General features: G+C 41.4%; 49 protein-coding genes, 1 tRNA gene and 1 pseudogene. 31 read left to right on the top strand and 20 right to left on the bottom strand.

The genetic code is table 11. From position 1 onward, the window contains the following. Positions 1 to 470 precede the first annotated feature (470 nt). Positions 471 to 2,723, top strand: a complete 2,253-nt coding sequence (locus tag V7L07_RS07235; protein WP_335056342.1) for an EAL domain-containing protein — start codon at positions 471 to 473, stop codon at positions 2,721 to 2,723. A gap of 259 nt (positions 2,724 to 2,982) precedes the next feature. Here V7L07_RS07235 and dcm read toward each other — a convergent pair whose 3' ends face one another. From dcm to V7L07_RS07190, 9 genes are all read right to left on the bottom strand, one after another. After that, positions 2,983 to 4,287: a DNA (cytosine-5-)-methyltransferase gene (gene dcm, locus V7L07_RS07230; RefSeq protein WP_335056340.1), complete on the bottom strand. Its 1,305-nt coding sequence runs from the start codon at positions 4,285 to 4,287 to the stop codon at positions 2,983 to 2,985. A 74-nt stretch (positions 4,288 to 4,361) separates the two neighbouring features. Beyond that, on the bottom strand, positions 4,362 to 5,396 hold the full coding sequence (locus tag V7L07_RS07225) for a restriction endonuclease (protein WP_335056338.1): 1,035 nt from the start codon (positions 5,394 to 5,396) through the stop codon (positions 4,362 to 4,364). A gap of 469 nt (positions 5,397 to 5,865) precedes the next feature. Continuing rightward, on the bottom strand, positions 5,866 to 6,744 hold the full coding sequence (locus tag V7L07_RS07220) for an NAD(P)-dependent oxidoreductase (RefSeq protein ID WP_335056336.1): 879 nt from the start codon (positions 6,742 to 6,744) through the stop codon (positions 5,866 to 5,868). A gap of 402 nt (positions 6,745 to 7,146) precedes the next feature. Further along, entirely contained in the window at positions 7,147 to 8,397 is a 1,251-nt protein-coding gene (locus V7L07_RS07215) for a class I SAM-dependent methyltransferase (protein WP_335056334.1), read from the bottom strand. A 213-nt stretch (positions 8,398 to 8,610) separates the two neighbouring features. Continuing rightward, positions 8,611 to 10,350, bottom strand: coding sequence for a Dyp-type peroxidase (locus tag V7L07_RS07210; protein WP_335056332.1), 1,740 nt, complete (start codon positions 10,348 to 10,350; stop codon positions 8,611 to 8,613). Between the two features lie 426 nt (positions 10,351 to 10,776). Continuing rightward, entirely contained in the window at positions 10,777 to 11,166 is a 390-nt protein-coding gene (locus V7L07_RS07205) for a VOC family protein (RefSeq protein WP_335056330.1), read from the bottom strand. Between the two features lie 119 nt (positions 11,167 to 11,285). Further along, the gene (locus tag V7L07_RS07200; RefSeq protein ID WP_335056328.1) at positions 11,286 to 11,822 is read right to left on the bottom strand and encodes a GAF domain-containing protein; all 537 of its coding nucleotides are present in this window, start codon (positions 11,820 to 11,822) and stop codon (positions 11,286 to 11,288) included. Positions 11,823 to 12,492: 670 nt separating this feature from the next. Beyond that, the gene (maiA, locus tag V7L07_RS07195; RefSeq protein ID WP_335056326.1) at positions 12,493 to 12,978 is read right to left on the bottom strand and encodes a maleylacetoacetate isomerase; all 486 of its coding nucleotides are present in this window, start codon (positions 12,976 to 12,978) and stop codon (positions 12,493 to 12,495) included. 182 nt (positions 12,979 to 13,160) lie between these two features. Beyond that, positions 13,161 to 14,243, bottom strand: coding sequence for a sulfonate ABC transporter substrate-binding protein (locus V7L07_RS07190; RefSeq protein WP_335056324.1), 1,083 nt, complete (start codon positions 14,241 to 14,243; stop codon positions 13,161 to 13,163). An 823-nt stretch (positions 14,244 to 15,066) separates the two neighbouring features. Here V7L07_RS07190 and V7L07_RS07185 point away from each other — a divergent pair. After that, positions 15,067 to 15,528, top strand: a complete 462-nt coding sequence (locus V7L07_RS07185) for a hypothetical protein (RefSeq protein ID WP_335056322.1) — start codon at positions 15,067 to 15,069, stop codon at positions 15,526 to 15,528. A gap of 50 nt (positions 15,529 to 15,578) precedes the next feature. Here V7L07_RS07185 and V7L07_RS07180 read toward each other — a convergent pair whose 3' ends face one another. From V7L07_RS07180 to holA, 3 genes are all read right to left on the bottom strand, one after another. Beyond that, complete coding sequence (locus tag V7L07_RS07180) at positions 15,579 to 17,120, bottom strand: phytoene desaturase family protein (protein WP_335056320.1); 1,542 nt, start codon at positions 17,118 to 17,120, stop codon at positions 15,579 to 15,581. Between the two features lie 98 nt (positions 17,121 to 17,218). Continuing rightward, on the bottom strand, positions 17,219 to 17,701 hold the full coding sequence (locus V7L07_RS07175; RefSeq protein WP_335056318.1) for a DUF4168 domain-containing protein: 483 nt from the start codon (positions 17,699 to 17,701) through the stop codon (positions 17,219 to 17,221). Positions 17,702 to 17,810: 109 nt separating this feature from the next. Continuing rightward, on the bottom strand, positions 17,811 to 18,800 hold the full coding sequence (holA, locus tag V7L07_RS07170) for a DNA polymerase III subunit delta (protein WP_335056316.1): 990 nt from the start codon (positions 18,798 to 18,800) through the stop codon (positions 17,811 to 17,813). A 195-nt stretch (positions 18,801 to 18,995) separates the two neighbouring features. On the opposite strand from holA, the gene V7L07_RS07165 reads away from it, so the two are divergent. Together V7L07_RS07165 and V7L07_RS07160 are read left to right on the top strand one after the other, a co-directional pair. Then, the gene (locus tag V7L07_RS07165; protein WP_335056314.1) at positions 18,996 to 19,784 is read left to right on the top strand and encodes a DUF1868 domain-containing protein; all 789 of its coding nucleotides are present in this window, start codon (positions 18,996 to 18,998) and stop codon (positions 19,782 to 19,784) included. Between the two features lie 171 nt (positions 19,785 to 19,955). Then, a pseudogene (locus tag V7L07_RS07160) lies at positions 19,956 to 21,275 on the top strand (chloride channel protein). 53 nt (positions 21,276 to 21,328) lie between these two features. On the opposite strand, the gene V7L07_RS07155 reads toward V7L07_RS07160, so the two are convergent. Both V7L07_RS07155 and V7L07_RS07150 read right to left on the bottom strand, forming a co-directional pair. Continuing rightward, positions 21,329 to 22,114 (bottom strand): RDD family protein, encoded by a 786-nt coding sequence (locus V7L07_RS07155; RefSeq protein WP_335056312.1) that lies wholly within the window; start codon positions 22,112 to 22,114, stop codon positions 21,329 to 21,331. Positions 22,115 to 22,159: 45 nt separating this feature from the next. Continuing rightward, a complete protein-coding gene (locus V7L07_RS07150; RefSeq protein WP_335056310.1) occupies positions 22,160 to 23,005 on the bottom strand; it encodes a hypothetical protein in 846 nt (281 codons plus the stop codon). 80 nt (positions 23,006 to 23,085) lie between these two features. On the opposite strand from V7L07_RS07150, the gene V7L07_RS07145 reads away from it, so the two are divergent. The 12 genes from V7L07_RS07145 to minE all read left to right on the top strand — a co-directional run bounded on the left by V7L07_RS07145 (position 23,086) and on the right by minE (position 34,186). Then, the gene (locus tag V7L07_RS07145) at positions 23,086 to 24,051 is read left to right on the top strand and encodes a stage II sporulation protein M (protein WP_335056308.1); all 966 of its coding nucleotides are present in this window, start codon (positions 23,086 to 23,088) and stop codon (positions 24,049 to 24,051) included. A 461-nt stretch (positions 24,052 to 24,512) separates the two neighbouring features. After that, positions 24,513 to 25,556 carry a phosphate ABC transporter substrate-binding protein PstS gene (gene pstS / locus V7L07_RS07140; RefSeq protein ID WP_335056306.1) on the top strand — a complete coding sequence of 348 codons (1,044 nt, stop codon included), beginning with the start codon at positions 24,513 to 24,515 and terminating at the stop codon, positions 25,554 to 25,556. A gap of 84 nt (positions 25,557 to 25,640) precedes the next feature. Then, a complete protein-coding gene (gene pstC / locus V7L07_RS07135) occupies positions 25,641 to 26,642 on the top strand; it encodes a phosphate ABC transporter permease subunit PstC (protein ID WP_335056304.1) in 1,002 nt (333 codons plus the stop codon). Positions 26,643 to 26,829: 187 nt separating this feature from the next. Beyond that, positions 26,830 to 27,711 carry a phosphate ABC transporter permease PstA gene (pstA, locus tag V7L07_RS07130; protein ID WP_335056302.1) on the top strand — a complete coding sequence of 294 codons (882 nt, stop codon included), beginning with the start codon at positions 26,830 to 26,832 and terminating at the stop codon, positions 27,709 to 27,711. A gap of 184 nt (positions 27,712 to 27,895) precedes the next feature. After that, entirely contained in the window at positions 27,896 to 28,675 is a 780-nt protein-coding gene (pstB, locus tag V7L07_RS07125; RefSeq protein WP_335056300.1) for a phosphate ABC transporter ATP-binding protein PstB, read from the top strand. Positions 28,676 to 28,915: 240 nt separating this feature from the next. Beyond that, positions 28,916 to 29,413 (top strand): DUF29 domain-containing protein, encoded by a 498-nt coding sequence (locus V7L07_RS07120; protein WP_335056298.1) that lies wholly within the window; start codon positions 28,916 to 28,918, stop codon positions 29,411 to 29,413. A gap of 39 nt (positions 29,414 to 29,452) precedes the next feature. Then, positions 29,453 to 30,115, top strand: coding sequence for a hypothetical protein (locus V7L07_RS07115; RefSeq protein ID WP_335056296.1), 663 nt, complete (start codon positions 29,453 to 29,455; stop codon positions 30,113 to 30,115). A gap of 156 nt (positions 30,116 to 30,271) precedes the next feature. Next, on the top strand, positions 30,272 to 30,406 hold the full coding sequence (locus tag V7L07_RS07110; RefSeq protein WP_335056294.1) for a hypothetical protein: 135 nt from the start codon (positions 30,272 to 30,274) through the stop codon (positions 30,404 to 30,406). Beyond that, the gene (locus tag V7L07_RS07105; RefSeq protein ID WP_335056292.1) at positions 30,372 to 31,694 is read left to right on the top strand and encodes a four-carbon acid sugar kinase family protein; all 1,323 of its coding nucleotides are present in this window, start codon (positions 30,372 to 30,374) and stop codon (positions 31,692 to 31,694) included. Before V7L07_RS07110 ends, V7L07_RS07105 begins: the two co-directional genes overlap by 35 nt. 142 nt (positions 31,695 to 31,836) lie before the next feature. Continuing rightward, positions 31,837 to 32,877, top strand: a complete 1,041-nt coding sequence (gene minC / locus V7L07_RS07100) for a septum site-determining protein MinC (protein WP_335056290.1) — start codon at positions 31,837 to 31,839, stop codon at positions 32,875 to 32,877. Positions 32,878 to 33,049: 172 nt separating this feature from the next. Beyond that, a complete protein-coding gene (gene minD, locus V7L07_RS07095; protein ID WP_179067073.1) occupies positions 33,050 to 33,856 on the top strand; it encodes a septum site-determining protein MinD in 807 nt (268 codons plus the stop codon). Positions 33,857 to 33,892: 36 nt separating this feature from the next. Continuing rightward, positions 33,893 to 34,186, top strand: a complete 294-nt coding sequence (minE, locus tag V7L07_RS07090) for a cell division topological specificity factor MinE (protein WP_334774938.1) — start codon at positions 33,893 to 33,895, stop codon at positions 34,184 to 34,186. Positions 34,187 to 34,620: 434 nt separating this feature from the next. Here minE and V7L07_RS07085 read toward each other — a convergent pair whose 3' ends face one another. Both V7L07_RS07085 and clpB read right to left on the bottom strand, forming a co-directional pair. Further along, a complete protein-coding gene (locus V7L07_RS07085; RefSeq protein ID WP_335056288.1) occupies positions 34,621 to 35,616 on the bottom strand; it encodes a glycosyltransferase family 2 protein in 996 nt (331 codons plus the stop codon). A gap of 319 nt (positions 35,617 to 35,935) precedes the next feature. After that, entirely contained in the window at positions 35,936 to 38,554 is a 2,619-nt protein-coding gene (gene clpB, locus V7L07_RS07080; RefSeq protein WP_335056286.1) for an ATP-dependent chaperone ClpB, read from the bottom strand. Between the two features lie 275 nt (positions 38,555 to 38,829). On the opposite strand from clpB, the gene V7L07_RS07075 reads away from it, so the two are divergent. The 6 genes from V7L07_RS07075 (at position 38,830) to V7L07_RS07050 (ending at position 44,781) form a co-directional block, all read left to right on the top strand. Further along, complete coding sequence (locus V7L07_RS07075) at positions 38,830 to 39,198, top strand: hypothetical protein (protein ID WP_335056284.1); 369 nt, start codon at positions 38,830 to 38,832, stop codon at positions 39,196 to 39,198. Between the two features lie 116 nt (positions 39,199 to 39,314). Continuing rightward, positions 39,315 to 39,569, top strand: a complete 255-nt coding sequence (locus V7L07_RS07070; RefSeq protein ID WP_099103731.1) for a TIGR02450 family Trp-rich protein — start codon at positions 39,315 to 39,317, stop codon at positions 39,567 to 39,569. 870 nt (positions 39,570 to 40,439) lie between these two features. Beyond that, positions 40,440 to 41,306, top strand: coding sequence for a ferredoxin:protochlorophyllide reductase (ATP-dependent) iron-sulfur ATP-binding protein (bchL, locus tag V7L07_RS07065; RefSeq protein WP_012410753.1), 867 nt, complete (start codon positions 40,440 to 40,442; stop codon positions 41,304 to 41,306). A gap of 32 nt (positions 41,307 to 41,338) precedes the next feature. Continuing rightward, positions 41,339 to 42,124: a DUF5331 domain-containing protein gene (locus V7L07_RS07060; protein ID WP_335056282.1), complete on the top strand. Its 786-nt coding sequence runs from the start codon at positions 41,339 to 41,341 to the stop codon at positions 42,122 to 42,124. A gap of 176 nt (positions 42,125 to 42,300) precedes the next feature. After that, a complete protein-coding gene (locus V7L07_RS07055) occupies positions 42,301 to 43,704 on the top strand; it encodes a ferredoxin:protochlorophyllide reductase (ATP-dependent) subunit N (protein WP_069070721.1) in 1,404 nt (467 codons plus the stop codon). A gap of 162 nt (positions 43,705 to 43,866) precedes the next feature. Beyond that, a complete protein-coding gene (locus V7L07_RS07050; RefSeq protein WP_335056280.1) occupies positions 43,867 to 44,781 on the top strand; it encodes a nucleotidyl transferase AbiEii/AbiGii toxin family protein in 915 nt (304 codons plus the stop codon). 356 nt (positions 44,782 to 45,137) lie between these two features. Here V7L07_RS07050 and V7L07_RS07045 read toward each other — a convergent pair whose 3' ends face one another. Both V7L07_RS07045 and pyrE read right to left on the bottom strand, forming a co-directional pair. Continuing rightward, complete coding sequence (locus V7L07_RS07045) at positions 45,138 to 46,424, bottom strand: hypothetical protein (RefSeq protein ID WP_335056278.1); 1,287 nt, start codon at positions 46,422 to 46,424, stop codon at positions 45,138 to 45,140. A 630-nt stretch (positions 46,425 to 47,054) separates the two neighbouring features. Then, positions 47,055 to 47,678, bottom strand: coding sequence for an orotate phosphoribosyltransferase (gene pyrE / locus V7L07_RS07040; protein WP_335056276.1), 624 nt, complete (start codon positions 47,676 to 47,678; stop codon positions 47,055 to 47,057). Between the two features lie 100 nt (positions 47,679 to 47,778). Here pyrE and V7L07_RS07035 point away from each other — a divergent pair, with 100 nt between their 5' ends. Continuing rightward, positions 47,779 to 48,213 carry a hypothetical protein gene (locus tag V7L07_RS07035; RefSeq protein WP_335056274.1) on the top strand — a complete coding sequence of 145 codons (435 nt, stop codon included), beginning with the start codon at positions 47,779 to 47,781 and terminating at the stop codon, positions 48,211 to 48,213. Positions 48,214 to 48,329: 116 nt separating this feature from the next. On the opposite strand, the gene V7L07_RS07030 is transcribed toward V7L07_RS07035, so the two are convergent. Beyond that, a tRNA-Ile gene (locus tag V7L07_RS07030) sits at positions 48,330 to 48,402 on the bottom strand. Between the two features lie 302 nt (positions 48,403 to 48,704). Here V7L07_RS07030 and V7L07_RS07025 point away from each other — a divergent pair. Then, the gene (locus tag V7L07_RS07025; protein ID WP_179065449.1) at positions 48,705 to 49,406 is read left to right on the top strand and encodes a hypothetical protein; all 702 of its coding nucleotides are present in this window, start codon (positions 48,705 to 48,707) and stop codon (positions 49,404 to 49,406) included. Between the two features lie 95 nt (positions 49,407 to 49,501). Beyond that, on the top strand, positions 49,502 to 50,896 hold the full coding sequence (locus V7L07_RS07020; protein ID WP_335056272.1) for a hemolysin family protein: 1,395 nt from the start codon (positions 49,502 to 49,504) through the stop codon (positions 50,894 to 50,896). A 187-nt stretch (positions 50,897 to 51,083) separates the two neighbouring features. On the opposite strand, the gene queC is transcribed toward V7L07_RS07020, so the two are convergent. Beyond that, a complete protein-coding gene (gene queC / locus V7L07_RS07015) occupies positions 51,084 to 51,761 on the bottom strand; it encodes a 7-cyano-7-deazaguanine synthase QueC (RefSeq protein ID WP_335056270.1) in 678 nt (225 codons plus the stop codon). A gap of 338 nt (positions 51,762 to 52,099) precedes the next feature. Between queC and V7L07_RS07010 the strand changes: the two genes are divergently transcribed. The 6 genes from V7L07_RS07010 (at position 52,100) to V7L07_RS06985 (ending at position 57,655) form a co-directional block, all read left to right on the top strand. Next, positions 52,100 to 53,182 (top strand): Gfo/Idh/MocA family oxidoreductase, encoded by a 1,083-nt coding sequence (locus V7L07_RS07010; RefSeq protein WP_334695759.1) that lies wholly within the window; start codon positions 52,100 to 52,102, stop codon positions 53,180 to 53,182. Positions 53,183 to 53,899: 717 nt separating this feature from the next. Then, a complete protein-coding gene (locus tag V7L07_RS07005) occupies positions 53,900 to 54,523 on the top strand; it encodes a DedA family protein (protein WP_179065453.1) in 624 nt (207 codons plus the stop codon). 239 nt (positions 54,524 to 54,762) lie between these two features. Next, the gene (locus tag V7L07_RS07000) at positions 54,763 to 55,917 is read left to right on the top strand and encodes a ParM/StbA family protein (protein WP_335056268.1); all 1,155 of its coding nucleotides are present in this window, start codon (positions 54,763 to 54,765) and stop codon (positions 55,915 to 55,917) included. 5 nt (positions 55,918 to 55,922) lie between these two features. Further along, positions 55,923 to 56,402 carry a plasmid segregation centromere-binding protein ParR gene (locus V7L07_RS06995; RefSeq protein WP_334778533.1) on the top strand — a complete coding sequence of 160 codons (480 nt, stop codon included), beginning with the start codon at positions 55,923 to 55,925 and terminating at the stop codon, positions 56,400 to 56,402. 230 nt (positions 56,403 to 56,632) lie between these two features. Continuing rightward, positions 56,633 to 57,337, top strand: a complete 705-nt coding sequence (locus V7L07_RS06990; protein WP_335056266.1) for a hypothetical protein — start codon at positions 56,633 to 56,635, stop codon at positions 57,335 to 57,337. Positions 57,338 to 57,457: 120 nt separating this feature from the next. Next, complete coding sequence (locus V7L07_RS06985) at positions 57,458 to 57,655, top strand: hypothetical protein (RefSeq protein WP_335056426.1); 198 nt, start codon at positions 57,458 to 57,460, stop codon at positions 57,653 to 57,655. Positions 57,656 to 57,671 lie beyond the last annotated feature (16 nt).

The following is a 57,671-nucleotide window of genomic DNA, read 5'->3' as shown; positions in this document are numbered from 1 at the left end:
GTTTGTAAATATTTATCATCAACTCAAACTTTATACGCTCAGATTATACATCTCAAACCTTGGCAAGACTTAACATCAAGCGGATATCTGTAATGCTACATAAATACAGATTGAGCGCTGATGGCAGCAGTTTGTTCTGAGCAAGGACGCCACGACCAAGCCGAGCCGCTTTATCTGCAAGCTTTAGCAGTATTTCAGCATCTACTGGAGACTTATCCAGAATATTAATTTAGGGGTTATTTGAAAAGTCCTGTTGTTGGTAGCAAAACGTTTTAGTTCCCCTAAATCCCCAATAAATTGCGGGACTTTAATTCCGTTCCCCCCTCTTTTTTAAGGAGGGTTAGGGAGGATCAAGAAGTGCCTAAAATCACAGCTAACTACTTTTCAAACAACCTCTTAGTCTGAAGTTACCGAAATGAAAGATAGAGAACATTTTTCTTCATACTCTTTTTTTGGCGAAGGTTATTGTATTGGCTTATAAACATTGGCTAAGTAGTTGCATCAAAGCCATCACGGCTTTCGGAGTACTGTACATAGATATTCCATTGAGAGAGTTGATACCAAAGGCACTTACTTTCTCCAGTTATGGACGACTGTTGGTAGCCAACCGAGAACTAGAGCGGAAAATCAGCGATGTCTACGATGAGCTTCGCTTACTCAAGCAGGCAGAAATTGCGATCGCACAAAGCGAGATTCGCTACCGTGCCATTGTAGAAGATCAGACTGAACTGATTGCCCGATATTTACCAGACGGCACACTCACGTTTTTCAATCAAGCTTTTGCGCTTTATTTTGGGCGATCGCCAGAGGAACTGATCGCCCGCCCCGATCAACCCATGATCTTGGAGGCAGATCGGCAGCGAGTTGCTGAATTTGTAGCTTTAATTAGTGCTGATAATCCTGTTGTCATCATTGAAAATCGCGTCCTTCAGGGAGATCGGGTGTGTTGGACTAAGTGGCATAACCGCATGATATTTGACGAGCAAGGATGCTTTCTGGAATTTCAATCGGTGGGATACGACATCACAGACTTCAAGGAAATCGAAGAAACACTTTTTCAAGAAAAAGAATTAGCCCAGGTGACATTGCAATCCATCGGAGATGCAGTTCTGACCACAGATACCTTTGGCAAAATTCAATACCTCAATCCGGTTGCAAAATCTCTGCTTGCATGTAGTGAAGCATCCGCAGAAGGGTTGCTGTTAGAAGAAGTCTTTGGAATTGTGCATGAAACAACACGGGAGAAAGTTCAGAACCCAGTTGAGCAAGCGTTACAGGAAAATCGAACTGTGAATTTAGCAAAACATACCGTCTTAATTAATCAGAATAATCAAGAAATTGCGATTCAAGATTCAGCTGCGCCCATTCACAATCGTGACGGACAAATTATTGGCGGGGTTATGGTGTTTCGTGACGTGACTCAGAACCGCGAGTTTTCACGTCAGCTATTCTGGCAGGCAAGCCATGATGCCTTAACCGGATTGGTAAATCGCCAGGAGTTTGAGCAGCGGATTGAACAAGCATTGCGTTTTACCAAATTAGACTACGAGGTTCATGCGTTGTGCTATTTGGATCTCGATCACTTCAAAATCGTAAATGATACCTGTGGTCATGTGGCTGGAGACAAATTATTGCGTCAAATTACTATCCTATTGCAGGATAAAATTCGGAAAACTGACACACTGGCACGGTTAGGGGGCGATGAATTTGGCCTATTGCTCAATCAGTGTACACTGGAGCAAGCTTTACTAGTTGCCAATGAGCTGCTTTCGTGTGTTCAAGAGTTCCGGTTTGTTTGGCAAGAGCAGGTATTCTCAATTGGAGCAAGTATCGGCTTAGTCAGTATCGACACGAATAGCGAGAGTGTTACAGAGATTATCAGCAGGGCTGACGCAGCTTGCTATACCGCAAAGAATCGGGGGCGCAATCGCGTGTACGTTGCTCAGACTGACGACCAGGAGCGAGTGCAACAACGCGGGGAGATGCAGTGGGCCAGCCGCATTTCTCAAGCCTTGGAAAGTGATTGGTTTTGTCTCTATATTCAACCTATTGCTGCTATCACCCCAGCAGCTCAAAACGGCGACTATTATGAAGTACTGCTGCGGCTCCGGGATGAAAAGGGAAATTTAGTGTTGCCGATGACATTTATTCCAGCAGCAGAACGCTACGACTTGATGTACCTGATCGATCGCTGGGTGATTCGGACTCTGTTCAAGAATTGGACAAGGGCTGTTGGCGATAAACAAATCATGTATGCGATTAACCTTTCTGGCTCTAGCATCAACGACGATCAGTTTATTCACTTTCTGTATCAGCAGTTTACCCTATACTCCATCTCACCTGAGTGCATTTGCTTTGAGATTACCGAAACTGTGGCGATCGCCAACTTGAACAAAGCCAAGCAGTTCATTGAGTCACTTCAACGGATGGGCTGTAGCTTCGCGTTAGACGATTTTGGGGTGGGGATGTCGTCGTTTGCCTATCTTAAGTCTCTGCCTGTGGATTACCTCAAAATTGACGGCAGCTTTATTCGTAACATTATCGATAATCCTGTGGATAATGCGATCGTGACAGCAATGACGCACATTAGTAGTGTGATGGGTATTAAGACGATTGCTGAGTTTGTAGAGAATGATGCGATTTTAGAGCGAATTAGGGCATTAGGAATTGATTATGCACAGGGATATGGCATTGCAATACCTTGCCCATTGGGGTCGATATAGCCTACGGTTCAGTTAAGCATTTCTTTGTTCTGTCGTAGCCTACGGCAAGTCGCTCTGCGTCTACGTTAAAAAAATTCACTTTGACAAAGAGTTTTAGCCTTAACTGAACCGTATTGCGATATAGCCAGTCCTTTCAACGCGTTCATTCCTACTAGATGTTTCTCTCCTCTATTAATCCTTGCGCTATCATCCTTGCGGTATTTTTTTCAACAAATATTATAGAATTTACTCAAGACCAAACTCTTTTCCTGACTACCAGTTAATAAAGATAATTCAAAGATTCAGGAAGTGTGAGCTTAGATTTTTCCATTCTTTCTTGAGTAGAGTATAAGGTTTTTATAATCACTTCTTGAGCCACAGCTTTAACTACATTAATACTCACAGAATTTCCTAGTTGATGGTAAGCCTTATCATCATTGGGATGAAGTATAAAGCTATCAGGAAAGCCTTGCAGTCTTGCAGCTTCTCGTGGAGTTAGTCGCCGCACTCTCTGATTGTGATAAACTCCCAATCTATTAGCATCACTAGCAACCAGCGTTACCGAAATCTTATTTGGATCTACAAATTTATAAACTTCAAATGAAAAGTTACCTGATACAGGTTTGTATTTATCATTAATAAGTTTTAAATATTTTTTTGTAACTAGTGAATTCAAAATCTCGCCTAAATTGGGATGTTCAAAAAAGCTAGATATTTGCTCTTGAGTTAATAATTTGCCATCTTGTTCTTGTCCAAATTGTTTATTCCGTCTCTTTAATATGAAACGGTTCATTAGTTGAATTTCCTCAGCACTACACTCGCCACGCAATCCTAAATCCCAGGAATGAATAGAGTTTCCACCCCGATAATCAATTAGCCTGATTCCATGTAAGCGATTTAAATCATGATTAAATATTCGTTTCAACGCATTGACAAAGCTTGGTGAACAATCATACTTTTCATTTGGATTACTTTCCAAAATATCAGCGACAGTCACAGATTTTTTTGGTGGATAAAACAAAGATAACTGCTGAGGATTATATGAATGGGAGTCTTTAGGGCCCACGTCAGAAATTAAGTCAAAAGTGGGAGAAGCATCTAAAATTCCTACCAAATAAATGCGGACACGATTTTGCGGTAAGCCAAAGTTGGCACTATTGAGTAAAAAAGCCTGAAAACTATAACCTCTTTTTTGAATTTCATGCTTGATTGTTGCTAATGTTCGCCCTTGATCGTGACTATAAAGACCTCGAACATTCTCAAAAATAAAAGCTTGTGGTTTATAGGTATCAAGTAATCTTGTTATTTCAAAAAATAGTGTGCCTCGTGTATCGACAAAGCCTTCTTTTTTGCCAGCATGAGAAAAAGATTGGCAAGGAAATCCAGCGAGTAAAAATTCATGTTCTGGTAGTTGATCAATTAATCGAATGTCACCTAAAGCTGTTTGAGCAAAGTTTTTTTCATAAACTAATTGAGCATCTGTATTAATTTCACTGCTTAAAATGCATTCACTTTCTATATTTAAAGAATGAGCCGCCTGTTCAAAGGCTAATCTAATTCCCCCTATTCCTGAAAATAAATCCACAAACCGAATTTTATGCATAGATATTAAGTTACTTTTATCCCAAACTTTAATATATTACTTAGGCTTACTTGTTTTTACAAAAAATATTCCTTTAAAAAATTACAAAGCACATCAAGCTCTTTAAGAGAAAATGCCACTGTACAATGACTATATGAACAAATTGTTCTCAGGGCATTTTCTCTTTGGAAGTTGCCAGCACCATCCAATACATAACCTATTTTATATCCAAGTGTTTCAATTTGCTCAAAGCGAGATTTAGCTTGTCCTGCTTTACGCTCGATCACACTATTTGTAGTGACCTGAAAGCTGACCTCTATTCCTACATACTTATCTTCCTTAGAAGCTACAATATCAAACGTTGTTGGACGATCGTTAGATTCGGTATGACTTATACCTGGTAAATGACCATTTGCCTTAATATTAACACTAGGAATATTAAGATTATCTTCTAAATATTTTTTAACTAAAGTTTGAGTAATTTGTCCTAAAGTATTTGATTGAGAGCCAGCAGTGATACGACTAACCCATATATATCTTTGTTTGATAAATTTTTGCAATTTATCTGGTAGACCGATATAGTTACCGATTTCACACTTTGCTAGTATCTCTGCTGTTTTTTCATCAATAGAACTACCACTAAACAAAACTACAGCTATTATGTCTTTGTGCAGTTCTGAAAGAGGTTGATTTTCTAGTAATTTTTTGCCACTGATGCCAAGTTTATTGTTATTGAGTTGACCCAATACAGGCAACACTCGAAAACTATAGTTATATTTTTGTGTATTCCATAAATAATCTAACTCTCCCAAAGGGAAGATTGAGTTAAATTGACTGTTTAATCGCTGAAGCATTTCACCGCCAAAATCAGCTAGCACGAGTAAATGTTTTAAAAAGAGATTTGCTGACATATTTGAAGAATTAACAATTTGAAATAATCCCTCTAAGCTAGACACATCAACGCTCAAAATGGCAATAAATTGGTCTTGAGTTTCAATGAGTTTTGGAATGATGCTAAGTTCAGCTTCTTGTCTCGATAATTCTGAAGGCCAAAACATAGAGGCTAACTTACGCAGTTCCTCAACAGTTCTCTGATAATCTGGATTCAGCATAGTAAGTATGTCATTTAATTGAGTAGCTGAGACAAAGCTGCTAGCACTTATTTCTATAAAACAACCAGTTAGCGATCGCTCACTTATCAGTACGATTTCTTAAGAAAATCAAGATTATTGCAGCGTATTAGAATACGCTATCACAGCCCCAGTGCAGCTACTCATTTATGTCAAATACAAGTAGTATTTAACACTCTGAATAATTAGAGTTTTGAGAAAATCAATAAGCAAAACAAGATTAAGGACGCATACTCCTACGGAGAAGCAAGCTACGCGCAGCGTCTCGTAAGAGTTGGACGCAAAGGAAGAGAAGCTTAACTGAACTCTATTGCCTTCTTACTTGAAAGTGCTGTTAGCGGATAGCTAAGGTTTAGCCCGTGCTGAGTAAAAATACTAATCCCCAGTCCCCAGTCCCAAGCTATTCTTTCATTCAAGGCTTTTGAAACTTGTTTCATCAGGACTGCCTACTTCAATCCCCGATCGCTTCTCCCCATTCCTTAATTACAGAAAATAGTGATGAGTAATCATCATCAGCAAATGACATTTTCACGGCTGTTTGCAAAATTTGCCGCACTCCTTTAATACTACTGAGATCCAAACTCTGAGATTTCGCTTCTGAGATAAACAATTCTGTATCTTTAAGCAAATGTTTTGTAGGGAAATTTGGATCGGCATAGTTGCCATCCAACATCCGTTGTAGCTTTTTATCAAAGGTAGGTGCGTAGAGTGGACTGTCGCGCAATATTTGCATAAACACATCTACATCCACACCTTGGCGCTGCACAAAAGCTAGACTCAGAGCAAAGCTAGTTGTTAGGGAAGCTATTAGTTGATTGAGTGCCAATTTGAGCGCCGCCGCAGATCCCACTGGGCCTATAAGTAAAGGTTCAGTCCCAAAATTTTGGAGTAATTTTAAGTGGCGTTGATATTGTTCTGGCTCGGCTCCTACCATAACACTCAACTTACCAGCTTTTGCTTCTGGGATACTCCCTAATACAGGTGCTTCTAAATACTCACCACCACCCGCAACAACTGCATTTCTAATTTCCTGGCTTTCTGTGGGAGTAATTGTTCCCATTTGAATGATTGTGCGTCCTTCTAAGGTTTGCCAAGCTGTATCTGAAAGCAACACATTATAAATGGCCGAGGCATTAGTGAGCATGAGAATTACGCACTCAGCAGCGCGAATAGCGTGGCGGGGATGTGTGACAATTTCAGCCCCAGCAGCTTGTAGTGGTGCTAATTTTTCTGGGGTGCGATTGTAGGCAACTAGCTGTATATCTGCGGCTAATAACCTTTGAGCCATTGGTAGTCCCATCAGTCCAGTTCCCAGAAATGCCACCTTCATTTTTTAAGTTCCTTTAATGACGTGTTAGCGAGTCAGACGCTCGACAGCACTAGCGTCACGAGCGTTACAGCCCATCGTGGACATCGCGTTTGTATTGTTTAATTCCAATTAATTGGGAAGTAGTTATTTGAGACTTAAGATACAATCCTAAATCCCAGTTTTCCTACTTCCCAGTCCCTAGTTTCTAACTCTGGCAATCAACCACCAGCGGCAAAAGTCACCATAATGATCACTGAAAGTAAAATACCGGGGGTAAGTAGTGTTGCTAGCATTAACAGGTCGTGGGTAGTCATAATTATTACTTTGGTAGTGTGTTTAACTTTACAGTAATCACTGTTATGCTAGTCTAAATAAGGCTGATACGGCATTCTTAAATAGAGTTTTAACTTTTCAAATTTACATTTACTCTGGCAAGGTCAATCCTTTTAGTGATTGAGAAGTTTCTGTCTTCTCCAAACCTTTGCTCTGAATTAGGACTCCAAAGCCGCCTAAGCCTGTGGGATCTATAAGTTGGTGTAGTGCGTCCCGCCGCTGTAGTAACTGTGAGAGAGGTTGCTTTTGATCGGAAAGGGCCGCAATGCGATCGCCTAACCCCAACGCCATTAAAAATAATCCCTGCTGGATAAAACCAATATTCTCTAAATTACACTTCTCGCCCCAGCGCTCTAAAGCCGTAAAGTCAATATGGGCAGTAATATCTTGCCTGCCAATATTAATATAGGGGTTGTCATGGAAACGATGATGATAATAACACTGTAGTGTTCCTTGCGATCGCCTGGGATTATAGTAACGACTGGCGGGGTAGCCATAATCAATTGTTAGCACATAGCCGCGCTGTAAGCGGTCTGCTACTATACTTAACCAGTTTAAAGCAGCTAAATTAATTTCACTACGGTAGCCATCTGGATAGGCACTTTGGGTTAAGTCGATTTCCAGTAAATCCAAATATTCAGCTATTTGGGGCGTTGAAGGTTCACCTGTGACTTCTACAAATGCAAAATTTGACCTCTCCCCCAGCCCCTCCCCTATGAGGGGAGGGGAGAAGGACTCACCCTTACCTAGTAGGGAAGGGGGTTGGGGGGTTAGGTTCTGTGGGGTTGTCACGTAAATTTCTCGGAGTTCGCCCGATTCTAGAATAAATTGATGCACTGGGAGCGCATCTACTAACTCGTTAGAAAAAAAGCAGCCTGCGATCGCATTGGATGGTATATCCTCTAAACTACACCAACGCACGGGTAAATCTTGCAAGCGTTGCTGCTGTTCTTCTCTTAGAGTTGGGGACTTTTCAACAATGATGTACTCTAGCGCGGTAAAAAAATCTGGGTAGTGCAGCTGATGATATTTCAGGATATGCAATGCCAGCAATCCTTGACCTGCTCCCATTTCTACCAGAGAAAAGGGTACAGGTTTTCCTAAAATCTCCCACATTTGCAAAAATTGTTCTGCTAATAACTCGCCAAAGTCAGCACAGAGGTTAGGAGAGGTAAAAAAATCACCACCCTGAAAGCCAATTTTGACAGCATCGCTAGAATAGTAGCCATGTTCAGGGTGGTATAGTGCCATATCCATAAATTCAGCAAAAGTAATTTGCTGCTGCGGACTGGTGGTAATGTGATGAGCGATCGCAGCACACAAGGCTGGATTTGAATCCATAAAATTTGAGGTTTGAGATTGGGGAGTAGAGAAAATCAATGAATTATGAATGATGCAAAACAAAATTCATAATTCATAATTTCTCTAGCGGTCTACAAACCCTATAATATCGACCACTGTGTTATGAGTGCTGGCATTTATTGACAGACAAAAATTGAGAAGTTTGCGGTTCCATGCGATTGCCCAGCAATATAATGCGACTACATCAAATCTTTATTTTGTCAATACTTCGTTCAAAGCAGAAATCGACGGTGCAAAGAAGTAGCCACCACCAGTAGGAATTACCCAGTCTTCAGGTGCAGTCAACTCCTTAGTTAGAGGTTTACCTTGGTCATCCTCAAGGTGGATAAAGAACTTGCGTGTGCGATCGCCATCGGGTTTGTTATTTTCACTTTGACCAATAATTGGATCGTGACCAAGAGTTAATTCCCCTTCAAACTCGTGACCGGTAGCAGCTTCCTTGCTGAACTTTGGATTGTTAGCCCAATTCTGGGTTACAAACTCAAACTGCTCTACAATTGAGGTCTGATAAGCCAAAAAGTGAAGACCACGGTCAACAAACTTCTGATCTTTTAGTGGATTGTTTGGCGTCGAAGCAGACACCGGGCCATAAGGAATGCCGCGACGGAGTAAGCGGTGTGTTTGAGTGGTAACTTCACTGCGGTCAATCTCTTCGGGCCCTGGGTCTCCACCTCCTGGTGTTTTGTCGTTGCGTGGATAAGTCTTGCGGGTATGGGCAATAAAGGGACAGCGCAGACCCGTTGCATCCTTGGAAGGTGGAACTACATCGTTTTTGAAGAAATTATCCTTCGGTGGATCATCACCGTTGAATTCAAAATCATTGTTAGCATTGTCATCATCACCCAATTGTGGGGCATCTTTTTCGGGCGTGCGGACAGTGGGAGCGCCACTAGGCCAACGACCAATCAGCTTTGCGCTCACCTTTCGTGGGTCAGTATTTAACTCGGCAGCCTTTTCGTGCAAAAAATGGTGGAACTTGTATACATCTTGACGCAATCGGCGGAATACAAGGTAAGAGCCATCATTCGCCCAGTGTAGTCCTGCTGATACAACCTGACCTTTGCTATCTTCCAAGGTTTTAGCATCATCGTTCTGACCTTCATAGCCAAAAACAAACTCTCCTGGCCAAAGAAGATCCTGTCCTGGTTTGCCCTGATTTTTATTCTCTGGGTTCTGCCGAGGAGTGAGAAGTTCTTTCGGATTATCAGCAACCCGGCCACGAATACCAGGTTGTGATATTCCATCCAGGTTGCCGAAATGCTCATGTCCAGACAGAGGTGGGGGTAAATTGGCTCCTTCTTCTAAGAAGGTAATTTTGGCTCCACTGCTCTTAGGCTTGCCTTCATCGTCTGTAAATACCACAATGCTTTCTAAGATCCGCGATACTTCTGCCAGCAAGTCTGCGCGATCGTCACTGGCAATGATGAAAACCACATCAGTTTTGCCATTATCCGGCCCACCCACAACCCAGCCAATAGGCTTACCATCTTTGTCCACCGGGTCGTTCAAATCAACAGCGCGTGCTGCTAACCCAGCTTTAAAGGATGTGTCTGTAAATGAGTCGGCATCATTGGTTAGTTTCTTCAGCCCCTCAAAGGAGAAAGCTATATTAACCCAGGTTGCTTTAACAGCACCTTCGCGGCCTCGTCGTTTTCTGGCGGACTTGAATAGGCGGTTGAAGGCGATCACTTCTGAGGCGGTGGCAATAAAGTCGATCTGTGACTCCAGCCAGTGCTTGAAGGCGTTTGGATTTTCAATTTCCAGGAACAAAAGGGCCTGGTAATCTTTATTGAACCCACCGAGAATGTTGCCTTGAATGTTATTGACATTAAGAATAGGCTCATTAGGCGCAGGGACGTAGAAGAATTCGTTTGTCTGTTGACCTTCTAACGGATCAGGAGCAGGTGCTTCACGAATAATTTGTTGTGTCATAATCAAAGTCCTGTTGATAGAAAAGCCTATTGGCTATTCCAGAATAAAAATATGGAATCAGGTATCCCTAATGGGAACCTGTGTTAACTTATCGGAGGTAGTTAAAAGATTTATGCAGCAATTCTATCCATATTTAATGGTTAGGAAGTTTGTGTTGTGTAAATAAATTATACAAATTATAGATAGTGTCACAAATTGTAGTAGAGCGTGAGTTACAGCAAGAGTTTTGGATGTCTGCCTCAATCCTGTGACACGCAAAATTAAAGAAGAAGAATTTTGATTATAGTAGCTAAGTTCAATAATACAGCGATTATTAATGTACCTAAGACACTGCTATGTAAAACTGACAAATCACGTTATATCAGGTACAAACAGATTGTTAGACTGGTCGCATCAATTTTCAATTTTTAATTCCACCTTGCGGTACTAGCCACTCACCAACGACACCAGCACGCCATTAGGATCGCGGACACGAGCGAGCGTTTGTCCCCAAGGCTGGGCTTTAGGAGCATCTAACGCTTTTGCACCAGCCCCGATCGCTCTCATGTAAGCACTGCCAACATCAGGAGTGATAAATGATATCTCGATTAATGTCGGTGGTTGTGTGGCATCGTTGGCATGGAAGCCGCCAGGAAATAACTTTTGGGCTTCGCTACTAGAAGAAAAAGCTAGTGTGGTGTTTCCGGTTTCGATTTCAGCCCAGGTAAACTGCCCCCTATCTTGGAGAGTGCGACGAACCAGACCAAATGCTTTTTCGTAAAACTCAACGGTTTTAACTACATCGTCTACCCAGATTACCGTGAAACCAAATTTCATAATGCTTTCTCCTGATTAGAAAAATCAAATTGAGTATTTTCAACCCACGGAGGTGAGTTTTGCCTGCGTAGACGCGGTTTCTAACCGCCCTTTTAACTTAATTACGAATTACGAATTATTTAACTTTCTAGTATGTAAGGGGCTGTTGCTAGAGTTTGTGCCCCTGTTTGCATCATTTCTATATCTGATGGCGACCAAGAATGAGAACCTTGACAATGATGTGCGGCTAGCAATCCCCATAATCCTCTGGGAATCAAAATTGGTACAACCAGATTAGCGCGAACCTGCATATTGCGGAGAAAATCTCGATGACAAGATTCGATTGGCTCTAATTCAATATCAGCGATCGCCTTTACCCGTCCTGCCAAGTATAAAGCAGCATACTCGTCGTTAAAACAACCATCAGGGCCAGTGGAACCAAGTATGGAAAATTCTTGAGAACTCAATGATTCAAAAGTTACTTGTCCTTGCCACTGCCCGTAAAAATAATACAACACCACGCGATCAACCTGAAGTGATTCTCTGAGCTGATTGGTTGTTTGCCGCACTAACTCATCGCGCTGAATTGTTTTAACAAGGCGATCGAGCAAAATTTGCAAACCCTGTTCACGGCGATCGCGGCTATGGTTAAATTCGGAGTGAGAATGAATTTGCACGGTTCTAAAATTATGACTAAGTAAATGCTGCCGGATTTATATAGTAATTTATTAGACCTTATTTAAATATATTTTTGTATTTATAGCAGCACTTCAATTTTAACGGAAGTTAATACTAGTTAACCTGTTCGCTGAATTTAAACTAAATTCTTAAGAAATTATAATGTTTAATCTAAACCAGAGATAATTTAGAATTATAAATTTAAAGTTAAGAATTCTATAAAATTACAAATAATATGCTCAGTTACTTCAAACTGTAATACAAGAAATCATTTTGTATTTCTAGCTACAGATATTTGTCACGCTGTTAGTAATCCTCATAAATCCTTTATCTTTCTTGCGCTTGAGAGATATTACTGAAAAGTTATCGATTTATCTAAGCGTCGGCTTTATTTATACAGCTATTATTTTGGTTCTTCAGTAGGTGTTATGCTGAAATTTTAATTAAACCCCAAAGTTTTCCTTTAAAATCAAGGCTTGCAGGCGATTATAAACTCAATTTCAGCACGAAGGCTCAAATGGTAATCATAATGCCTGTTATTATTGACCAATAAGGATTTGAAACTTATTTACAGGCATTTTTAGCATAACAGGTACGGAAGAGCCAAGAATATTTAAATCGCTCTGCATTATAGACTTGAGGTGCAAGGAATACATCTGCGATCGTTGGCTAGTCACCATAACAAAAACTGCCACACAATTTACTGTTAGCCAGAATATCTTCGAGTGCATTTAAGCCTTCTCCTAGCCAGTGGTGATACCAATTCATTTTATCCGCCTGATTTAAACCTATTGCTGAGGTCAAATATTTACGAACTCTCATGATGCTCAAGGGATGAATATCACAGCCGATTAAAAGCGCAATTTGTCGTGTATAAGCTCGTGCTAAAGTATCTAATGGTAAAAGTGCTGGTTGCGGATAACGTTCTTCCAGATACTCAATAATAGCTAATGATTGAGTGATAATAGCCTTACCATCAATGAGAGTTGGAACTAATTTTTGAGGGTTAATTTTGCGATACTCATCTACAAATTCAGCCTCGCCTTTTCGTAATTTTGAGACACTTCTATACAGATAAGAGATTTTTTTTACCTCTAGTGCAATCCTGACTCTGTATGAAGCTGTTGAACGATAATAGCTGTAAAGTTCTAACACGGTATTGATACTAAAAACAAATGTTTAATGACTTTGCCTTGTAGCCTTTTAAAACCTTATATCGAGTAATAAATCGTTCACTAAAAACATTTTTAAATTTAGTTGTATATACTTGCTTGGCTGTGATTATTCTTCACTGTAATTCGTAATTCAAAAAATACGAATTACGAATTACGAATTACTTACTTGCCTTGCCAAACAATTTCTTTAACTTTGATTTCTTTTGGAATCAATTTAATTTTGTAGAAGGTATCTGCAACCTCTTGTTGTTTAGTAATCACTTCATCAGTGAGCGGAAGGACATCATACTCACGCCGCTTTTCTGCTGTTTCCAACACAGGAGCATCTATACCCAAGGCTGGGGAAAGAAACTTAGCAACTTCAGTAGGATTATTTTTTGCCCAGTCACTAACTTTCTTGACTCCATCCAAAACTATTTTCAAAGCATCCGGCTTGGCATCAACAAAAGATTTTGCAGCCAAATAATAACCACGATTAGGGGCTAATCCCGTCGCGTCTACTAAAGTACGTGCGCCTGTTGCTGCTTCTGCTGCGGCCAAGTAAGGGTCCCAAATTGCCCAAGCATCAACGTTATTTCCCTCAAAAGCAGCACGAGCATCGGCTGGCGGCAGAGTTGCTGGCTTGATGTCACTGTACTGTATCCCTGCTTTTTCCAGCGCTTTCACTAATAGATAGTTAGCATTAGAACCTTTAGCAAAGGCAACTTTTTTGCCCTTGAGTTCAGCTACACTTTTAATAGGTGAATTCTTAGGTACTAAAATGGCTTCGGCCTTGGGACTCCAAGGATCGTAGGCAACATAAACCAAAGGAATACCCCCAGCTTGAGCAAATATAGGTGGTGATTCTCCGGTATAGCCAAAATCAATACTCCCTGCATTCAAGGCCTCTAGCATTGGGGGACCAGCCGGAAATTCCGACCAAGTTACAGAAGATCCTGAAGCCGCGAAAGCTTTCTCTAATTCCCCTCTTGCTTTCAGCGCATAGAGAACAGTTGAGGCTTTCTGATAGCCGATGCGAACTGTAATACCGCTAGCTGCTGGACTAGGGGTGGGGGTTTGGGTTGTCTGCGGTGTGCCAGAGTTAGCGTTGTCGCTTGCACTTGGAGAACAAGCAGAGAGAGCCAAAGTTAAGCCAAGTCCTACTGCAAACAGTATGGAAAAAGTGCGGATTCTTCGTTGTTGGAACCTCTGGAGGAAGGCAAAAGCCATACCTAACAGCTGGGTTGGAGAGAACTTAGTCAACATTATTACTCTGCTTTCAGGGGTCAAAAAATATTAGATTTCAGTAAACCTACGGCAATGCCCGATAAGTTTATTGATTTACCGTATTATATTGGACTTTGGACACAAAACATTGGCTAGCAGCTTATTTACGCAAAATCCTGAAAAAAACCTGCTCCTAACCATCTTTTACCCCCTTTTCAAGGGACAGAACTGTTTTATCCCCTAAAAGATGTAAAATTACAGGCGTTGAGGGGATAAAAACAATAAGTGAAAATCTGATTGAACAACTACGGCAAGTCAAAGATTTTCGAGTCAAAGATGGGCTTATTGATAGTGGCAATGACAGCAAATCAGAAAAATATGCATCGCTAAATTCGACATCAGGGAACTCCAAGAAATAAATTATCCAATATTGTGGAGTGGGCAACATGAGAGCCATATAAACTGAGCGGGCAAGATGTCATTGGTGTCAACTTAAGCTAAAACTCCTTTAAAACCTCGTTTCCAGCCGGAGGCTGGAAATGCTGCTCTTGGCGGCTCTGCCGCCAGTAAAGAGAGGCGGAGCCTCAACGACGGGCATTCCCAGTCGAAGACTGGGAACGAGGCAATCTAAAAGCTAGTTCTAGACTTGCTTTCACGTTAAGTTGACACCAATGGCAAGATGCCCACCCCACAAGAGTTAATTGGATATTTTTTATTTAGAAGTCCCTAATACAACAAAATCAAGGGTTTTTAACCTGCTGAGGCAGGTTAAATCTCGTTTATCCACGATTTCAAATTGCCGAGGCGAGTAATAAATTAGACTTTTCAAACAATCTCCAAAGTCATAATTCAAAGATAAATCATGAACAACAGAATTGAGAAAGGTGACATAGTACTGATAAGTAAAAGTGGAAAATATCACAATCAAATTGGTGAAGTGATTGGGGTAGATTACAATATTTTCTTCGTCAAAATAATGATGGTAAAGTTAGATAATCAAGAAGAAACCTTTGAGGAAAAAGATTTACAATTACAAACGAAAAAGCCAAGCCTACAAGAAGTCATTGCATCATTAGACAAAATTCTAGAACAAGTTGATCGGATTCCTCACTTACCGACAAAAGAGAAAGTAGAGTTACCCAACCGTCTGAAGTATCTTAAATTAGATATTCCTAAACTAGATAAGCAGTTGATTGAAAAAAACTTTGACAGTATAGATAAAATACTCACAGCAACAAGAGAAGCAGACTCTTCAGCAAGCTTTTGGCAGGAAATAGATTCTAATTTGGAGAAGATAACTTGGTGGATTAGAACAAGTCTGTAAACCAAGAAGTAAGTCGGCAAGAATAAATCAAACTATAGCAATCTGAAAAATTAAATACACTTGATATCCTGAAGCATAGCTAAATGCTTATTAACAGATGTAAGGGTATTGGCAGCAATCATCCCACTGGCGGCTACTGCTGGTAAACCAATACCGGGAAATGTCGAGTCTCCACAGCATATCAATCCTGCTAGAGGTGTGCCAGAGCCAGGAAACATACCAGATCCAGCCGGAATTGCTGGGCCGTAGGAACCTTGATGACGACGCAGAAAACGTTCGTGAGTTAGAGGTGTACCAATAAGTGTGACTTCGCAACGAGAGCGAATATCTGGAATGATTCGCTGTAGCGCTTGCCACATTACTTCTGCACGCGATCGCTTTTGTTCGGCATATTCTTGCTTCCTTCTATCCATTCCCTGCCAGATAGCATACGGTTCATTACCAGGAGTATACACATGAATCACGTGTTTACCTGGTGGTGCTAGGGATGGATCGAGAATTGAAGGGATTGATATGACTACAACATTCTGAGGTGCGCTTACGCCCAATTCCCAGTTATTAACGACGATGTAATGACACCGCAAATTTGACTGTAATCCTTGAGCATCAATCCCTAAATGTAGATGCATAAAGCTATCACACTCAGGCGTTGCCTGTCGTTTTCTGCGGTACTGTTTGGGTATTGCCTTTTCTGGTAGTAGCTTCAGTGTGTCCCAAACCGAAGCATTAGAAATCACTGCTCTACTTGCCCGAATTTCTTGGCGATCGCGCAGACGCACACCCACGGCGCGATCGCCTTCTACTAGCACTTCCTCCACATGAGCGCCCAATATCAGCTTTCCTCCGTGACGCTCTAGCCCTTCTACAAGGGTGTCAACTAAAGCACCACTACCACCAATGGGATATTCCAGTACTGCATCTGGTCGATACCAATCCGCAAACATAAATGCTACCTCTGCGGCACTAGTACCATCTGCGGGCAGTCCAGAAAGCAGAAAACACAGCAAATTCAGCCAGTTTCGAGTAAATGGGTCTTTAACAACATCATTCATAATCCGGCTGAAGGGGCCTGTCAACTTGATGATATCTGTTAGATGTTTTACCAAAGATGGGGCAAAGGGGGCTACAGTTCTAACTGCACCAAGATCAAAGCGTAATGCTGCTGGTGGTATAGAAATTGCTGCACTAGCAAATGGTTCCATAACGCGCTGGAGTTTCTGCCATTCAGTTACAGCATTATGACCACGGAATTTCATCAGTACTTCACAAAATTGTTCGGCACCAACTGACGTGTCAAAATCACCTTCTGGTAGACAACAGCCCCAAGTATCGTAAGTTACGCATGGTAACTCAGAACCAATGGCATCTAGCACTTGTCGCAAAGGGTTGGCAGAGGGGCTGTAAGAAAGTCCAGAGTAGAGGGAAGGACCAGAGTCAAATTTGAAACCGTTGCGCTCAAAACTGTGGGCGGCACCACCAGGAATAGAGTGGCTTTCGCAGACTATTACATTAAAGCCATACCGTGCTAAAAGAGCAGCACAACTTAAACCGCCAATACCACTACCAATGACAATTATATCTGTGTTCTGCATCTCTCTATTCTATGTTTAATCAAGGCAATTTAAAGCTCGTTTGCGTTGTCAGGAAATGCTATAACTCACTACGAGCTTTGGTTTAAAGCCTTTCATACTTACCGAGACTCAGAAGGTTGTTGCAGGCGTAATAGGGTGTTGTAAACTTGCCTCTTTAAAATATTATTATTTTGGAGTTCTATAGTAATTTTGTTGAACTGTTCAAATCTTAAACCATTATCTTCGACAATTTTTTGAGCGTGATTACAGTAATTTACTGCGATATCTTGAGCCTTCTTTGGAAGACCATTGATGCTGTTAGGATCGTTACAAACAATTTTAGGAATTTCTCCATTGCCAATAAGTTTTTTAATTTCTCCAAAGGCATTTTGACGCGCTGGTTCCATTGCTAGCACGGCTTGAGCGTAGCTGTTAATTTCAGTATTGTTAACGATTGGCGCTGGAGTTTGACCATAAGCTTTTGAACTGAATGAAAAAGCATTGGAAATCATACCCACAGTAGCGATCGCACCGAAAAGGAATGATTGCGTAAGGATTCGCTTTCGGCTAGTTAGAGAAAATAAATCGGAAATTTTCTTCATATAGTTTGTGATCCAGAACTACATCAGGGATATTATAAGGACTTTGAATTATTTTCGGAGTTGGAAGTTCCGGCAACTGTTCAATACATCAAGTTTTTATATTTGATTGTCAATTTCCTCGGCATACTTGACAAAGTTCGATTATTTTAGTCTGGAGTGTTGATGTTTCTGATGCTCCTTGCTTGAGGCTCACTTCTAATTCTAGTAGTAGGGGCAAGCAAGAGATTAACTGTTGCACAGAAAGCAATCTGATTTCTTGCTGTAAGAAATAGAGCCGTTTGGGATTACCGATATCAGCAGCCTGAGCGATCGCTTGTTGATTGCGCTCACCACTTTCGATCATAATCTTCACCCATAGCCAGGTGCGAAATTGTCCAATCAGTGTGGCAACTATCCGTAATCCCGGCTCGGAAGCATTGCTCAAGTCTGCTAAGGTTGTCAAAGCTTTAGCCGTATCTCCTGTTCTGATTGCTGCTGCTAATTGTAAGCTATTTTGAGTAGTATTTCTTACTAACTTTGTAATGGTATCTGTATCTAAAGGCTGATTACTACCTTGGGCATATAGCCGCAATTTCTCTAATTCATTGTAAAGAAGCCGTGTATCATTCCCTACGGATTCTGCCAACAGTTGGGCAGTATTGGCAGTTAGTTTTACACCCACAGTCTGGGCTGCTTGAGTAACAGATTGCACCAGTAATTCTGTTTTCCAAGGGGGAATCAGAGGAAATTCTCGAAATTCGGTCGCAAACTGTTTTAATAATTTCGTCGATTTGAGGCGTTCATCTGGCTTGTTGCGGCTGGTGAGCAATAAAAATGAGTTTTCGGGAATCACAGGTAGCGATCGCCCCAATTCTGCCAACACGTTCTCTGGACAGTGCTGACACAAGGTTGTATTTATCAGCCATACCAAGCGCCCACCAGCCCCAAAAGTAGGCGTCATGACCTGATTTAACCCCTGGATAGCAGCATCAGCTTGATCGGGGGAGAATGCAGTGTAATTAAAGCTTGTCCATTGGGGATCGAGGACGCGATCGCGCAGCATAGCGATCGCCTTTTCCATCGCAAAATCATCTTCACCCCAGTAAACATACATTGGCATAGATCAACCTCTTAGTAGATGGGCATTGGGCATTGAAAAGAGGCAGAGGGGCGGGGTGCAGGGTGCGGAGGGGAAAATTACTCTGTCCCCAGTCCCCACTCCCCAGTCCCCAAAACTAAATACTTTTGAAATCATTCTGTTAATTAAGGTAATTTTCCCTAAAATCTATCAAGTGAGAGCGTGAGGCTATGAAGATTGGACGACAACTATCAAACTTACTTAAATCGGTTAGCACGACTGACGCTGCCAGAAGCCTACAAATCCCAAGCCCAGCATATTCAGGAATCTTCTAAATTTCAGCCACATTCTGGGCTGAGACAAGCAGCGTCCTTTCCTGGCTATACCCTAATTACCCCGCCAGCAGAAGAAGAATCACAAAACTCTGCTTTCTATGCCAAATTACAGACTTACCAACAGGAACTTTTACAGTTGCCTGTAAACCGTAATTTGATTGTACCTGTACCTTCTGCTAGCTTCCATCTGACTTTAGCGGATTTAATTTGGGATCATGCTTATCTTGACGCCTACGAAAAAAATCCCAAATTTGACGAGGAGTTACATTCTTGTTTGGCTGAAATTTTTCAGCAATATCAACAATTGATGACAAATAGGAGTCATCCAATTCAATGGCAAATGCTCGGACTGATACTGATGCCAAGAGCGATAGCCGTTTGTTTAGTACCTCAAGATGAACGCTGCTACGAGGAAATTATTAAATTTCGTCGAACAATTTATCAAAATCCCAAGTTAATTGCTTTGGGTATTGAGCAGCATTATCATTTTACAGCCCATGTTACATTAGCCTATTTTGGGGAGGTTTCATCTGACTTAGACCGTGTAAGCTTCAGCACAATGCTTTCTGAATTGAATGAACAATGGCTGTTTAATTTGCCAGAATTTTCGATCAATCGCGTCGAATTGCGAAAGTTTGATAACATGACACGCTATTATCGTGAACCAGATTGGCCGATTTTAGATTTTTAAGTAATTAGTTAGTAGTTAGTAGAAACTACTAACTACTAACTACTGATTATTAGTTATCTCTGCCTGAATTTGACAAAGCTCAAGCGCAACAATTTCACTTAATTGATGTCAGTAATGACAAACGTATTGAAAAAGGACACCATTCTTCGTTTCACAAATAGGAAATAAGCTGTGTTACCAAAAAAGCCCACCGCTACCAATCAAACTCAACGCTGGACATTTGCCCAACTTTTTGGACTAGTAAAACGTAATCCCTTGATGATTTCGCAATGGCTAATCCTCTGGGTAGCTGTGGGCACTGCTGGTGGTTTATTTGCTGCGTTGTACTGGAATGTTTTAGAACTTTTAACTCACCAGCTGCAACGATTTGAAGGTTTTAGCCTCCTGATCGTGATGCCACTAGCCGATTTAGTTATCGGGCTGGTGATTCATTTCTTGGGAAATCCCGGTGAAATTGCTGTGATTGTTGATAATATCCATTTTCGCGGCGGACGCTTAGATTCTCGCAAAAATCCCTCAATGATTCTTGCTTCTCTAATCAGCATATCGGCAGGCGGTAGTGCGGGGCCAGAAGCACCACTAGTACAAGTAACAGGTTCTTTTGGTACTTGGGTTGCCGATCGCTTAAAACTCCAGGGTGAAGACCTCAGAACTATTAGTTTAGCAGCGATGGCGGCTGGCTTCACCGCTTTATTTGGCGCACCTCTTGGGGGTGCAATGTTCGCCCTGGAGATTTTACACCATGAGCATATTGTGGAATATTATGAAGCCTTGATGCCAGCCATTGTTTCAAGTTGCGCTAGTTATCTGGTATTTGCAGCAATTACACATTTGGGAATTGCACCCACTTGGCATTTTCCCCAATACCACTTAGAAAAGATCAATGATTTTGCGTAGGCGTAGCCCGTCGTAGACATCGCTATTATATTCGGAATCATTGGGGCGGTGGTGGGATGGATTTTTATGGGCATTTTTCGCGGCTGCGATCGCTTGTTTGCTCGAATTCCCGGCCCCATTTATGTACGTACAACATTAGCAGGATTTGCGCTTGGCACTTTAGCAGTTTTATTACCCCTAACCCGTTATTTTGGACATGAAGAATTAGAGTCAGTCCTCACTACTAACTTTGGTGCTGTTTTTCTCTTAACTCTTGCTCTTGGTAAAATGGCTGCCATTAGCTTAACGATAACTGGTGGGTGGCGCGGTGGATTCATCATCCCCCTGTTTTTCACTGGTGCTTGTATTGGTAAAGCAGTAGTAATCTTAATTCCGGGGCTTAATCCCGCTCTTGCCATGATTTGTACAATGGCGGCTCTGAATGCAGCTGTAACACGTACACCTATAAGTACGACTTTGCTATTGTCAAAGCTGACTAACTTAAGTCCTTTTACACCAATTCTTTTTGCCAGTTTAATTGGATTTTTTCTTGCGCCCAAAATTCCCCTGATTTCATCTCAACTGAAGTCCCAGAGAGAAGTTACTGAATTATAGCTAGGGTACTGTGTTCATTACGGGCAATTATTTTTTATTTAGCCATCTCTAACCTAAAATTCTGGTTTTTGATAACCAAGATAAATTGCTTCTAAAAAAACATCAGGTGTCACAGTTTCCGGCAATTTTTCTAAATTAATAATAGCTACAACTTGCTCGGCTAACTTTAAAGATAATGAGGCTCTTGCTTTGAATGACATTGCATCACGTCGCTGCAAATACTCACGAATAACCGCAAAATCATCTGGCATCAATGGAGATAAATCGGCAATCTCTACTAACTGTTTATGGAGTGTTTTTGCCTGTTCTGAAATTGTCAATGTTGCAGATGCAGTGGGTGTTTGGGCTTGAATTACAATTGTGCCAGCAGCCAAATCACCTAAGCGCTTTTCGCGGCTACCCAACATAATTAAAAAAGCGCCAATAAATAAAGTTTCATCAAAGGGTCGCAGTAAGGCGCGTAGTGTTGCTTGTTGTAGCCCGATGAGTCTACCATCATCTCGAACTACGCGAATTTTAGCAAACCGTTTACCAGGAGTTTGACCAAACCATAAGGTTTCAAAAAATACAAAATAGCCGATGTAAATTGCAAATGCAATCAGGAAGAAAATTGCTATTAACCAAACTCCTAAATTCTGAGCATTCGTAATTAAGCCTTCAAAAAAATTGAAGAGTTGCGTTGAAAAGATAGTCCAGGTAAGGAGAAATACAAGCAAGGTTACAATCAAGATTGCATAGTCAATCAGGAGTGCCAAAGCTCGATTACCGATTCCCGCTAAAGTAAATTCCAACTCTACACTTTCTGGAGTCTGGAATGTGATGCGATTAAAAAAGCGCATATTTTAACTAATTCAAAATTAATAGAGTTGGATTAAGGTATTGAGTTAACGAAAATCTTGGGAGGGAGGTTCTCTTAATTGCAACCCTAGACCTTCACGCCGACTACGCAAGTCCAAGTATAAAACAGCTTTTAGTGATTGCCAGAATGGCATGATTAAAACTCCACCGATCAAGCTTCCAATCACAGAAATAAGATAGACAATCGAGTAAATAGCAGTACCAGGCTCAAGCCTGATTAGAAATAAGCTAGGTATATAGTTTAATACAAACACCAACGGCAATGTCACGATAAAAGCAACTAAAACAACGCCCTGAATGCGAAATACTGAGGCTTTAGTTAACTCCCAACTTCTGGCAACACTTTCGCCACCATTGATATTTTCCTCAACTGCTAAAGGCACTTCAGCTACTATCCAACGAGAGTAAAACCAGGTTAGTCCTAACAATATAATGCCTACCGTTACAATTATTGCCAATGTAGTTATGACTATAACGCTTGAACTACCTAATATTCCTCCTAATACTACCCCGATCAAGCCAGCTACTACACCGCCTACGATCGCTAATCCCAAATAAATTAGAGCCAAAGATATACCGACTTGGAAAGCAACTCTTAAAAATGACCAAAGACGTGGATTAATATGGCTACTGGCAGTTTGGACACCTTCAGGTTGGTAAATCAATTCTCCAAAAGCCAAGCGTGAAATTAGTCCAGAAATGGCTGCATATTTTGCCCAACCATATACAGGAACTAAAACCCACAAGTGAGCGATCGCAGCCAGGTTAAGATAAGTCTTCAGATGAGAACGATACAACCGTACAGCAGCACTAACAACGTTACCGATACTCAGTGGTTGTATTTGACCGGAAGATCCAAAGTTTTCAGACATAATGATAAATTTCCCTTGAAACTACTGAGATGAATTTGAGGCTATCTTAAGCTAAGTTAAATTCAGTGTTCCCAAAATTCATGAATATTCAACGTTGGATTGCACGACGAGAACCAAATTGGCAGCGTTTGGATGCCCTACTAAAGCAGATAGAAAAAAAAGGGTTAAAATCCTTACGAGCAGCAGAGATTAGAGAGTTAGCGAGTTTATATCGTTCAGTCGCGGCAGATTTGGCACGTGCCCGCACTCAGCAAATCGGCAATACTTTGATCCAAAGTTTACAATCTTTAACAACTCGTGCCTATACGCAGATTTACCAAGGTTCCCGGCGACAGGAATGGCAGGCAATCCTAGAATTTTACCGTTGGGGATTACCATCTGTAGTCCAGAAAGCTTTTGTATACATTGCTGCGGCAACGGCGCTATTTTTACTAGGCGCACTAGTGGCTTGGTGGTATTCCTGGCAAAACCCCAGCTTTATGCCTTTGATTGTACCTGAAAGCTTGATTACCAAGGTGCGAGATGAGCATAAATTATGGATGGGTTCAATTGTCGGTGTTGAACCTCTGGCATCCAGCGGAATTATGATCAATAATCTATCGGTGTCTTTTGGGGCTGTCGCTGGTGGCATGACAGCTGGAGCGTACACAGCCTATTTGATGATATTTAATGGCTTATTAATTGGTGCTGTTGGTACTTTAGTTGGTCAAAATAATCTAGCTTATCCTTTTTGGGCTTTTGTATTTCCGCATGGTTCCTTGGAATTACCCGCGATCTTTTTTGCTGGAGGTGCGGGATTTTTATTAGCAAGAGCAATTTTATTTCCTGGTAAATATCGCCGTGGGGATGCACTGAAATTCTACGGTTCTCAAGCGGTGCAGCTAGTCTTTGGGATTGTACCAATGTTGATTCTTGCTGGTGCGATCGAAGGCTTTTTCTCCCCTAATCCCAGCATACCTGAGCCGATTAAATATCTGACAGGAATAGGATTATTTATACTTTTAGTAATGTATTGTAACCGCAAGCAAACAGGAAATAATTTATAGGATTACTATTTGATTTTTGAACAAAATGCAAAAAAAATGTAGGTTGGGTGAAGGCTTTGCGTAACCCAACATCCTGATATCTGTTGGGTTGCGCTCTGCTCCACCCAACCTACGTCTCATGCACTGAAAAAAATATGAAAAAATATTTTTTATTTAAATTAAACTTAAATTTTCCATTAGTATATTTTTACTAAATTAATCTATTTAATCAAATAAGCTGTTCCATATTTAAATTGCATAAGCTGGGCGCTCATGTTGCCCACCCCACAAGAGTTATGTCTAATTCGATTATGCAAGTTAGATGTTTTTAGCTTATCAATAAGTAGAAACATTTAAAAGTAAGATTTAAACACATCTTAATTTTTTGTTTATCAATTTTTAAAGAAGCTTTAACCATAAAAAATGTAGCCTATTTAAGGCTGGAATTACAGCAGGAAAAGATTCCTTTAATTAGAGGTAATATGATTTTTTCGACCGCTATCTTGAATCGTGTCATTGCTACTTCAGTGGTGACAACTTCTATTGCAGTGAGTCCATTTTTTAGTGCGATCGCACAAGCTGAAACCTTGAACGGTGCAGGAGCAACTTTTCCGGCTCCCCTTTACGAACGTTATGCTCGTGAAGTCAAGAAGAAATATCCAGACTTGAAAATTAACTACCAAGCCATTGGTAGTGGCGGCGGTATTCGTCAAGTCATCGCTGGAACCGTTGACTTTGGTGCGAGTGATGCTGCAATGAAAGATGATGAAATCGGTCAAGTCAAGAATGGTGCAATCTTAGTACCTACAGCAGGCGGTGCTGTTTCTGTTGTTTACAATCTTCCAGGCGTTAATAATCTCAAATTATCCCGCGCTACACTACCAGCAATTTATTCAGGTCAAATTACCAAATGGAATGACGCAAAAATTAAAGCTGATAATCCGGGTGTGAATCTACCAGATCAAACAATTAAATTTGCTGTTCGCGCTGATGGTAGCGGTACAACTTTCATTTTCACTAACCACTTGAGTGCAACCAGTGGTTATTTTAAAGGCAGAGTTGGAGCTAACACTGCTCCAAAATGGAATCTACCAAACGTTCTCAAAGGTAAAGGTAATCCAGGTGTAGCTGCTATAGTAGCTCGCACTCCTGGTTCTATTGGTTATGTAGAATATAGCTACGCTGTCCAAAATAATCTGAAATCAGCACTGATACAAAATAAAAAAGGAGAATTTGTTGCTCCTTCTTTAGAATCTGCAAATGCGGCTTTATCAACTGTGAATTTTCCAGATAATTACCGCGTTTTTGTAGGAGATCCAGGACAAGGTTATCCCATCGTAGGACTCACCTGGATTATTGTTTACAAACAGTATGCTAATGCTTCTAAAGCTGATGCTATTAAAAAATGGATTAATTGGGTATTGAAAGATGGTCAACAATATAATGATGACCTCAATTACACCAAAATTCCATCTGATGTGGTAAATCGGGTACTTCAGACAGTGAATAGTACTGTCAAGCCTTAATTTGTAATCTTACTACTTTACTCTCCTATTAGAGTGAGTTGACAACTCACTCTAATAGTAAGAAAAAATCTATTTTATTGATTTATGGCAAATTCATCAGAACCAGCCGACAGAAATTCATCAGATGATTCAAATCTAGATGATGAAAGTTTTAATCTAACAGCTATCGGCGGCACAAATTTCTGGTTTGACCAAAGTTTTACACGGCTAGTATACTTTTTTGCTGTGATTACCGTTGCAGTGCTATTTTTGATGAGTTGGGTAATTTTACACGAAGCTCTACCAGCTATTAAGCAGTTTGGATTAGGGTTTTTGTGGGGGCAAGATTGGGATACAGGTAATAAGAATTTTGGTGCATTACCCTATATTTATGGAACTTTGGTAAGTAGTGCGATCGCTATTTTATTCGCTGTCCCAATTGGAATAGCAGTAGCCTTAGTCACGAGTGAAAATTTCTTACCTTCATCGCTCCGAACCACCCTAGCGTTTGTTGTTGAATTAATTGCAGCAATTCCTAGTGTAATTATTGGTTTGTGGGCAATTTTTGTTTTTATTCCAGTTATCGAACCTCTCCAAAAATGGCTAGCCAATACTTTGAAATGGATACCACTATTTAACACAGAAGATCCTTCGGGGACTAATATGTTGACTGCTGGAATTATTCTAGCCATCATGATTTTGCCCACAATGGCAGCAATTACTCGTGATGTCTTAATGGCTATACCTAAAGAATTACGTAGCGCATCTATGGCTTTGGGTGGCACTCGTTGGGAAACAGTTTTTCGAGTCTTGCTACCAGCTGGATTTTCTGGAATGGTGAGTGCAGCCATGCTTGCCTTAGGACGTGCTTTGGGTGAAACAATGGCTGTCACTATGGTGATTGGTAACTCTGCTCAAATCAGTGCTTCTCTACTCAATCCAGCTTATACAATTCCCTCTGTATTAGCTAATGAATTTGCCGAAGCTGAACCAGGACTGCATATAGGCGCTTTAAGCTATTTGGCATTGATTTTGTTTGGGTTGACTCTAGCTGTAAATATTGGTGCTGTACTTTTAGTGAAGTGGGTTGGTAGGAAAAATAGCTAATACTAGTTATGTTTAATATTTCCACAAATATCAATGTAAACCTCGTCTAACTTGAGAACTGTAGTTTTTTACCAAAATTTTGCGATTGCTTCCTACGTCGCAATGACACAACAGAATAATTCAAAACTCCAGGTTTCAACATGGACGAGGTTTAGAAAGACATTTATCAATCAAAAATTGAAAAAACATGAGTGGTTATATCCAGTCAGAAACAGATGAATCTTTAGCGAAAGAATTATGCAGCCCTCTGCCAACAGAACGAGTCATATTTACTTATGTAATGAATGCGATCGCATTTGGTTTGACAGGTCTAGCACTCATTCCTTTATTATCAATTTTGTGGGAAATTCTCATCAGAGGAATATCTGGACTCAAGTCAGAGATGTTTGTCAAAGCAGTGATTGACAATGGCTTTGGTAATGCCATTCTAGGAACCATAATTATGGTAGTAATTGGTGCTATTTTAAGCATTCCCACAGGAATCATGACAGGAATTTTCTTGGCGGAATTTGGTCAAGGCAATCCTATCGCTGGATTTGTTCGTTTTATCACTAATATTCTGACAGGTGTGCCTTCAATCGTTGTCGGCGTATTCGCTTATGGTGTAATAGTTTTAGTAACTAAAGGATTTAGTGCGATCGCAGGTGGTTTTGCTTTAGCGGTAATTATGCTACCTGTAATTATACTGACAACAGAAGAATCCCTAAAACTTATTCCCACATCTCAACGCCTCGCCTCCGCTGCTTTGGGCGGCACTCGCTTCCAAACTACTTTTCGCATCATTGTAACTGCTGCAATCCCCGGAATTACCACAGGTATTCTATTGGCTGTAGCTCGTGCGGCTGGGGAAACAGCACCCTTAATTTTTACGGCTTTATTTAGTCTAGATTGGTCAGAAGGATTGTTAAGTCCAACCGCTTCCTTACCAGTATTGATTTTTAACCTCTACAACGACCCAGACCCGCAAAAAGGTCAATTAGTATGGACTACTTCTATAGTTCTACTCAGCTTAATTTTATGTGTAAGTGTTCTTTCTCGTTTAGTTATTAGGCAGAGAAGACTAAATTGAAGAAGAATTCAGAAGTCAGAATGGGCTAAACGCCCCGCTACCGCTAACAGGAGTCAGAATCAAGATGCAACTTGAAAATACTCGCTACCGCTTCGTACAAAATTCATTCTGAATTCTGACTCCTGACTACTGAATTCTGTTCGATAAAATAAATTTTTGTTTTTGTTTCGCACCTTGGGAAAGCATGAGTAACCTAATTCCAGCCATCAAAGTTAAAAATATCAGCTTTTACTATGGCACTATAAAAGCAATCGAAAAGGTATCAATAGATATTTATCAAAATCAAGTAACCGCAATTATTGGCCCTAGTGGTTGTGGTAAATCTACCTTCATTAAAATTCTTAATCGGATTAGCGAATTAGAAGGCCCCGTAAAAGTTGAAGGAGATGTAGAATTTTTTGGTCAGAATATTTATGCTCCTCGTGTCAACATTAATCGGTTACGCCGCCAAATTGGTATGGTTTTCCAAAAACCAAATCCTTTTCCGATAAGTATTTATGAAAATGTTGCCTACGGGATGAGAATAGCAGGTAGATATTCAAAATTAGAATTAGATGAAATTGTCGAATCGGCCCTCAAAAGTGCTGCTCTTTGGAATGAAGTCAAAGATAAGCTGGATAAATCAGCTTTAGGGCTTTCTGGTGGTCAACAACAAAGATTATGTATTGCCCGTGCTTTAGCAGTCAAACCGAAAGTTCTACTGATGGATGAGCCTTGCTCGGCTCTTGACCCCATTGCTACGATGAAAGTTGAAGAACTGCTCCATAGTTTACAGTCTGAGTTGACAATTGCGATCGTTACCCACAATATGCAGCAAGCCGCTCGCGTCTCTGATTTTACGGCTTTCTTCAGCACCGATGAAAGTCGCATTGGTCAAATGGTTGAATTTGGCGCTACAGAGCAAATCTTTAACAACCCACTAGACCCCCGCACCCGCGACTATATTTCAGGGCGTTTCGGTTAAAATATGGCTTAACACGGTTAGAGAGACGCGATAAATCGCCGTCTCTACAAGGAATTCATCCATTAAATATAGTGGGTGAACTCATTTTTAACTTTTCTTCCTTTGCCTTCTTCTCTGACGAGACGCTACGCCTAGCTTGCTTCTCCGTAGGAGTATGCGTCTTATTCTACGGGAAGCTGCTTTGCGTCTATGCGGTTCGTTCTCGTAACCCTCAAAATTAATAGGACAGACCACTAGTGTATGGTAAAACCAATAATCCAATCAGCAACTCAAACCTTATACGACGAAGATTATTATCTCTGGCTCAGGACAACTATCAATCAACTTCGCGCGGGGCAATTTTCTGATGTTGATTTAGATAATTTGTTAGAAGAATTAGAAACTATGGGTAGAAGGGAGAAGCGAACCGTGAAAAGTCTGTTGATTAGACTTTTTGAACATCTGCTTAAGCTCACATACTGGGATAAAGAACGGGAGCAAAATGAAGGACATTGGAAAGGAGAAATCAGGACATTTCGTAGAGAAATTAAGGATCAACTCAAAGAAAGTCCTAGTCTTAAGCCTTACATCTTAGAAATTTTTGATGCGTGCTACCAAGAAGCAACGGCAGAAGCAAGCGATCGCTCTCAACTTGCCATTGACATATTCCCTCTTATACCCATTGGCTCTTTAGAACAAATTTTAGATGAAAACTGGTTTCCTGAATATAACCACAATCATCACGGTAAACCCGATTAAAATGAATACGCAACTGGGTTTCCATAGGAGTATGCAGCCGTGCAGCCGGATTTAATAGGCTTGGAAATTAGCAAGGGGGAACTGAGACGTTTAACTGGGTTCGATCCAGAAGACGTTTTTAGACCTTCTGTTCTGCGAGATAACAAGAAGCGATTAGGGTTTTTGATCAATGAAATCCTGGTGACGCTGGCGCTAACGCCAATAATTGTTGGGTTTATTTATGCGTTTATTATTCTGCCAACAATTGGTTCTTCAATTAAATTCGGAATTCTTTTACTAATTTTAGTGCCAATGCCGATATTAGTGGGGCGATGGCTGTGGCGACAATTAACCTGTCCTGAAGGACTGACAATACTTTTAGATGAAGTTGATAAATATCATGACCTGGTTACTGCCATCGATATTAATGACCAATTGGCAGCATCAGGAAACGTCGAAAGCAGTATCCATGACCGAGATAAAGTCACCGCAGCTCTACAACTAATTAGAGAAGATTTAGTCCGCGCGCTGAAAACGGAACGAATTTTGCGGGATAATAAAAAATTGCTTGCTAATAATCAAGAGTTATTTGTGAATAATTTAGCCAGTCTGCAAGCTTTGCAAATTAGTAGTCAAGCAAGCGAATATGCTCAACTGCTAAATCAATCATTGCAAATTGCGATCGATGTGCAAGCAGAAATCAGAAAATTGCAGAAAGGCTAAGTAAAGCTTGGGCGAATAGAATTCGCGGCTACACAAACGAAGTCCGCCTGCGCGGACTAAGAGAAAATTAAGATTTCTTAACCCACGTAGGTGGGTTTTGACTGTGTAGACAAGCCAGTGCGTTGGGGAGCCAGCGCGGTCTTGGGGGTTTCCCCCATGAGCGACTGGCGTCGGCTTTGCCGACTTGAAGCACCTGGCGCGCGGTTTCTAACCGCCCTTTTAACTTTCCGAGAAAACGATCGCCCCATTGACTTAAATGAGCAACAAACCCAAAATAATTGTCCTGGATGATGACCCTACAGGTTCTCAAACAGTCCATAGCTGCTTGCTGCTAATGCACTGGGATGTGGACACTTTACGTAGCGGGTTACAGGATGATTCGCCGATTTTCTTTGTGCTGACAAATACTAGATCGCTAACGCCAGAGTCAGCTGCATCTGTCACCAAAGAAGTTTGCCAGAACCTAAAAATCGCTTTGAATGCTGAAGGAATTGACGATTTTCTCGTTGTCAGCCGTTCTGATTCTACCTTGCGGGGACATTACCCGATTGAAACTGATGCGATCGCACAAGAACTCGGCCCTTTTGATGCTCATTTTCTCGTACCAGCATTTTTTGAGGGTGGACGCATCACCCGTGATAGCGTTCATTACTTGATTCTTGACGATGTAACCACCCCAGTCCATGAAACCGAATTTGCCCGTGATTCCGTCTTCAGCTACCATCACAGTTACTTACCCAAGTACGTCGAAGAAAAGACTCAAGGACGAATTAGTGCCGAAGCTGTAGAAAGATTTCTCCTAGCTGATATTCGCACTGGTAGTTTGGAGCGATTGTTACAACTTCATGGTAATCAGTGCGCTGTCGTCGATGGTGAAACTCAAGCCGATCTCAATCGCTTTGCAGTAGATATATTAGCAGCAGCTAGTCAAGGTAAACGCTTTTTATTTCGCAGTGCAGCCAGTATTTTAACGGCTTTAGCTGCTTTACCACCCCAACCCATTGCCGCCGAAAAGATGGCTCAGTACGTGCGACAAGGCAAACCGGGTGCGGTGATTGTTGGTTCCCATGTGAAAAAGACAACTCAGCAATTAGAGGCGCTGTTGCAAGTAGAAGGAACGGTGGGAATCGAAGTCAATGTAGCGCGATTACTTGATGATGCCAATCAATCTGCGGCATTGCTAACTGAAATTCAAGAAAGTACACGGGTAGCACACAAAGCTGGCAAAACACCAGTGGTTTATACTAGCCGTCAGGAACTAAATTTTAAAGATGTCAAGACACGATTGGAGTTTGGAGAAAAAGTTTCAGGTCTATTGATGGATATTGTGCGCGGTTTACCATCTGATATAGGATTCTTAATCAGCAAGGGTGGCATTACTTCAAACGATGTCTTGAGTACTGGACTAGCTTTAACTTCAGCCCGTTTACTCGGTCAAATTTTAGCTGGTTGTTCAATGGTGTTAACGTCATCCGATCATCCCCAATTTCCTGATTTACCCGTGGTGCTGTTTCCAGGTAATGTCGGCGATGCTGAGGCGTTGGCGACAGTTTATCAGAGATTGACCTTGCCGATTTGAGATTTTAGATTAAATAATCTTTTGGTTCACACCAAACTAACATCTTGCTACGCAATACAAATCCAAAATCCAAGTCGCGCTGGAAGCGCACCAAAGGTGCGACCCAAAATTTAAAATCTGTTTGTCTTTTGGCTAGTACTCCATGACTTCTGATTCTGCGATTCCCAATCTCAAGTCAAATTCTGCACTTCCTAATGCAGAAGCAAACTCTATCCTTTCTGAGGCAGAGAGAAATCCTACTGTTTCTGACGTAGAGTCAGATTCTATCCTCCCGGATGCTGAGTTAAAATCTGTCCTCCTTTATTTAAAATCAAATACTGTATCTGGGGATGTAGAGTCAAATCCTTCTGAACCGGATGTAGAGTCAAATCCTGATGCGGCATCAGATTTTATCCTTACTGATTTAAATCCCAATGAGTTAGCATTACCAGGGCATCGCGTAAATGAGAATACTCAAGTCCAGTTAAAGAGTAAGGAGGGACGACTGTTATTAATTTTGCCCCCAGAATCTCAAGCATCTGCCTCAGAACTCACTTGGTCTGATATTTGGCAACAAATCAGGCAACGTCTGAGTGCAGGCGATCGCTTCCGTATATCTAATACGCCTGTGCATTTAATGGCACAAGACCGCCTAGTAGATGCCAGACAACTCCAAGAACTTGCCGAAGCTTTAAGTGAAGTCCAACTGCGACTCATATCTGTCTCGACGAGTCGTCGGCAAACTGCGATCGCTGCCGTGACATCGGGGTATTCTGTAGAACAATTACAGCCAGTAACTTCCCTGAGTTCAGAACCAGCGGCTACAGCCATCCCCCAAGAAGATGCCCTTTATCTAGAAATGACAGTCCGCTCTGGAGTAGAAATTCGTCATCCTGGGACAGTAATTATCTTGGGAGATTTAAACCCAGGTGGTATTGTAATTGCAGATGGAGATATTATTATCTGGGGTCGCCTACGTGGAATTGCTCATGCTGGGGCTGGAGGCAATCGTGAGTGTCTGATTATGGCCTTGCAAATGGAACCAACCCAACTGCGGATTGCAGATGCCGTAGCAAGGGCACCAGAAAAACCGCCAATGCAGTTTTCTCCAGAGGTGGCACATATTACGCCCCAAGGAATTCGCATCGCTAGGGCTACTGATTTTTCCAGAAATCAATTCACCAAGAGTAATCAAGAGCCATAAATATTTACTTAAAGAATGAAGTATATAAGTAAGGATGAAATAAAACAAATATTCATGCCTCGCCCTCATCAGGGAGAACAGATATTTCTTCATACTTGATACGATACTTCATACTTTATACTGCAATTTACTGTTTTATATTTCCTGAACCCTCATTGACCGCATTTCTATCATGACTCGCATTATTGTGATTACCTCCGGCAAAGGAGGAGTGGGTAAAACCACAGTTTCAGCAAATTTGGGCATGGCTTTAGCCAAAATGGGGCGTCAAGTTGCCTTGGTTGATGCAGATTTTGGTCTGAGAAATTTGGATTTGCTGCTAGGGCTGGAAAACCGCATCGTTTATACTGCGGTGGAAGTCTTAGCCAGAGAGTGCCGCCTAGAACAAGCCTTGGTGAAAGATAAGCGTCAACCCAATCTCGTACTCCTGCCGGCAGCCCAAAATCGCTCGAAAGATGCAGTCACACCTGAACAGATGAAGTTATTGGTGAATGCACTAGCGCAAAAGTATCAGTATGTAATTATTGATAGCCCTGCCGGGATTGAAAATGGGTTTAAAAATGCGATCGGCCCGGCCAAAGAAGCGCTAGTTGTCAGTACACCAGAAATTTCTTCAGTTCGTGATGCCGATCGGGTAGTGGGGTTACTAGAAGCACAAGGTATCAAGCGTGTTCATTTAATAATTAACCGCATCAGACCCGCAATGGTGCAGGCAAATGATATGATGTCAGTGCAAGATGTTCAGGAACTTCTCGCCATTCCCCTGATCGGGGTAATCCCTGACGACGAGCGTGTTATTGTATCTACCAATCGCGGCGAACCCTTAGTTTTAGCGGAAAATCCCTCTTTAGCTGCCACAGCCTTTGAGAACATTGCTCGTAGATTAGAAGGGGAAAGTGTCGAATTTCTGGAGATTGACCCATCCCAAGACAGCATCTTCGCCCGTCTACGAAGGTTGTTGTGGACAAAGATTGTTTAACTTACTTTTCTAGTCTCCGCCCCAGACCTATTCGTAATGATTGAACTTCTAGAAAAACTTTTTTCTCGCGGCGCTGATAGCAGTCGAACTCAAGTTAAACGTCGCCTGCAATTGGTGATTGCTCACGATCGCGCTGACTTAGATCCTCAAACGTTGGAAAAAATGCGAAAAGAAATCCTAGATGTCGTCTGTCGCTATGTCGAAATTGAGACAGAGGGCTTGGAGTTCTCCTTAGAAAGCAACCAACGAACCACAGCTTTAATTGCCAATTTACCCATCCGTCGGGTGAAAGGTGCCATACCTGAGTGGGAAAGAGGTGATAAGCCGTAGGGGCAATTCATAAATTGTCCCTATTTAAATAGTTTTAACTTTAAGTATTTTTATTTAGAATGCAGTTAAATTGTTCCTTCTTGGTAAGGAAAAAATTCCTGACCGAACAAGGCAAAAGTAAAAAGTAAAAAGGCACTCTTAACAATTCAAAATTAAAGACATTTCAGATAGGGATTTAATTGAAATTGTATATCTAATAGGACTTACACAGTTATGATCGGTCATTGCGATCGTAACGCAGTTATGAGCAATCGAATTCACGTTAACCTATGCAGTATTGTCATATCATTTCACGAAATTATTGATACAAATAAATCACTATTCTTGCTCCCCCTGCTTACCATCTGTATCAATATTAAAGTGAAACGGTATCATTGGTGGGTTCCAAGAAAATCGGCGGGATTCCCGCCGATTTAGTCATTGGTCATTGATTCTTAATCATTGGTACTAATAACTTCGATTTCCCTACGGCTTTTTATGAAAAGGAGCAAACGTGCAGCATATCGCCATACAGGCGATGTTTTTGTAGCTGGGGGATGAGTTAAGTCCCCAGTGATTGCTGTCTTATGATTGAAATACGAAATCGATTTCATGAATCGATTATGAATCGATTGAGGTAATCGTTGCGGATACTGAGAAAAATAGAAAATTCTTAATGTAATAAAAATCATGATTCGATTCAAATGTACCTCCCATTGCTTAATTAATGGGAGTGTTTTAGCATACTCCTTAAACAACTGTTGGATTCGCGTTTGACTTGTTCCATCTATAGAATCATCAAAAGTTTTCGTTCCTGGATAATATCTAAAATTCCCCCAAAGTTCATTAAAATATTTCACATTAGCTACTTTAACTGCTTTCAGTAAGAAATCTATATCCATTACATAATGCTCTTCAACTTTGTAGACTCCAATTTTTTGATGTAATGATTTGTGGTAGAAGTAAGCCGATGGATTAACCGGAAAAGTAACATCAATCATGCCATCATCATTAATTTGCTTTTCCATCAATAAATCAACTGGTCGTAGTCGCTTAGGCTTATTAATCTGAATTAAGTTGTTTCGATGATCCCACATATTACAATTACCAACAATCAAGCTAGGTTCTGGTAGATTTGTAAAGAGTTCTGAAATGTGGCTAAGAACATTTGGCTCATAGAAATCATCAACATTTAAAATGCCTATAATCGCTCCTTGCGCCATAGCAATTCCTTTATTCATCGCATCTGATTGTCCCTGGTCTTTTTCAGAAATCCAGCGGATGTGAGGATATTGATTGGCGTAATGTTTGATAATATCTATTGTCTTGTCCGTTGAGCCACCATCGGCGATGATATGCTCAACTTCTGCAAAATTTTGGTTGATGACATTTTCAAGGCAAGATTCTATAAATTTCTCACCGTTATAAACTGGTGTAATTATACTAATCATTAGTTATCAATGGGGAATGGGGACTGGGACTGGGGACTGGGAAAGAGTTTCCTAATTCCCAATTCTTTTGATGAACATAATTTAACGTGAGTTCGATGAACCTCTCCCTCCCAACCTCCCTTTCCGAAACGGAAAGGGAGGAGCAACGAAAAATTAAGCTTTTTGCTCCCCTCTCCGTGTCGGAGAGGGGCTGGGGGAGAGGTCAAATAAGACTTGTCGAACTCACGTTAATTTAGGATTCCCACTTTCCCCCTAAAATAATTCAAAAACCCGATCTCTGTGAGAGAACGGGTTTTTGTGTGTGATTTATAAGGTGTAATTATCCAGTAAATACCTCAACTGGTAAACGGCTAAACGACAACCTTTCATTCTGCACATCTACAAAGATGGTATTACCGTCGTTGAATTCGCCGCGCAAGATGGATTTAGCAATTTGCGTTTCTAACTCTCGCTGAATCGCCCGCTTCAATGGACGCGCCCCATATACTGGGTCGTATCCTACTTCGGCTAAAAAGTCAAGTGCCGCATCCGAGAGTTTCAGGGATATTTTGCGATCGCCCAATCTTTGGCGCAATCTTTCGACTTGCAACAGCACAATTTGCCGCAATTCCTTCTTATCTAAGCCGTGGAAGATGATGATTTCGTCAATTCGGTTCAGGAACTCTGGACGGAAGCTATTTCGCATTGCTTCCATGACTCGACGCTGCATTTCGTCGTAATGGTTGTTATCCCCAGCGACATCAAGAATGTACTGCGAACCGATGTTACTGGTCATGATGATAATAGCGTTCTTAAAGTCCACCTTATGACCTTGGGCATCAGTAACGCGACCATCATCAAGAATTTGCAAGAAGATATTAAAGACATCCGGGTGTGCTTTCTCGATTTCGTCGAAGAGAATCACTGAGTAAGGACGGCGACGAATCGCTTCTGTAAGTTGTCCGCCTTCTTCATAACCCACATATCCTGGAGGCGCACCGATTAAGCGGGAGACGGCGTGTTTCTCCATGTACTCCGACATATCGATTCGCACCAGCGCATCTTCACTATCGAACATATACGCCGCAAGCGCTTTCGCCAATTCGGTTTTACCCACACCTGTAGGGCCAAGGAAAATAAAGCTAGCGATGGGACGATTCGGATCAGCCAATCCAGCGCGCGATCGCTGAATTGCATCCGCTACAGCTGTGACTGCTTCTTCTTGGCCAATGACGCGGTGGTGCAGTTCATCTTCTAAGTTCAGCAGTTTCTCTTTCTCAGATTCCACCAACTTGCTGATCGGAATCCCTGTCCATTTAGAAATAATTTCGGCAATATCTGCTTCGGTGACTTCTTCCCGTAATAGTGATTTACCACTTCTTTGAGTGCTTGCCAATTCCGCTTCTACTGCTTCTAATTGACGATGCAAACTGGTTAAATTGCCGTATTTCAACTCAGCAGCGCGGTTAAGATCGTAGTCGCGTTCTGCTTGTTGAATCTCTAAGTTGACTCGTTCAATCTCTTTTTTCACAGACTGAATTTTGTCAATAATATCTTTTTCAGATTGCCATTGAGTATTTAGGGTTCTTTGTTCTTCTTTGAGATCGGCAATTTCTTTTTCCAATTTTTCTAGACGTTCACGAGAAGCTGCATCACTTTCTTTTTTCAGCGATAACTTCTCCATTTCCAATTGCAGAATCTTACGATCAATTTCGTCGAGTTCTTCTGGTTTAGAGGTTATCTCCATTTTCAGTCTCGCGGCGGCTTCATCTACCAAGTCGATAGCTTTATCAGGGAGGAAGCGATCGCTAATATATCGGCTCGACAATACGGCGGCGGCAACTAAAGCACTGTCAGAAATCTTTACCCCGTGGTGGTTTTCATAACGTTCTCTCAACCCGCGTAAAATCGAAATACTATCTTCTACACTGGGCTGATCGACATAAACCTGTTGGAAGCGTCTTTCTAGTGCGGCATCTTTTTCGATATGTTTGCGGTATTCATCCAGGGTTGTCGCCCCAATACAGCGCAATTCGCCCCTCGCCAACATTGGTTTTAACAAGTTACTAGCATCCATCGCGCCTTGGGTTGCACCAGCGCCGACAACGGTGTGAATTTCATCAATAAATAAAACAATCTTGCCGGCAGATTCAGTAACTTCTTTTAATACTGCTTTGAGACGTTCTTCAAATTCACCCCGGAATTTTGCCCCTGCAATCAAAGCACCCATATCTAAAGCAATTAACTTGCAGTCTTTCAGGGATTGAGGTACATCACCGGCGATAATTCGCTGTGCTAATCCTTCAGCGATCGCAGTTTTACCAACACCTGGTTCGCCAATTAGCACAGGATTATTCTTGGTGCGGCGAGAGAGAATTTGCACAGTCCGACGAATCTCATCATCTCGCCCAATCACTGGGTCAAGTTGACCTTTACGGGCGGCTTCTGTGAGGTCACGTCCGTATTTTTCCAGTGCTTCGTACTTGCCTTCTGGATTTTGGTCGGTCACTTTTTGGCTCCCACGAATTTGTTTAATAATATTTTTGAGCTTGCCTTCGTCTAAACCGAATTCTTGGAATAAAGCTTTGCCAAAGCGGTCATCTTTAGCGTAAGCCAGCAATAAGTGTTCAATTGAAATATATTCATCTTGAAACTCTTTGCGATATCCATCGGCTCGATCTAGAAGTGTATCCAAGCTGCGCCCTAAGTATACTGAGGTACTATTACCTGATACTTTTGGCTGACGTTGAAAAAATTGTTCCGTGCGATCGCGCAGTTTTTGAAGATTAACACCCGCCTTGGTGAGAATTCCAGTTGCTAGACCATCTTGTTCTAGCAACGCCTTCATCAGGTGTTCGCTTTCAATTTGCTGTTGTTGATATTGTTTAACAATATCGGGGGTATGGGCGATTGCTTCCCAGGCTTTTTCTGTAAATTGGTTAGGATTAGTAGGTTGCATAGGCTTTTTCAGGAACGTAGAGGCGCAGTAGCTTATCAGAGGCTACTACCAGAACACCAAGTCAAGAAAATTTCTGTTCTCACATAGATATTGTAAGAACAGGATAGCGATCGCCTAGATCGGTGTTCACGTCTTGTAAAAGTCGTATTTTCCCGTAGTTCCCATTTCCCATTGGGTATTTACTCATTACTCATTACTCATTACTTATTACTCAATTCTCCTCCTGCCCCCACACAGAGTTACCATAATCCCAGGTCGCATAGTGGATGCTAAAAATGATTGACCCTTACGACTTTGAAGATGATGACTTTGATTTTGAGGATGAGGATTTTTTGAAAATAAAACCCACCAGCCAAATGACTGAAGGGGAAAAGCTACAGAGGTTTAAGCGGTTCTTCGACAGCAGCAGCCGTTCTATGTTGCAAGACTGTCTATTTCATATCATCAATTACGAAGATGGTACGGGTACGTTAGAAATTCTTTGCCCTAATGAAGTCGTAAGGCAACGCCTTTCCAAGAAAAAGCGCAAAATTACCAACAACATCAACACCTGTTGGAGTCATATTAGATGGTTTTCGCTATGTGTCCAGCAAGATAATGAGTTGCATTGCCAGAAGTTTACCCGTAATGGCGATTTGGTTTAGGGGACTGGTCAATGGGGAAGAAGCAAGGGGGCAGGGAGCAAGGGAGAAGAATTTTCCCCTCCGCCCCCCGCCCCTCTGCCTCTTTTCAATGCCCAATGACAAATGACAAATGACAAATGACTAAAAAACAAAAATTTCCTTACCTAGTTGGTTCTAAGTGGACAGCACAGCAAAAAGTTGATGGCTGGCGGCACTTCCAAGTAGTCAATCGTAAAAATCAGGCTAAGTGGGTTTATGCCGAAATGGTTGCTGCTTGCGATCCGAAAGTCCGTTTTTGGATAAATGCCAAATTATTACAAGATAACTCCCAGTGGCAGGCTGGCTGGCAAACATTACAGGAAATCCACGGACTTGAAACTGAGGTGTCCTGATTACCTTAAAATAGCCCCACTGAAAGAAATTTTAGGACTTACGCACACTCTAAAATTGTTCTCTTAGCCCACGGAGGTGGGCTTTGCTTTGTGTAGCCGCGAATTCTATGACTCTGTTGGCGAATTAATAGGGGGTCTAACCCATCATTCCTCATTACTCTGATTTGGCTCTGTTGAAACGGACTTGAGCTATTAGCCCGAAATTTATTTCAGGGCGGGAAAGCAACACCAAACCAATGTTTTCGGGGTGAGGCGTCAAACCCACCGTGAATTCGCCAACAGTCTCATTTTATTGCCTTGGCTCTTGGAAAAGATTTGGCAAATTAATAATTTTTTACAAAATCACCCTAACTTACTCTCAAGCAGCAATTAAACAGTCTCAGCTATCGCCTGAAAACTAGCGATTTATCTGCGATACTTTCGGTGAGCTACGCTAATGCAAATTCCAGTAGTATTTCCAGCATCAGGCTACATATACCTCTCTTTAGCCTTGACGCTGCTCCCCAACGCCTTGAAAACACGTTGTCATAACATCAGCTAATTCTATGAAAAGCATTCAAAAAAGGCAGTTTTAGCTTTTTTTATTTTGTAACTATTTTTATAAAAATAATTAATAAAAACTTTTTATTATCTATTTTTAGAGCTTTTAAGGTCTTTAGGGTTCATAAAAACCTAAATAGACATAATCAAGCTCTAATTCATCGGATAATACCGTTTTACAGATTATGACCCACTTTCCTTTCTATGTAATTTGCCCAATAATGACATCAAGAATGAAATCAAGAAACCTCACGCATCGCCATCTCAGGAAAGGTGAAGGCAAATGTTTGAGCCACAAGTTTGACCAAAAGCTATAAGAGGGAAACAACAGTGAAACTAGCAGTCTACGGAAAAGGTGGTATCGGTAAATCCACAACTAGCTGTAATATATCCGTCGCCCTAGCTAAACGTGGCAAAAAAGTGCTGCAAATTGGTTGCGACCCCAAACATGACAGTACCTTTACCCTGACTGGGTTTTTGATTCCGACAATTATCGACACCCTCCAAGAAAAGGACTATCACTACGAAGATGTCTGGCCAGAAGATGTGATTTATAAAGGCTACGGCGGTGTGGATTGCGTAGAAGCAGGTGGCCCGCCTGCTGGTGCTGGATGTGGCGGCTACGTAGTCGGTGAAACCGTAAAATTACTTAAAGAACTTAACGCCTTTGATGAGTACGATGTAATTCTTTTTGACGTTCTGGGTGACGTAGTTTGCGGTGGTTTTGCAGCACCACTCAACTATGCAGATTACTGCCTGATTGTTACAGACAACGGCTTTGATGCTTTATTTGCTGCCAATCGGATTGCTGCTTCCGTCCGCGAAAAAGCAAGAACTCACCCACTGCGTTTAGCTGGGTTAATTGGTAATCGCACCTCCAAGCGTGACTTGATTGAAAAATATATAGAAGCTGTGCCCATGCCAGTTTTGGAAGTTTTACCTTTGATTGAAGACATCCGTGTTTCCCGTGTGAAAGGCAAAACTTTGTTCGAGATGGCAGAGCAAGATCCTTCCCTAGACTACGTTTGCGACTACTACCTCAACATCGCCGACCAAATTCTGGCGCGTCCCGAAGGTGTTGTGCCTAACGATACACCAGATCGGGAGTTGTTCTCTTTGTTGTCCGATTTTTATCTAAATCCGGGTAAACCCCAGGTTCCTAATTCAGAAGAGGAACTAGACTTGATGATTGTATAAATCACCAAGTTCTCAGGATGGGGGACAATAATATGGCTTTCTTTCACAGTTTTACAGATTCAATAAAGCAAAAGTGGTTGCAATTTTTCCAGAATAATCGAGACTGGATTACCCTGCACATGGAAGTGGAATCAGTGTACACCCCTGATGGCGGGAAGCGACCACCTTCTTACCTCATCCTGGGAGTTCTTAACGCCCTAGAGCCAAAGCTAGCGCAGTTAATGTTGCCCTTTGCCAAGCTCAATCCTGACGCCGATACCCTGATTGAAGTACTGGATTTGCATTTTGACCCAGATTTAGTTCTCGGTAATCGTTTCGTCGGCAACCCAGAAGTAGAAAGATACGCAGAAGAAGCAGCAGCTATCGTTGACGAAAAGCCTGAAGATGAAACATTGACACATTCTCATACAAATGGCTTTGCGGCGGCGGTAGTTCCAGAATTCGCAATCCTGGATTCCGATAATGAAAGTCTGGGGATTGGCGAGTTGGAGGAAACTGAAAATGCCTTTGGCGATACTTCCTTAACCAACGGACACGACTCAAAAGATGAGTCTCTCCAAACCTCTAGTTTAGAAGCAGATGAGTTTGGGGAAATTGCCTTCGATTCAACAGCTGCAATAGAAGTAAAACTGGATGAAGACGAGGCACTTGAAGATAGTCCACTAGATGAGAATGCGTTCAAAGACGTGTTATCAGATGTCTGGGGTGATGAAACAGCTTTGCAAAAGGCTGAAGAAAATAACGATTTTTTGGGGGAAGAACTGCCAGCAGGCGTTTTTGATGAATCAGAAATTGCCCGCCTCTTCCCCAATGCTTAATTATTGCCGTTCTTCGCAATTTTAAGGTTTAGATTTGGGGTTTTGGATGAGGAATTAGGGAAATTGTCGTTAGACAGCGGATACTTTTGTTGTCCCAGCCTTCAATCCAAAATTATCAATCTAAAATCTGAAATTGGTTGAACTGCCATTAAATATCAAGGGGAGAAAAAACCAAAATGACTGTCGCTCAACAACCAGAAGCTTTAAGCTTTGAATGTGAAACTGGGAATTACCATACTTTTTGTCCAATTAGCTGCGTGGCGTGGTTATACCAAAAAATTGAAGATAGCTTCTTTTTGGTGATTGGGACAAAAACTTGCGGCTACTTCCTGCAAAACGCGATGGGGGTGATGATTTTTGCTGAACCCCGCTATGCAATGGCAGAGTTGGAAGAAGGCGATATTTCCGCACAACTGAGTGATTATGAAGAGTTAAAGCGGTTGTGCTTGCAGATTAAACGCGATCGCAATCCTAGTGTAATTGTCTGGATTGGCACTTGCACTACAGAAATTATCAAAACAGATTTAGAAGGTTTAGCACCTAAACTAGAATCTGAAATCGGGATTCCCATCGTTGTAGCGCGTGCAAATGGTCTAGATTACGCCTTCACCCAAGGGGAAGACACCGTATTAGCCGCAATGGCTAACCGTTGTCCTGATAAGTCTCCGGTGGCGGAAACAGAGAAAAGTGAACGGAATGCGATCGCTAAATTGCTCAACTTTGGTAAGAAGAAAGAAGATGTTGCCCAAGATGAATCTGAGTACGTAGATCATCCACCCTTAGTTCTCTTTGGTTCCCTTCCCGACCCCGTAGTTACTCAGTTAACCTTGGAACTGAAGAAACAAGGCATCAAAGTTTCCGGCTGGCTACCCGCGAAGCGCTTCACAGAATTGCCAGTATTGGAAGAAGGGTATTATGTCGCTGGTGTCAATCCCTTCCTCAGCCGCACAGCTACCACCTTAATGCGCCGCCGCAAGTGTAAACTCATTGGCGCACCCTTCCCCATTGGCCCTGATGGTACTCGCGCTTGGATTGAGAAAATCTGCTCGGTGTTCGGTATTACTCCCAAGGGTTTGGATGAACGGGAAGCACAAATTTGGGCAGGCTTGGAAGATTACGTGAAACTGATTCGCGGTAAGTCTGTATTCTTCATGGGTGATAACTTGCTGGAAGTTTCCCAAGCAAGATTCTTAATCCGTTGTGGGATGACAGTTCACGAAATCGGCATTCCCTACATGGATAAGCGCTATCAAGCTGCTGAGTTGGCATTGCTGGAGAAAACTTGTCAGGAAATGAATTCACCCCTGCCAAGGATTGTAGAGAAGCCGGATAATTACAATCAACTTCAGCGGATTTATGAGTTGAAACCAGATTTGGTAATTACTGGTATGGCTCACGCTAATCCATTGGAAGCACGGGGTATTAATACTAAGTGGTCGGTGGAGTTCACTTTTGCTCAAATTCACGGCTTTACGAATGCACGTGACATGTTAGAGTTGGTGACTCGTCCGTTGCGTCGGAATAATAATTTGAAAGATTTGGGTTGGGATAAGTTGGTGAGAGAAGAAGCGAAGATTTAGATTTTGGTTTGGATTGATCAACAGCATATAATTAAGGCGAACCCAAAAAGTTCGCCTTTTTTGTCTCACAAAGGCGCAAAGGAAGATCGCCTAAAAATAGTTACAATCAGGTGGATATCGCTAAATCATAACTTAGAGAAAATTTAACCATTAGAGTTAATTATGCTTAAGCTAAATCCACAAAAGCTACCATTTCTAGAGTCTATTGGTTGGCAGCTAAAAAATGTATATCAAATGAGTGAGAAAGAAATTGTTCAATTGTATCAACGCAATTGGCATCATCAAACTACCTTCAAAAATTTAAAACAACAAGAAAAGGATTTTGTTCATTATTTAGCAAAAAAATATAACTCTTGGATATTACCGGATTTTGAAATGTTTCATCTTGATCATCATAATAATATACTTAAAATCCTTAATGCTTTCAATCCAGAAGTTTTCAAAAAAGCTTCTGCATACTTTGGTGGTGGTACACTCTTGGCGTTAGAATATGATGAATACAGGCTTAGTAAAGATATTGATTTCCTCTTCCCTTATGGAACTGAAAATTACAGGTATTTAAGAAATTTGATTTGCGATGAAGGAATTGTAGCATTATTTCAAACTACAACAGATATCGAATTAGGTGACAGTACAATAAATCAATATGGTATTCGTTTTCCTATTATAGTCAATGAAACAACTATTAAAGTAGAAATTGTAGGCAATGGGATTTTTACTTTAGACCCTCCTGTTTATCCAGAATGGACAAAAATACCTTGTCTAAGTATAAGCGATAGATTTACATCAAAACTAATGGCTAATGCTGACCGATGGAATGATTCAAGTACACAATCTAGAGATTTGATTGACTTAGCGATATTGCGTATAAATAACGAAATACCCGCACATGCAATCGCTAAAGCTGAAGGAAACTACGAAGTAAAAAAGCCATTAATTAAAGCCATCACTAATTTTATTGAAAAAGAAAGATATAGAGATAAATGTTTTCATGAGTTAAACATACCTGAAGAAAAATTTTCCATAATTATGGATGGAATAAATTGGCTTCTTGTTGACTTTGAATCTATGAATTAAAGGAATTTAAAATTGCTCAAAACGATGAAACTTATCAAGAATTAAACACACGAATTTACAAACTTAAGTTCGATAAATATATCTCAGATGAAGACCGACAACATTTTTTGGATGTAGTTAAAAAATACAGTCAATTTATAGAAATCAAATCTTAAATAAACACCTGTAGAGATCCAGATGACAACAAATTTTTATAACTTGCTAAAGATGCCAATGCAGAATTTTTAATCACAGGAGATCATGACCTTTTATCACTCAAGACTCTAGCCGAATATCAAAATCAGATTATTACTCCCAGAGGCTTTCTTGACCTTGATTAATTCATCTTTAATCCTGTAATTAGTTCAGATGGAAGGCTATAACTTTAAAGGTTTGGATGGAATTATGTACATTAATTCTGCGCCGTCTGGTTTAATTTCTGTAGACGGAGTTAATTTAAGCCAGTCATGAAAGCTGATTCCTAGTTGGGATATTGCTTGTACTTCTGTTTGGTAAGATTCAAAGCGGCGATTGGTTTCAATCATAGATTCCATTACTTCAAATACTTGGGGAAGACGTTTGTAAGCTTCTTTTTCAAATCTCCCTGTGAGTGGAGTAGGATTTCCTCCGAATATGCCCCATTGGATTTCACTACGATCTATAATTGCCGATGGAAGGGATGATAGCCATTTTTGAGGATCTTTGGCTATTTTAAACAGATTTTTACGCTGAAGCTCAAACACAGCATTTTCATCCAAAGCTGGGTCAATCCATTGATAAATTTTGGTCAGTCTTCGCAAATCAATCTGACCTTTTAACTGAGGATCTAAGTATGCTGCGGGGTTAGAGGTTAGCAGAATATCAACATACTTATGAATACGAGAACGGATAACTTTAGCCCCTTCTTGAAAGCGGCGAAGTGCTGTATCATGTTCCTCTAATTCTAAATAGCAACGTGCTTCAGCTAGGTAGGCTAAAGATAAAGTCAGCAGATATTCATCAGCAATTTGGCTTTTTTGCTCAATTTCGATATCAGTATATTCAGTGTAGATATGCTGTGCTTCTAAAAAGCGGTTAATAGCTTGTAGTGCGCTGCTTCTACGATTTTCAATTTTGGTCATTGTAAAAGCATTATTTGCTAATTCGATTGCAGCACGAAAATTTGCATAGAAACTAAGATCGATTTTACGTTTAATGTGATTTAACAGTTTTTGTGCTTGTTGTAAACGTTGTTCTAATTCCTTAAGCCGTTGTGCTATCACAGCAAAACCTATAACTGAGACACCCAGGTTAAGTATACTGACTGCACCAGTTACCTGCAAAATTCCTTGAGTGAACTGCACACTTTGCCCAATCTTACCTAACTGATTTTCAATTCCACCCAAACGCTGGTTAACATCAGCTAATCCTTTTCCTGTCGCAGCCGCATTAGCCCCTGAAGCAACAAGATTTGTACCGGAGAAAACAAGGTTGAGTAAATTGTTGGGAGTATCAGTTGGTGTTGGCACTTGGGAATTATTTGATCCCTGCTCCCGTAACCAACTAACGACTTGTTTTGTTCCTACATCTCGGATAACACCCCCTACCCTTTCAAAAGTTCCATCTGCCAATCCTTTGGCAATCCAATCAGCAAGCATAAAAGTCACTGTAACTGGTAAACTCACGATCTTCTCCTAGTTGCTAAATTGTCAGTAGCGCGATATTTAGCAATAAACCACTTTGCCTCTAAACAGCAAATACCTGCGCTTTACTCAGTATTCCCAATTTGAGTTCTATTCTGTCTAATAGCGATCGCTCTTTTTAACGAACCGCCAAGACGCCAAGAAAGAAAAGCAAGCGATCGCTCCAATTCATCTCACTCAAATACAGTTACAATAAGGTGGGAAAGATGCGAAAACTTTAGTACAAGTCATTATGCTAGTTGAATCATCATCTGAAGAAGACGAAACTACCTATCTTCTGAAATCAGAAACTAACAAAAAACATCTACTCAAAGCTTTATAAAATGTAGAAAAAGGTAACTTAATTTCTGTTAATTTAGATGAATATGAAAAAATTACCTTTGAAGCACAAACTTATAAAATTGAGGAAGATTGATTATTTTGACTTGCAAATATCATTATGAGCAATAAGCTTTATTGAGGCTGGGATATTATTTTATTTCAGGCGATCGCTCTTTTTTAATTAAAGTATGTTTGCTAAAATCGATAACCAAAACGAATATTTTATATTCAGAACTTATACCAATTCCTAATTACGAATTACGAATTACGAATTAATACAAGTCCCCTTATTTATGAATTCGCAAGTTGTCGGTAGCGTTCCTGAACTTCCTGAATCGAAAATAAAGTTTCAAACTTCAACCCGGTTGACTGATACAACTCACCTCCCCCTTGCTCTCTGTCTACTAGTGAAATTACTTGACTTACGGTATAACCTGCATCCTTAAGACGCTCAACCGCTTTCAGAGCAGATTGCCCAGTTGTCACCACATCTTCCAAAACTACTACTTTTGCACCTTCAGGTAAACTAGGGCCTTCTATATAAGCTCTCGTCCCGTAACCCTTGGCTTCCTTGCGAATAATCAGCGCTGGTATCGGTCGGTTTTCATAAACAGAAACTATACTCACTGCTGTCACAATTGGATCAGCCCCCATTGTTAAACCACCTACAGCCTGTGTATCTACAGGTAATAAAGGGAACAACAAGCGTCCAACTGCCAAAGCGCCTTGAGGATGGAGTGTTACCTGTGTCTTGTTGACGTAATAAGAACTACGCAGCCCAGAAGAGAGGAGAAAATCACCTTCTTGATAAGCAAGTTGGCAAAATAAATCTAGTAGCTTGTGGCGCAAAATAGTCAAATCAGGAGTGGTTGCCCAAATATCTGAGTGGGTAAGAGTTTCAGTAGGATACGTCATTACAAAACATTAAAAATTGTGCTACACCAAAGGTTGAACTTATCAGAGTTCTGAACTTAAGCATAAATTAAGATTGCCCAAAAATTGAGGAGTCAGAAACGTGGGTATAAAATTCAAAACCTTTGGTGGTTTATTAGTGCTGCTTGCTGCTGGTATTGCTTTTCCCTCAGTTGCATCTGCCCAAACGGCAACACCCAATTATGAAACGACGAGTGATGTCTTTGAACGAGCTTATTTTAGTCATGATCGCAATTTCTACGAAAATGGCAGCCTCAAGCGTCAGCTAGACTCATTATTCGGATCTGGTTCCAGTTTCGGTGGTTCCTTCCCAGAAAATGAAATTGCCCACGATGCTGAATTGGTTAACACTTTATATCATGATGTCCTGACTCAGCAAGTCGGCAACGATCCTTATATTCGTACTCCTGATTTACCAAATCCTTATGACACATCGCTAATGATGTCTCCTCGTTTGAATAGCAACAAACTCAAACTAGGAACTGAATTCAGGTTTGAAACTTTACCATCTCGGTAGGATTAGGGAGTGGGGAGGATGGGAGAATAATTACTAACCAACATTTCAGCAACGTTCACTACAAGTGCCCGTGCCCAATGCCCCATACCCTCTATTACTAATTTTCGATGATTTAGTGCGCCCTGCTGGAATCGAACCAGCCTTAAGGCGAATTATGAGTTCGCTGCCTCCCCAATCGGCCAAAGGCGCATGTTTTGCTGGGTTTCGGATTGCTAGGAGTAAATTGCTTTAACTCTTAGGTCAACTTTATTTGCTAATTAATTTTAGAGTGAGGAAAATAACTCACGCACTGAGTTATTAGCCAATTCCATAATTATATCACAAATTTTCGGCTTGTGAAGACTGGACAATAATTTACCAGCTTTTTATACTACATAATTTGATCATAGATATAGTGCAAACTAATATTGATTAAGTTCCTTTAAGGATTGAGGTCAAAAGCTTCACTATTCTTAGATAGACCAGCATTCTATTGTGATAGCTTGTCAGCGATGAAAATAAATTCTACTGTACTTCTTACTTTGATTTTGCTAATTCTGATGATGGGAGCCGGCTCTGTGAGCGCGTTTTTGGGCTTTGAACTGGGGAGTTCAGCACTTAAAGGCGTTACTACACCAGATGGGCGTCCCACAACCAAATTTGCCAGCAATAAGGCAAATAGCTCCCAACAGGGGGGGCTAGTGCTATTAAAAGAGGAAGAGATTCTGAAAATTGTCAAGGCACGAGTTGAGGGTAAAACCAAGGCGGCTAAATCTGAAAAGCTAGAGGAAGATGATGAAGAAACCAATAGCAGCAAGCAGAAGCCAGAGGAAAAACCCCCAGAAGTGGTTGAAGAAAAACCCCTGCCAGGTTTTCCGGTTACTGCCCAAAGTCAGGGTGTAACCATGATTGTGCAATCTGCTCACTACTCTGGTGGTGATTTGCTACTGAAAGTGAAAATGCAGAACAAAGGTAAGGATTCTGTACGCTTCCTGTATAGTTTTTTAGATGTTACTGATGACAAAGGACGAACCCTAAGTGCGAGTACAGAGGGCTTACCAACAGAATTGCCTGTAAATGGGCCAGCATTTTCAGGTACAGTGAGCATTCCCACAGCTTTACTTGATGATGTCAAGAAAATATCACTTGCTCTTACTGATTATCCTGCTCAACAATTGAAGCTAGAGGCATCGAATATTCCGGTAGGAAGGTAGATTGGGGATCGGGGACTGGGGACTGGGGACTGGTGACTAGGGACTGAATTCTTCCCAATACCCAATCCCTGATACCCAATCCCCATTCCCCCTAAATGGAGGACGTGAGTTTTACACGAGCTTTGGCAGTGAGTGGTTTTCCTAATTTAATTTGGACAGACGTGGCGCTGCGGTTGTTATCAGTGCTACTACTGATTGCCATAAATGCCTTTTTTGTGACGGCGGAATTTTCGATGGTCAGCGTGCGGCGATCGCGTATTCACCAGTTAGTTAAGGCTGGGGATATTCCTGCGATCGCTGTAGAAATGCTACAACGCAGTATTGACCGACTGCTATCTACCACCCAGTTAGGTATTACCCTCTCTAGTTTGGCGCTGGGATGGATTGGCGAAAGTACGATTGTTGTCCTGGTTAATGCCTGGTTGAGATCCTGGCCTTTACCAGTTAGCATGACTACCTTCATAGCACATTCCCTATCAATTCCTATTGCCTTTTTCTTAATTGCCTATTTGCAAATTGTGATCGGAGAACTATGCCCCAAATCCTTAGCCATGTTGTACTCAGAACAGCTAGCGAGGTTTTTGGGGCCTTCAGTAAAAGCGATCGTGCGTTTTTTTGGCCCCTTCATCTGGATTCTCAACCAATCAACTCGTTTTTTATTGCGAATTTTTGGCATCCAATACACAGGTCAAGGCTGGAGACCGCCTGTAACTCCTGAAGAATTGCAACTAATTATCTCTACAGAATGGGGATCTACTGGTTTACAGCGTGCAGAGCGAGAATTGCTCAATAATGTTTTTGAGTTTGGCGATGTCATGGCCCAAGATGTGATGATCCCCCGCACCAGTATTATCACGCTGCCAAAAGACGCAACTTTCCAAGCATTACTCAGGGAAATGGCTTCTACTGGTTACTCTCGCTACCCAGTAATTGGCGAATCTTTGGATGATGTTCGCGGCATTGTTTATTTTAAAGATTTGGCACAACCTTTAGCTGTAGGAAAACTCAGTTTAGAGACACAGATTCAACCTTGGATGCGTCCCGCCCGGTTTGTTCCAGAACATACGCCCTTGAGTGAACTTTTGCCCATGATGCAGCAAGAGAAGCCCGCTATGGTCATGGTAGTGAATGAATTTGGCGGTACTGTGGGACTAGTGACAATCAAAGATGTCATTGCCGAAATTATTGGCGACGCAAGCGAACCTGAAAACAGCGACGAATTATTGATTCAGATGTTAGATGAGCAGAAATTTTTGGTGCAGGCACAAATCAACCTCGAAGACCTCAACGAAGTTTTGCATCTCAATTTGCCCCTGACCAGAGAATACCAAACACTAGGGGGCTTTTTGCTGTACGAGTTACAGAAAATTCCTGTCAAAGGCGAAATATTCTGTTATCAAAATCTCGAATTCACTGTCGTCTCAATTGTTGGCCCACGCCTGCATCAAATTCAACTGCGACGCTTACAAGAGTTAGGAGTTGAGAGTTAGGAGTTATGAATTTTAACTCCTCACTCCTAACCTGACTTTTCACGTTATGTGGAAAAGTCCACCAACAACCTAACCCCCCAACCCCCTTACCGACGCAGGAAAGGGGAAAATTCAAAGTCTCTCCTCAAAGGAGAGAGATTTAGAGAGAGGTTTTCCAGATGCCGTGAAAAGTCAGACTCCTCACTCTTCAAGAAGCATACGTCAGTGGATCAACAAGTCCCAATTCGGCAAAAGCTGCTAGCCGCAAGCGACAAGAATCACATACACCACAGGCGACATCTCCAGCAGCATAGCAAGACCAAGTTAACTCCCAAGGAACTCCTAATTGGTTCCCCAGTTGGATGATTTCGGTTTTTTTCAGGTTGATTAGGGGTGCAACAATCTTAATTGGTTGTCCCTCACGCCCTTGTTTGGTTCCCAGGCGAAAAACTTCTTGCATTGCTTCGATGTAGTCGGGGCGACAATCAGGATATCCTGAATAATCGAGGGCATTAACGCCGATATAGACACGCTCTGCTGCGATCGCTTCGGCGTAACCAAGAGCAAAGCTTAAAAAGATGGTATTACGAGCCGGAACGTATGTAACAGGAATATTTTGAGACATTTCATCCAGCGATCGCTCCTGGGGTAAATCAATGGTGTCATCGGTAAGCGCCGAACCACCCCATTGTCGTAAGTCAAAATTAACAACTTGATGTTGTGCGATCGTAGCTTTTTGAGCAACAGCAAGGGCTGACTTTAACTCTTGTCGGTGTCGCTGCTGGTAATCAAAGGAGATAGCATGACATTCACAGCCATCAGCCTGAGCTTTATACAAAATTGTGGAAGAGTCCAATCCCCCAGATAACAGAATTACAGCTTTCATTTCAGTTGCAAATTTTGGATTTAAAATCGCCAAATCAAACCTTAACAAAATGCCAGAAAGCAATGCCAAGAAGAATTTACACTTAGGTCTTACCGAATTTTTTACAGTTAATCAAAAGACATATTTTTTTGGAGAAAGTGCAAAATCCCAAACAAACCCGAAATATCTATACAAAAGATATTTGGATTACGGGAACCGATCGCAAACTTTGAAATTCTTCATAAACATAGGCTCTATGTTACCATCTGGATGGTTTTAGACGGATCGTAACTGGCTTTCGAGTATAAACGCCAACGGCCGTAGCGTCTCTAAATTTGGTGGTTGAGGAGAGAATAATAGTGCAAGATAGCATGTCAGTGGCAGAACCGAATCCATACACACAGCGCAACCAGCCACGACCAATCCGCATAGGCGTGATTGGAGTGGGTAACATGGGACAACACCACGCTCGCGTGCTGAGTTCAATGAAAGATGTTGAATTAGTCGGAGTGGCAGATATTAACGTCGAGCGAGGATTAGAAACTGCCAGCAAGTATAAGGTGCGTTTTTTTGAAGATTATTGTGACCTGCTACCCCTTGTGGAAGCAGTTTGTGTAGCTGTTCCCACCCGTCTGCACTATGCTGTGGGCATCAACTGTCTGTTAGCGGGTATTCATGTTTTGATTGAAAAACCGATCGCAGCCAGTATTTCAGAGGCAGAGTCTTTAGTCAATGCTGCGGCTGAGTCTCAGTGTATCCTGCAAGTGGGTCATATTGAGCGTTTCAACCCAGCTTTTAAAGAATTGAGCCAAGTACTGAAAACAGAGGAATTGCTGGCGCTAGAAGCCCACAGAATGAGTCCTTACTCAGATCGGGCAAATGATGTTTCGGTTGTGCTGGATTTAATGATCCATGACATCGACCTACTTCTGGAATTAGCTGCTTCCCCAGTCACAAAATTGACTGCTAGCGGTACTCGCTCCCTAGACTCTGGTTATTTAGATTACGTAACCGCTACCTTGGGATTTGCCAATGGTATTGTTGCTACTCTGACTGCCAGTAAAGTTACCCACCGAAAAATTCGCCGGATTGTCGCTCATTGCAAAAATTCATTTACTGAGGCAGATTTCCTCAAGAATGAAATTTTGATTCATCGGCAAACCACTGCCAATTCTCTCACCGACCACCGACAAGTACTTTACAGGCAAGATGGTGTAATTGAAAAAGTCTACACCAGCAATATTCAACCTCTAAGTGCAGAACTAGAGCATTTTGTCAACTGCGTGCATGGTGGCAATCAGCCCTCAGTAGGCGGTGAACAAGCTCTCAAAGCCCTGAGACTGGCAAGTTTGATTGAGCAGATGGCGCTGGAAGATCGAGTTTGGAATCCCTTAGACTGGCAATCGGAACCAAGAGTACAATCATTGACTCCGACAGCCTAGAAGAAGAGGGGATGAAGGGGATGAAGGGGACAAGGTTAAACTTTCTTCCTTTTCTGTTCCTGATTCCCCACAGCATCAACTCAGAAGAAAACCCTAAAGTATGTTTTGAAATTTGTCATCAAATCTTTAGATCCTCCTTAGTCTTTCAAAAAAACGACTAAGGGGGATCTAAAAAATTGGAAAATAAAACCTAGTACCGCAAGGCGGAATTCAAAATGACGCTCGCAGACTCGCTAACGCTGCGCTAACAAAATTCAAAATTCAAAATTAATACAGCGTAAGCGTTTCATTAATTTTGAATAGGTGGTTTATTTACGCTGTGTTGTACTAGTGGTTCATGTCACTAATTAAATTGTGATAAATCAGGGTGATTCAGATCCCCGACTTCTTGAAGAAGTCGGGGATCTCGCAGCCCCGCAAAATTAATGAAACAGATCCTTAACTTTTGCTTGTCTGAGTCTGTTTCCAACTGGTTCCCAGCCTGGAGGCTGGGAACCCATTTGAGGCTCTGCCTCCTCTTTTTTGATGAGAGGTAGAGCCTCTGAGAATACGTTACCAGCCTCCAGGCTGATAACGAGGCTACATAAATTTGGGCTTTCCTTAGTGCCATTCAGCCAAGTTACCTTGACTCTAACAATCCAAAACAATTACCTTTTAAAAAAGCTAAGGCGGAATCTTAGTAACAGAACTAGTACAGCAATTTCAGGAATTGACTTAATGCTTGAATGGATAACTAATACTATCAACTATTTTGGCCATTGGGGAATTGCCCTACTAATGTTCTTAGAGAATCTTTTTCCCCCCATTCCTTCAGAATTGATCATGCCACTGGCTGGATTTACAGCAAGTCCATATCAACCAGGAGGGCCAAAGCTGAATATCATTGGTGTGTTTTTTGCAGGACTTTTGGGTTCTGTATTAGGCGCACTTATTTGGTACTATCCAGGTAAGTTTTTGGGCGAAACCCGTTTGAAAGCTTGGGCTGATAAATATGGCAAATGGCTGGCTATATCCAGTAAAGATATCACCAAGGCCAAAGTGTGGTTTGATCGACAAGGTAGAAAAGCAGTATTAATTGGTCGTCTTGTACCAGGAATCCGCACCTTGATTTCTGTTCCCGCAGGGATCAGCAATATGCCTTTGCTACCATTTTTGTTTTACACAACATTGGGTAGCGCGGCTTGGGTGGGTTTGCTAACATACTCAGGATACGCGTTGGGTAGTCAGTATGAACTTGTGGACAAGTACCTTGCTCCTGTATCCAAAATCGTACTTGGGGGTTTGGTTTTGGCATTTATTTTCTGGATATCCAAGCGCCAGTTAAGACGTACTAGAAGATGAAACACGGACGCTTTTGGTTTGAAAGCAGTAAAAGCAGGGGTTACATCTGGCCAAAATTCGCCTACACTATGCCAAATAATACTAGATGTGCGTTGGCAGAGCTTACCGGAGATATGGCCGGAATTAATTTTTGGCGTATTTCTAGCTACACTTGACGCAACCTAGAATTTCTGGTTGCTCGCATTTTTGTAAGATGAGCATGACAACTTTTTACAGTTAAGTTTGAACTAGGAGCTTTCATGACAGACCAACCTTCCGCTGCTACCCCTATCAATGCCGCTGCTATACCGATGAATAGAGTGTCGGCATCCACTCCCATAAATGCTGTTAATAATCCTAACCCAAGCACAGGAACGGTTTCAGGAAAAACCATTCTCAGTGTTGATTTAGGCAGAACTTCCACAAAAACTTGTGTGAGTCGCGAACCTGGTAATGTAGTGTTCGTACCTGCCAACGTCAAGCAGATGTCAATAGAGCAAGTACGCGGCGGTGTTTTTGAAGCCCGCGCTACTGATCCCCTAATGGATTTGTGGCTGGAGTATCAAGGCAATGGATATGCCGTTGGTCAACTGGCGGCAGACTTTGGGGCGAATTTAGGAGTCGGACAATCCAAGGTAGAGGCTGCACTGGTAAAAGTGTTAGCAAGTGCTGGCTACTTTAAACTCAAAAATGATATCTCAGTCGTACTGGGTCTGCCTTTTCTTTCTTTAGAGCAATTTGAAAAGGAAAAAGCCCAGTTGATTAGCCAAGTAGGTGGCCCTCATGTGTTGAACTTCCGAGGCGAGTCTGTGTCGCTGAATGTCAATAAAGTTTGGGTCATGCCAGAGGGCTACGGCAGTTTGCTGTGGTCTGAAGCTCAACCAAAGAAAAATCCTGGCAGTCCCGATTTTACAAAAATATCGGTGGCGATCGTCGATATTGGACATCAAACCGTCGATCTTTTGATGGTAGATAACTTCCGTTTTGCTAGAGGTGCTTCTAAAAGCGAAGACTTCGGGATGAATAAGTTTTATGAATTGGTATCCGCTGAAATCGAGGGAGCCGATAGTCAATCTCTAGCGCTGATTTCTGCTGTTAACAAACCCAGAGGTGAACGTTTTTACCGTCCTAAAGGCGCTAGCAAGCCCACCAACCTAGATGATTTTCTTCCTAACCTTACGGAGATGTTTTCTCGCGAAATCTGTAGCCGTGTGCTAGCCTGGTTGCCAGAACGCGTCACCGATGTGATTCTTACTGGCGGTGGTGGTGAGTTCTTCTGGGACGACGTTCAACGTCTGCTCAAAGAAGCAAAGATTAATGCTCATTTAGCAGCACCTTCCCGTCAGGCGAATGCTTTGGGGCAGTATATTTATGGAGAGGCACAATTATCCTCCAATCGCGCTGCTAGGGCATAAAGCTGATGTTCCAATGGTCAAAAAAGGTAGTTAAATCCGTCACGTTCAACCCAGAGCTTGCTGATGAAAGCTTGTTAGCGCAAGTAGAAAGTTATTTGGAAAAACAACCAGACAAGACTTTCAGCGACCTCTGTAAAGAAGCCTTATGGCAATCTTTATGTGTACCGGAACCTGTACAACCTGCTCCACAAACGGCAGTAACAACACCGATTGATCAACAAATCGGTGAACTGCAACGTCAAGTGGCTGGACTTGAGGAACGTTTTTTTGCCAAGGGATCTAATCGTTTGGAGGCGATGGAACATCATCTATTGCAACTTTCTCAACAAGTTGCACAACTGGCGCTCATAGTCAATGATCGATCATTCATTCCGTCTCCAAATCAATTAGAAGTAGTAAATAATACTTCTTATACTGTTGCTACCCCTCCTCAAGAGGTTGACCCCGTAATCAGTCGCCTTAGTCAGTTTCTCGATGATTTTTAAGGAACAATCAGGTTGGTGAGCAGTTTTTGCTCATATTAACAATCCTTAATAGTTAATACTATTAAGGATTATTAATGCTTATATATAGAAAAAATATAGAAAAAATTTGTATAGATGGGGCGATCGCTCATAATACTGAATCTCAGTTTATCTGTTCTGGCATTCTTATTATTTGATGCCAAAGCCTAATTTACAAACAAATTTTGGCTAACTCTTCATTAGATAACATCATGGCTAATTCGTACACTAATATTATTGTCAAAGGACAAAATCAAGAAGTTTTACTTAATTATCTTGAGAGCTTAAGAATAAATGCTTATGTTTCTCCTTTTATTAAGGATATCGCAATTGTGTATGCTGAAATAGCAGAGAATGATTCTAAGGAACTTTTTAGTTTAGCTTCTCTAATATCAAGTCATTTTAATAACTATACTTTAGCAGTATTAAACCATGATGAAACTGTTTTTCATTATGAGCTATATGAATGTGGTAAGTTAGTAGACCAGTATATCTCTAATCCAAAATTTCACGATTTGGAAGCTGAAGATATTCCCAAAGGAGGAAATGCACAAAAACTTTGTAGCGCTTTCGAGGTAACAAAAGCTGTTAAGAAGGTTAAAGCAATTCTAGAAGAACATGGAGAAGGAATTTATCTATTTTCCTCAGAACGCCATAAGAAATTAATTAAGGCACTTAAAATTCCTTTTTTCTGGGCAACCGAGAGCGTAGGAGGATATATTTATATTCAGAAAGGCGCTATTACACCCATGAGAGAGAAAGAGCCTACACCAGAATTCGCTCTCTCTATGTTGAAAAAAACTAAAAGTGTGAATAGTCAAAATATTTTTCAGATCGAAGCCAAATCTCCGTTAGAAACTCTCTTAAAAGTTAAACAATACAATTACCTACTGCCCAAGCTTCACCAGCAGCTATAATACGCAAATTTGCTCGCCTTTGTATTGAATATTATTAGTACATATTTTTACTAGATTCTTTTTTTACTCTGCACACTGTATAAATGCTAGAATCCTCAAGTAGACAGTTAGGATACCTAGATGTCAGTTGTAGCTAACTCAATCAAGTTTGGTACAGACGGCTGGCGGGGCATTATTGGTGACGAGTTCACCTTTGAACGCCTAGCCCTGAACATTTTGGCTAAATCATTAAGAACGGTGGGGCATACCGCGATCGCTTGGGAACAGAACGACCTCTGTCTAGACTTGGAAACAAATATAGATAAGTCGGCTGGATGAACCAAGAATCCCCCGA

This window comes from Nostoc sp. (assembly GCF_036916985.1).
Taxonomy (GTDB): Bacteria; Cyanobacteriota; Cyanobacteriia; order Cyanobacteriales; family Nostocaceae; genus Nostoc.
The sequence above is the reverse complement of the archived record's forward strand: the minus strand, read 5'-3'. Positions and strand labels throughout refer to the sequence as shown.

What these genes read in the sequence shown, in the direction of transcription:
- V7L07_RS06990 (WP_335056266.1), top strand. Translation starts at nt 56,633, where the DNA reads ATGGCTAATTCGTACACTAATATTATTGTCAAAGGACAAAATCAAGAA.
- V7L07_RS06985 (WP_335056426.1), top strand. Translation starts at nt 57,458, where the DNA reads ATGTCAGTTGTAGCTAACTCAATCAAGTTTGGTACAGACGGCTGGCGG.
- V7L07_RS07060 (WP_335056282.1), top strand. Translation starts at nt 41,339, where the DNA reads ATGGCTTTCTTTCACAGTTTTACAGATTCAATAAAGCAAAAGTGGTTG.
- V7L07_RS07145 (WP_335056308.1), top strand. Translation starts at nt 23,086, where the DNA reads ATGAATATTCAACGTTGGATTGCACGACGAGAACCAAATTGGCAGCGT.
- queC (WP_335056270.1), bottom strand. Translation starts at nt 51,761, where the DNA reads ATGAAAGCTGTAATTCTGTTATCTGGGGGATTGGACTCTTCCACAATT.
- V7L07_RS07005 (WP_179065453.1), top strand. Translation starts at nt 53,900, where the DNA reads ATGCTTGAATGGATAACTAATACTATCAACTATTTTGGCCATTGGGGA.
- V7L07_RS07085 (WP_335056288.1), bottom strand. Translation starts at nt 35,616, where the DNA reads ATGATTAGTATAATTACACCAGTTTATAACGGTGAGAAATTTATAGAA.
- V7L07_RS07055 (WP_069070721.1), top strand. Translation starts at nt 42,301, where the DNA reads ATGACTGTCGCTCAACAACCAGAAGCTTTAAGCTTTGAATGTGAAACT.
- V7L07_RS07050 (WP_335056280.1), top strand. Translation starts at nt 43,867, where the DNA reads ATGCTTAAGCTAAATCCACAAAAGCTACCATTTCTAGAGTCTATTGGT.
- V7L07_RS07225 (WP_335056338.1), bottom strand. Translation starts at nt 5,396, where the DNA reads ATGCTGAATCCAGATTATCAGAGAACTGTTGAGGAACTGCGTAAGTTA.
- pstA (WP_335056302.1), top strand. Translation starts at nt 26,830, where the DNA reads ATGAGTGGTTATATCCAGTCAGAAACAGATGAATCTTTAGCGAAAGAA.
- V7L07_RS07120 (WP_335056298.1), top strand. Translation starts at nt 28,916, where the DNA reads ATGGTAAAACCAATAATCCAATCAGCAACTCAAACCTTATACGACGAA.
- pstS (WP_335056306.1), top strand. Translation starts at nt 24,513, where the DNA reads ATGATTTTTTCGACCGCTATCTTGAATCGTGTCATTGCTACTTCAGTG.
- V7L07_RS07175 (WP_335056318.1), bottom strand. Translation starts at nt 17,701, where the DNA reads ATGAAGAAAATTTCCGATTTATTTTCTCTAACTAGCCGAAAGCGAATC.
- V7L07_RS07155 (WP_335056312.1), bottom strand. Translation starts at nt 22,114, where the DNA reads ATGCGCTTTTTTAATCGCATCACATTCCAGACTCCAGAAAGTGTAGAG.
- V7L07_RS07150 (WP_335056310.1), bottom strand. Translation starts at nt 23,005, where the DNA reads ATGTCTGAAAACTTTGGATCTTCCGGTCAAATACAACCACTGAGTATC.
- minE (WP_334774938.1), top strand. Translation starts at nt 33,893, where the DNA reads ATGATTGAACTTCTAGAAAAACTTTTTTCTCGCGGCGCTGATAGCAGT.
- pstC (WP_335056304.1), top strand. Translation starts at nt 25,641, where the DNA reads ATGGCAAATTCATCAGAACCAGCCGACAGAAATTCATCAGATGATTCA.
- minC (WP_335056290.1), top strand. Translation starts at nt 31,837, where the DNA reads ATGACTTCTGATTCTGCGATTCCCAATCTCAAGTCAAATTCTGCACTT.
- V7L07_RS07205 (WP_335056330.1), bottom strand. Translation starts at nt 11,166, where the DNA reads ATGAAATTTGGTTTCACGGTAATCTGGGTAGACGATGTAGTTAAAACC.
- pyrE (WP_335056276.1), bottom strand. Translation starts at nt 47,678, where the DNA reads ATGACGTATCCTACTGAAACTCTTACCCACTCAGATATTTGGGCAACC.
- minD (WP_179067073.1), top strand. Translation starts at nt 33,050, where the DNA reads ATGACTCGCATTATTGTGATTACCTCCGGCAAAGGAGGAGTGGGTAAA.
- V7L07_RS07190 (WP_335056324.1), bottom strand. Translation starts at nt 14,243, where the DNA reads ATGTTGACTAAGTTCTCTCCAACCCAGCTGTTAGGTATGGCTTTTGCC.
- V7L07_RS07025 (WP_179065449.1), top strand. Translation starts at nt 48,705, where the DNA reads ATGAAAATAAATTCTACTGTACTTCTTACTTTGATTTTGCTAATTCTG.
- holA (WP_335056316.1), bottom strand. Translation starts at nt 18,800, where the DNA reads ATGCCAATGTATGTTTACTGGGGTGAAGATGATTTTGCGATGGAAAAG.
- V7L07_RS07000 (WP_335056268.1), top strand. Translation starts at nt 54,763, where the DNA reads ATGACAGACCAACCTTCCGCTGCTACCCCTATCAATGCCGCTGCTATA.
- pstB (WP_335056300.1), top strand. Translation starts at nt 27,896, where the DNA reads ATGAGTAACCTAATTCCAGCCATCAAAGTTAAAAATATCAGCTTTTAC.
- V7L07_RS07220 (WP_335056336.1), bottom strand. Translation starts at nt 6,744, where the DNA reads ATGAAGGTGGCATTTCTGGGAACTGGACTGATGGGACTACCAATGGCT.
- V7L07_RS07215 (WP_335056334.1), bottom strand. Translation starts at nt 8,397, where the DNA reads ATGGATTCAAATCCAGCCTTGTGTGCTGCGATCGCTCATCACATTACC.
- V7L07_RS07210 (WP_335056332.1), bottom strand. Translation starts at nt 10,350, where the DNA reads ATGACACAACAAATTATTCGTGAAGCACCTGCTCCTGATCCGTTAGAA.
- clpB (WP_335056286.1), bottom strand. Translation starts at nt 38,554, where the DNA reads ATGCAACCTACTAATCCTAACCAATTTACAGAAAAAGCCTGGGAAGCA.
- V7L07_RS07020 (WP_335056272.1), top strand. Translation starts at nt 49,502, where the DNA reads ATGGAGGACGTGAGTTTTACACGAGCTTTGGCAGTGAGTGGTTTTCCT.
- V7L07_RS07070 (WP_099103731.1), top strand. Translation starts at nt 39,315, where the DNA reads ATGACTAAAAAACAAAAATTTCCTTACCTAGTTGGTTCTAAGTGGACA.
- V7L07_RS07110 (WP_335056294.1), top strand. Translation starts at nt 30,272, where the DNA reads ATGAGCGACTGGCGTCGGCTTTGCCGACTTGAAGCACCTGGCGCGCGG.
- V7L07_RS07105 (WP_335056292.1), top strand. Translation starts at nt 30,372, where the DNA reads ATGAGCAACAAACCCAAAATAATTGTCCTGGATGATGACCCTACAGGT.
- V7L07_RS07180 (WP_335056320.1), bottom strand. Translation starts at nt 17,120, where the DNA reads ATGCAGAACACAGATATAATTGTCATTGGTAGTGGTATTGGCGGTTTA.
- V7L07_RS07185 (WP_335056322.1), top strand. Translation starts at nt 15,067, where the DNA reads ATGAACAACAGAATTGAGAAAGGTGACATAGTACTGATAAGTAAAAGT.
- V7L07_RS07075 (WP_335056284.1), top strand. Translation starts at nt 38,830, where the DNA reads ATGATTGACCCTTACGACTTTGAAGATGATGACTTTGATTTTGAGGAT.
- V7L07_RS06995 (WP_334778533.1), top strand. Translation starts at nt 55,923, where the DNA reads ATGTTCCAATGGTCAAAAAAGGTAGTTAAATCCGTCACGTTCAACCCA.